The following is a 56,862-nucleotide window of genomic DNA, read 5'->3' as shown; positions in this document are numbered from 1 at the left end:
GCGCAGCGGGAGCTGGCCGAGGAGGCACACGTCAAGGCGGCCCAGTGGCGGGTGCTCGCCGACTTCTTCCCCTCCCCGGGCGGCTCCGACGAGGCCGTCCGGATCTTCCTGGCCCGCGAGGTGGCCGAGGCGGAGGGGGAGCGGTACGCCGAGACCGACTCCGAGGAGGCCGACATGCAGCTGGCCTGGGTCGAGCGCGAGGAGCTGGTACGGGGCGTGCTCGCCGGTGAGTTGGGCAACGCGGCCCTGGTGACGGGCGTCCTCGCCCTGACGGCGGCCCTCGCGGGCGACGGCCTGGACGCCCTGCGCCCGGCCGACGCCCCCTGGCCGGCCCGCCCGTACGAGGCATAGCCGCCGCTACGGGGCGATACCGCCGCCGCGCCGGCCGCGGTGTTCCACGCCGCGGCCATGGACATCTGAAAATAGGGGTATCCGCTGATCCGATCGGGCGATCTACGGGCCGCGCTCGCCACGGTTGGTCGCTCTGCGTGAACTACGCTCAGCAACCCGAAGGCAGGAGAGGAGCGGATCCGTGGCGGATATCGTCGGGCGGCGGCGTGAGCTGAAGGAGCTGCGCGAGGACATCGCGCGGACCGGACTCGACACCCTCTCGGGCCGCAAGGCCAAGGCGCCCCGCGCGCGGGTCCTGCTCGTCGCGGGACGCCCCGGCTCCGGCCGGACCGCCCTCGCCGAAGCCTTCGTACGGGAGGTCGCCGACGACTACCCCGACGGGCTGGTCCGGGTCCGGCTCACCGCCCCCGGCGGCGAGCCCCTCGAAACCGAGCGGGCCGTCCGCACCCTGCTGGAGGGCCTGGGGGAGCGGACCCCGCCCGGCGCCGTCGAGGACGACCTCAGCGCCGCCCTCCGCGAGACCCTCAGGAACCGGCGGGCGATCCTTCTCCTCGACGACGCGGCCGACCCCCACCAGGTCGACGCCCTGCTCCCCGACACCCCCGAGTGCCTGGTCGTCGTCACGGCCGAGGGCCCGCTCACCGGCATCCCCGACGTCCGCCCCTGCACCCTCGGCGGGCTGGACACCGGCTCCGCCGTCGAGCTGCTCGGCCGGATCATCGGGGACACCCGGATCACCGTCGACCCGCACGCCGCCGAGGACCTCGCCGAGGAGTGCGGGGCCCTGCCCGCCGCGCTGGCCCTGGCCGGCGGCTGGCTCGCCGCCCACCCCAAGGCCGCCGTCGCGGACGTGGCCAAGCAGCTGCACGAGATGTCCCCGGGCACCTCCGGCCCCCTCGGCCGCGCCTTCCGGTTGGTGTACGAGTCCCTCCCGCAGCCCGCCCAGCGCACCCTGCGGCTGCTGCCGCTGGCCCCCGCCGGGATCCTCGACTCGCACACCACCTCCGCCCTCGCGGGCTGCTCCGTGGCCGCGGCGCAGTCCACCCTGGAGGACTTCGCCCGGCTGGGCCTCGTCCGGCAGGACCGGGACGGGCTGTTCCTGCTCCCGCGCTGCCTCGCGCCCTTCCTGCGGTCCCTGCTGGAGGCCAGGGAGCGGCCCGCCGAGGTGCAGCTGGCCCGGGCCCGGATGCTGGAGCGGACCGTCCGCCTGCTGACCTCCTGCCGGGCCATGGCCGAGCTGTCCGAGGAGGAGGCGCAGGAGGCCCGGGCGGATCTGGAGGGGCTCCCGCGCGCCCTCCGCTTCCCCGACCGGCGGGCCGCCGCCACCTGGCTGGACACCCGGCTGCCCGCGCTGACCGCCTCCGCCGATCTGGCGGTGGCCGACGGCGGCCTGGACACCCTGGCCCGCCGGCTGGTCTCCGCGCTGGTCAGGGCCCTGGCCGGGCACTGGGGCACCGAGGCCGCCGCCCCCGAGCTGTACGGGCTGCACCGGCTGGTCCTGGGCGTGGCCGAGCGCCGCCACCTGCACCGGGAACAGGCGGCGGCCCTGCTGAACCTGGCCGATCTGGACGCCGCGACCGGCCGCACCTCCGAGGCCCTGGAGCGGTACCGGGCCGCGCTGGCCGCCGGAAAGGCCGCGAAGGACCCGTACGCGACCGGCCGCGCGATGGAATCCGTAGGCGGGGCCTACCAGGAGCTGGCGGACTGGCCGCGGGCCTCCGACTGGTTCGGCCGCGCCCTGGCCCACGCCCTCACGCGGGGGGAGCGGGCGGACGAGGCCAGGCTGTACGGGCGGCTCGGCAACGTGCACACCTACGCGGGCCGCTACGGGGAGGCGCTGCGCAGCTGGCGCGCGGCCGCCGCGGGCTACCGGCGGCTGGCCGATGTGCCGGGCCAGGCAAAGGCGTTGAGCGAGATGGCCCGCGTCCAGGAGTACGCCGGACGGCCCGAGGAATCGCTGCACACCTGCCGTGAGGCGATCGAGCTCGCGCGCCGTGCCGCAGACGTGCGTCTGCAGGCCGCGCTCCAGGTCCGGCTGGCCGACACCCTGGACCGCCTCGGCGACCCGGCGGCCGCCCGGCTGCACCGGTCGGCGGCCGACAGATTGCTGGGAGATGACCCCGTCGCCTGCGAAATCCGCAGTACCTCGGACTAAAATTATTGGTTTGCAAGGCTAGACAGGGACTCATCCTTCATTAGACTGGCTTCACCACGTCATTCCGTGGTGCATCCCGTTGCGCGTTCTTGTGGGCGGGTATGTATGGAAGTGCCCGGTATCATCCCCTGAGTCAAGGACCGTGATCGACGATGAAGGTCGGCATCCCCCGCGAGGTCAAGAACAACGAGTTCCGGGTCGCCATCACGCCCGCCGGCGTGCATGAGCTGGTCCGTAACGGCCACCAGGTCTTCGTCGAGCAGAACGCCGGTGTGGGCTCCTCGATCACGGACGCCGAGTACGTGGCCGCCGGTGCCGAGATCCTCGGCACCGCCGACGAGGTCTGGGCCACCGCTGACCTGCTGCTGAAGGTCAAGGAGCCCATCGCGGAGGAGTACCACCGTCTCCGCAAGGACCAGACCCTCTTCACCTACCTGCACCTGGCGGCCTCCCGCGAGTGCACGGACGCCCTGCTGGAGTCCGGCACCACCGCCATCGCGTACGAGACGGTCGAGCTCGCCAACCGCGCGCTGCCGCTGCTCGCCCCGATGTCCGAGGTCGCGGGCCGCCTGGCCCCGCAGGTCGGCGCCTACCACCTGATGCGCTCGGCCGGCGGCCGCGGCGTCCTCCCGGGCGGTGTCCCCGGCACCCACGCCGGCGAGTGCGTGGTCATCGGCGGCGGCGTCTCCGGCTGGAACGCCGCGCAGATCGCCATCGGCATGGGCTTCCACGTGACCCTGCTCGACAAGGACATCAACAAGCTCCGCGAGGCCGACAAGATCTTCGGCACGAAGATCAAGACGATCGTCTCCAACGCCTACGAGCTGGAGAAGGCCGTCGTCGAGGCCGACCTCGTCATCGGCGCCGTACTGATCCCGGGTGCGAAGGCCCCGAAGCTGGTCACCAACGAGCTCGTCGCCAAGATGAAGCCCGGAAGTGTCCTTGTCGACATTGCCATCGACCAGGGCGGCTGCTTCGAGGACTCCCGTCCGACCACCCACGCCGAGCCGACCTTCCAGGTCCACAACTCGGTCTTCTACTGCGTCGCCAACATGCCGGGCGCGGTGCCGAACACCTCCACCTACGCGCTGACCAACGCGACCCTGCCCTACATCGTGCAGCTCGCGAACCTCGGCTGGGCCGAGGCGCTCCGTCGCGACGCGGCGCTGGCCCTGGGCCTCAACACCCATGACGGCAAGGTCGTTTACGGCCCCGTCGCCGAGGCCCACAACCTCGAGTCCGTCGAGATCAGCGCGCTTCTCGGCTGAACCGTCAACGACTGACGTCAATCTCACGTCTCCGGCCGGACCTTGCCCGCAAGGTCCGGCCGGACGCGTTTGCGGCGCGCCCCGGGAAGCGGTTCAACTCGCCTCGAACGTAACCCTTTAACCCTTTCGCGCACCCGCGAAACTTCACAGCTACAGCTCGTACGCCCTTGACAGAGTGGTGTTCGGTTGCCGACACATCGTGCCGGGTCCGGCGGATTGTGTTGCCGCTGAGCGGTGACACGCCATAGAGTCGCCAACCGTCGGCATGGTGCAACGCTGACCTATCGATAAGTGTCCTGGTCACGTCCGAGGAGGTAAGACGACTTGTGAATGAGTCGACATTTGCTCCTGGAGGTGGCCGGCCAGGGACGCCCGAGCGGGCACCGGCTCCTGGACAGGGGTCCGCCGGGCTCGAAGCTGTCGGCTCCGTCGCGGTCCGCACCTTCGCAAACCACCAGCACATGACGACGCCTCAGAAGAGCATGGACGGCCTAGACGTGAACTCCACGGCCGGCGACCACAGCGGCGATGCGCCCATTGGTTTCGCCGACTACGACCAGGTGCCCGAGGGGCACTTCTACGACCCCGACGCGGAGTACGAGCCCGACCCCGAGTACGCGGCCACCCTCGCGCCCGACGCTGCCCGCCAGCGCCGCGAGCGCATCGGCCCGACCGGGCGCCCGCTGCCGTACTTCCCCATCCCGGGCCCGCTGACCGACCACGGTCCTGCGAAGATCATCGCGATGTGCAACCAGAAGGGCGGCGTCGGCAAGACCACGTCGACCATCAACCTGGGTGCCGCGCTCGCCGAGTACGGGCGCCGCGTGCTGCTCGTCGACTTCGACCCGCAGGGCGCGCTGTCCGTGGGCCTCGGCGTGAACCCGATGGAACTCGACCTGACGGTCTACAACCTGCTCATGGAGCGGGGCATGTCGGCCGACGAGGTGCTGCTCAAGACGGCGGTCCCCAACATGGACCTGCTGCCGAGCAACATCGACCTGTCCGCCGCCGAAGTGCAGTTGGTCAGTGAGGTCGCGCGCGAGTCGACGCTCCAGCGGGCGCTCAAGCCGCTGATGAACGACTACGACTACATCGTGATCGACTGTCAGCCCTCGCTGGGCCTGCTGACCGTGAACGCCCTGACGGCGGCTCACAAGGTCATCGTGCCGCTGGAATGCGAGTTCTTCGCGCTGCGTGGCGTGGCGCTGCTGACCGAGACCATCGAGAAGGTCCAGGAGCGGCTCAACCCGGAGCTGGAGCTCGACGGCATCCTCGCCACGATGTACGACTCCCGTACGGTGCACAGCCGCGAGGTGCTGGCGCGGGTGGTCGAGGCGTTCGACGACCACGTCTACCACACGGTCATCGGGCGGACGGTGCGCTTCCCGGAGACCACGGTCGCGGGCGAGCCGATCACCACGTACGCCTCCAACTCCGTCGGCGCCGCCGCCTATCGCCAGCTGGCCAGGGAGGTGCTCGCCCGGTGTCCCGCCGAGTGAGTCTGCCCGGTGCCGACGAACTGTTCCGCACGACCGGGGGGATGGCCCTCCAGTCGTCCTCGCCGGCGTCGCCGACGGCGGCCGCCGCTCCGGCGGGGGGCACGGCGAGGGCCACCGGGGACGGGCCGGCGGTGGGCGCGCAGCGCAGGGCGCAGGAAGGTTCTGCCAGTCCCGCGGGTGCCGGGGCCGGGGTCGGTGCCGGTGCCGGGCCGCGGCAGGGCAAGGGGCAGGGCCGGGGGGCCAACCGGCGGCCCAGCGGGCGTGAGCGGCACGACGAGAAGATCACGGTCTACGTCTCCGCCGAGGAGCTGATGGACCTGGAGCACGCCCGGCTGGTGCTCCGCGGGGAGCACGGGCTGGCCGTCGACCGGGGGCGTATCGTCCGCGAGGCCGTCGCCGTGGTCCTGGCCGACCTGGAGTCGCGCGGCGACGCCAGCATCCTGGTCCGCCGCCTCCGCGGCCGCTAGCCCCCGCCCCCGCTGCGCGGAGCCGTCTCCCCGCCCCGCCCTTTCACCGTTCCTGGGGGTCCGCCCCAGACCCCGCGCCTCAATCGCCGGCGATTGAGGTCGGGGGCGGTCCGACCCCGGGCGGGGTGGGCGCTGAAGCCCCCCGGGAGGGCCTAGGCTGCGGGGGTTGCTCGATTCGTACCAGCCTGGAATGTCATGCCCCCCAACCACGCCGCCCGCCGCCCCCTCGGCCCGGGCCCGGGTGCGCCGGTGGAAGCCGCTCAGGCGCCCGCTGCGGGGCTGGAGGGGCCCGGGGGCGGCGAAGCCGCCGGGGCGGGCTCCGGGGCACCTGAGGCCCCCGCCGGGCGGTTCACGCTGCGGCTGGAGAACTTCGAGGGCCCCTTCGACCTGCTGCTCCAGCTGATCTCCCGGCACAAGCTGGACGTCACCGAGGTCGCCCTCTCCCAGGTCACCGACGAGTTCATGGCTCACATCCGCGCCATGGGCCCCGACTGGGACCTCGACCAGACCACCGAGTTCCTCGTCGTCGCCGCCACCCTCCTCGACCTCAAGGCCGCCCGGCTGCTGCCCGCCGCCGAGGTGGAGGACGAGGCCGACCTCGCGCTGCTGGAGGCCCGGGACCTGCTCTTCGCCCGGCTGCTCCAGTACCGGGCGTACAAGCAGATCGCCGCGATCTTCGAGCAGCGGGCCGCCGAGGAGGGCCGTCGCTACCCCCGTACCGTCGGGCTGGAGCCGCACCACGCCGACCTGCTGCCCGAGGTGGTCCTCAGCATCGGCGCCGACGGCCTCGCCCGTCTCGCCGTCCAGGCGATGCAGCCCCGGGCCAAGCCCGAGGTGTACGTCGACCACATCCACGCCCCGCTGGTCAGCGTCCGCGAGCAGGCGGGTCACCTCGTACGCCTCCTCAAGGCGCGCGGCGAGGCGACCTTCCAGGAGCTCACCGAGGACGCCCAGGACACCCTCACGGTCGTCGCCCGCTTCCTGGCCCTGCTGGAGCTCTACCGGGAGAAGGCCGTGGTCCTGGACCAGGAGGAGGCCCTGCTCACCCTCACCGTGCGCTGGTGCGGCGGCGACGGGGACGGGATGCCGACGGTGACCGACGAGTTCGACCGCGTGGTGGAGGTACGTGACTGATGGAGCTGAAGGGGGCCCTGGAGGCCGTCCTGATGGTCGTGGACGAGCCCGCGACCGCCGAGCACCTCGCCAAGGTGCTCGACCGCACCCCGCGCGAGGTCGCCGACGCCCTGGCCGCCCTCGCCGACGAGTACACCGTCCAGGGCAGGGGCTTCGAGCTGCGCCTGGTCGCCGGGGGCTGGCGGTTCTACACCCGGCCCGCGTACGCGGCGGCCGTCGAGGCGTTCGTCCTGGACGGCCAGCAGGCCCGTCTCACCCAGGCGGCCCTGGAGACCCTGGCGGTCGTCGCGTACCGCCAGCCGGTGAGCCGGTCGCGCCTCTCGGCGGTGCGCGGGGTCAACTGTGACGGGGTCGTCCGGACCCTGCTCCAGAGGGGTCTGGTGGCCGAGGCGGGCACGGAACCCGAAACAGGTGCGATCCTGTACAGGACGACGAACTACTTTCTGGAGCGGATGGGCCTGCGCGGCCTGGACGAGCTCCCGGAGCTCGCGCCCTTCCTCCCCGAGGCGGACGCGATCGAAGCCGAGACGCAAGAGGGTGTTCCGTCGTTCGATCCGGACGCACCGGACACCGATGAAGACGACAAGACGACGGAACTTTGATGCGAAGCAGCGGCAACGGCAACGGTGGCAACAGGAACAGCGGCGGCGGTGGCGGCGGCGGGCGTGGTAACGCCCGTGGCGGCTCCTCCAGCGGCGGCGGTGGCTACCGCGGTGGCGGCTCCGGCGGTGGCAGCGGCTCGGGCGGCGGCTACCGGGGCGGCGGCTCCGGCGGTGGCAGCTCCAGCGGCGGCTACCGCGGCGGCAGCGGCTCCGGCGGCGCCCGCTCCGGCGGTGGCAGCGGCTCGGGCGGCGGCTACCGCGGTGGCGGCTACCAGGGCGGCGGTTACCAGGGCGGCGGCTCCGACGCGCGGGACCGCGACCAGCCGGCTCCCCGCATCCGCAACCCCCGCCCCGAGGAGCGTCGCTACGACGTGGGCCCCGAGGGCGAGCGCAGCGGGCGCAGCGGCCCCAAGGCCGGCGGTGGCGGTGCCCGCGGCGCGGCCGCGCGCGGTGGCGCCAAGGGCGGCCCCAGGACCTCCAGGACCCCCGGCATCGGCGGGGCCGGCGGCCCGCGCCGCGGGCCCGGCAGCCGCAGCGGTCAGTCGCGTCCCCGTGAGCTGGACGCGCGGATCGAGGAGCGCGTGCGCGACCGGTACGCCGACAAGCCCGTGATCAAGACCCCGAAGACCTTCCCGGGCGCCGAGGAGGAGGGCGAGCGCCTGCAGAAGGTCCTCGCCCGTGCCGGCATGGGCTCGCGCCGCGCCTGCGAGGAGCTGATCGAGCAGGCCCGCGTCGAGGTCAACGGCGAGATCGTCACCGAGCAGGGCAAGCGCGTCCAGCCGAAGGACGAGATCAAGGTGGACGGCCTGACGGTCGCCACCCAGTCGTTCCTGTTCTTCGCGCTGAACAAGCCGGCCGGCGTCGTCTCCACCATGGAGGACCCGGACGGCCGCCAGTGCCTGGGCGACTACGTGACCAACCGCGAGACCCGCCTCTTCCACGTCGGCCGGCTCGACACCGAGACCGAGGGCATCATCCTGCTCACCAACCACGGCGAGCTGGCCCACCGTCTCACGCACCCCAAGTACGGCGTGAAGAAGACCTACGTCGCCGCGATCACCGGCTCCCTGCCGCGTGACATCGGCAAGCGGCTCAAGGAAGGCATCGAGCTGGAGGACGGTTACGCCCGCGCGGACAACTTCCGCGTCCTGGACCAGGTCGGCAAGAACTACATGGTCGAGGTGACCCTCCACGAGGGCCGCAAGCACATCGTCCGCCGGATGCTGGCCGAGGCCGGCTTCCCGGTCGAGAAGCTCGTCCGGACCTCCTTCGGCCCGATCGAGCTCGGCGACCAGAAGTCCGGCTGGCTGCGCCGCCTGACCAACACCGAGGTCGGCATGCTCATGCGCGAGGTCGGCCTCTAGCCGCCCCCCGCCCCGTACGGAAGCCCGCGGTGCCACCGGCGCCGCGGGCTTCCGTGTTCCCGCCCGCCTCCTTTATAGTCATCCTGACTATTAGAGAGCGGGTGGGCCCGATGGGCTGGGAAACGAGCTGGACCGAGATCCTGGGCTTCGCCACGGGCGCCCTGTGCGTGTGGCTGGTGGCCCGTCAGCACCTCGCCAACTGGCCGGTGGGCATCGCCAACAACGTCTTCTTCATCGTGCTGTTCGCCCAGGCCGGCCTCTACGCCGACGCCGGGCTCCAGATCGTCTTCATCGCCCTCGCCGCCTACGGCTGGTGGTCCTGGACCCACGGGGGTGGACCGGGAACCGCCGAGGCCCTGCCGGTGCGCCGCACCACGCGCGCCGAATGGCTCTGGCTGCTCGCGGCGGGGGCGGTGGGGACCGCCGCGCTGACCCTGCTCCTCGCCCGGGTCAGCGACTCCACCGTGCCCTTCTGGGACGCGCTGACCACCGCCCTGTCCCTGATGGCCACCTACGGGCAGTGCCGCAAGCTGCTGGAGTCCTGGTGGCTGTGGATCGCAGTCGACCTGGTCTACGTCCCCCTCTACGTCTACAAGGGGCTGTACCTGACCTCGGTCCTCTACGTGGGCTTCCTGGCCCTGTGCGTGGCCGGGCTCGTCGGCTGGCGGCGCGCCCTGCCGGCCCCCGGCGGGCGCACGGCGACGGCGGAAGCGGGAGCGGCGGTATGAGCGGCGGCAAGCGGTTCGGGCACGGGCTGGTGCTCGGCAAGTTCTACCCGCCGCACGCCGGCCACCACCACCTCGTGCGCACCGCCCAGGACCAGTGCGAGCGGCTGACCGTACTGGTCTGCGCGGCCTCGGTGGAGTCGGTGCCGCTCGCGGACCGGGTCGCCTGGATGCGGGAGGAGCACCCCGGCGCGGAGGTGGTCGGCGCGGTCGACGACATCCCCGTCGACCTCCATGACCCGCGGGTCTGGGAGGCGCACATGGCGATCTTCCGGGCGGCGGTGGGCCGGCCCGTGGACGCCGTCTTCACCTCCGAGGAGTACGGCACCGAACTCGCCCGGCGCTTCGGCGCCGAGGAGGTCTGCGTGGACCCGGCGCGCACCCTGTTCCCCGTCTCCGGGACGGCCGTGCGCGCGGACCCCGCCGGCTGCTGGGAGTTCCTGGGGCCGGCCGTACGGGCCGCGCTCACCCGGCGGGTGGTCGTGCTCGGCGCCGAGTCCACCGGGACCACGACCCTCTCGCGGGAGCTGGCCGCGCACTACCGGCGGCGCGGCGGGGTCTGGGCGAAGACCGGCTGGGTCGCCGAGTACGGGCGCGAGTACAGCGAGGAGAAGCTGGCCGCGGCCCGTACGGCGGACCCGGCCGTCTCCTGGGAGGACATGGCCTTCACCTCGCGGGAGTTCCCGGTGATCGCGCGCCGGCAGGACGAGAACGAGGAGCGGGCCGCCCGGCTGGGCTCGCCGGTGCTGTTCTGCGACACCGACTCCTTCGCGACGGGCATCTGGCACGAGCGCTACGTCGGCGGACGCAACCGGGAGGTCGAGCGGATCGCCGCGCGGACCCGGCGGGACCTGTACCTGCTCACGGACCACGAGGGAGTCCCCTTCGAGGACGACGGGCTGCGCGACGGACCGGAGCTGCGCCCCTGGATGACGGCCCGCTTCAGCCGGGAACTCGCCCGCACCGGGCGCCGTTTCCTCCTCGTGAGCGGCGACCGAGGCTCCCGGCTGGCGCAGGCCGTGGCCGCGGTCGACGGGCTCCTGGCGGAGGGCTGGCAGTTCGCGGCCCCCCTCCCGGAGCGCCGATGACCCCCGCGAAGCCGGGCGGTGCCCCCCGCCCGGGCCCGTCCGGCCCCGCGCCCTACGACCCGTACGCCTTCGAGCCGTTCGCGGTGGCCGTCGACCTGGCCGTGCTCACCGTGCGCGGCGGCGCCCTGCACGTGCTGCTGGTCCGGCGCGGGCAGGAGCCGTACGCCGGTGCCTGGGCGCTGCCCGGTGGCTTCGTGCGGCCGCGGGAGTCCGCGGAGGCCGCGGCGCTGCGCGAGCTCGCCGAGGAGACGGGGCTGGCGCCGGAGCTGGTCGGCGGGCTGCACCTGGAGCAGCTGCGCACCTACAGCGAACCGGACCGCGACCCCCGGATGCGGGTGGTCTCCGTCGCCTTCACCGCGCTCGTCCCCGACCTGCCGGAACCGGTCGAGGAGGGCGGCGGGGACGCCGACGGGGCCCGCTGGGTGCCCGTGCGGGAGGCGCCGGAGCTGGCCTTCGACCACGGACTGATCCTCGCGGACGCCCGCCGGCGGGTCGGGGCCAAGCTGGAGTACACCTGCCTCGCCACCGCCTTCTGCCCGCCCGAGTTCACCCTCGGGGAACTCCAGGCCGTCTACGAGACCGTCTGGGGAACCGGCCTGGACCGCCCCAACTTCCGCCGCAAGGTCCTCGCCACACCCGGCTTCGTCCAGCCCGTGCCCGGTGCCGCCCGCCTCACCGGCGGCCGCGGCAAACCGGCCGCCCTCTACCGGGCCGGACCGGCGACCACCCTCCACCCGCCCCTGCTGCGACCCACGGAAGGACCCACCGCGTGACCGTCCCCAAGCGCGCCGCGACCGGCGCCCTGATCGGCCTGGCCCTGGGCGACGCCCTCGGCTTCCCGACGGAGTTCCAGGACGTCCCGTCCATCCTGGCCAAGACCGGGCCGTGGCGGCAGATGCGGCTGCCCCGCCCGGCGATCGTCACCGACGACACCCAGATGACCCTCGCCCTCGCCCGCGGCATACGGACCGCCGCCGGGCGCGGCCGGGTCGGCCCGCTGCGGCTGGCCCGGCCGGTCCGCGAGGAGTTCGTCGACTGGTACCACTCCCCGGAGAACAACCGCGCCCCCGGCCGCACCTGCCTGGTGGCCTGCGGCCTGCTGAACGACCCGGCGCGGGACTGGCGCGACGCCAGCCAGACCGGCTCCAAGGGCTGCGGGGCCAACATGCGCGTCGCGCCCGTCGGCCTGGTCCCCGGCTGGACGGACGAGGAGCGCGCGGGCGCCGCCCAGCTCCAGTCGGCCCTCACCCACGGCCACCCCACCGCCCTCGCGGCCTCCGACCTGACCGCCCGAGCCGTGTACCTCCTGGCCCAGGGCACCGAGGTGACGGGCCTGGTCGGGCGGCTGCGCTCGTACGCCCTGGAGAACCGCACCCGCTACCACGAGCGCTGGCTCGGCGACCTCTGGATGCGCACCGCCTGCGACGCCTCGCCCGAGTCCTTCATCGCCCGGGGCTGGGACGACTGCCTGGCCGTCCTGGACCGGCTCGCGGAGGCCCTGCGCACCCCCTCCCCGGAGACGGACCCCTGCCTGGCCACGGGCGAGGGCTGGATCGCCGAGGAGGCCCTGGCGACGGCCCTGCACTGCTTCCTGCTCTTCCCGGAGGAGCCCCTGCTGGCCCTGCGCCGGGCCGCCTGCACGGCGGGCGACTCCGACTCCCTCGCCTGCCTGGCCGGCGCCTTCGCCGGCGCCCACCTGGGCGCCGACGCCTGGCCGCGCGACTGGGAGGGCGGGATCGAGTACCGCGACGAACTGCTCGCCTTCGGCGCCCTCTGGGACGCCTGAGCGGCCGACGGCCCTACGCGGCCCGCGTGTCCCCGCGCGTCCTCGCGCGGCTCTAGGCGGCCGACGCCCGGCGGGTGCGGTGGAGGAAGTCCGCGACCCGGGACAGGTCCGGGTCGGGCGGCAGCGGGGAGGAGGGGAGGGCGTCCTCGCATTCCTCCGTGAGGCGGGCCATCCAGGCGTCGACCTCCTCCCAGGCCGTCTCGCCCCGCTTCACCGCGAGGAGCCGGTCCCGGTACGGGCCGGCGTCGATCTCCAGGCGGCCCGTGCGCAGCAGGTCGCGGCAGGACAGCAGCAGCCGCAGCAGGTGCATGGCGTGCTTCCAGCGCGGGGCCCCGTACAGGCGGACGTCCGCGAGGAGCTTGCGGTGCTGGCCGGCCGCGTAGCGGGTGAAGGTGGCGTGGGCCCGGCGGGAGAGGAACGCCCCGCGCAGTGACAGGAGTTCCTCTCCCACCGGGGTGACCCGGTCCACCAGGGGGGAGTGCAGGCACTCCAGGATGTTCGGGTTGGCCCGCAGCGCGAGGGCGCAGAAGCGCTCCAGCTCCCAGGAGAACTCCTCCTCCCGCGGCCCCTCCACGTGCGTGGGGGGCTTGTCGAACCGCCAGAAGAGCGGCGTGGGGGCGAGGAAGACACCGCGCCGGTCGGTGTCGCTCGTCTCCGTGGCCAGTCCGAAGGCGCGGGAGCCCGTCACACAGGCGTAGACGGTGTGGTCCCGGACCAGGGTGAGGTCGTCCATGCCGGGGAGCGTAGGCGGCGGCCTCCGGGCTAGGCGAGCGAGATTTCTCCGTTCGGGGCCACGTTGATCTTCTTCTCCTCCAGCCCGCGCGTGGCCGGGCCGTGCGTCACGGCGCCGTCCGTCACCTGGAACCTGCTGCCGTGGCAGGGGCAGTCGATGCTGCCGTCCGCGACCTTGTTCACCAGGCAGCCCTGGTGCGGGCACACCGCCGTGAAGCAGCGGAAGGACCCGGCCGTGGGCTGGGTCACCACCAGCTTCGCCTCCTTCAGGACCGTGCCGCCGCCGACCGGCACCTTCGAGGAGTCCACGAGGGGCTTCGCGGCCGCGGACGGGGAGGACGCGGAGGGCGCGGAGGGCGAGGACCCCTGCGAGGCGCCGGCGGACGGGGCGGCGGGGGCCGCCGGCTCGGTGGCGGGCTTCTCGCCCTCGCCTCCGCAGGCGGCGAGCGTGCCGCCCGCCAGGGCTGCCGCCCCGGCCGCGAGTACCGTGCGCCGGGCGGTGTGTGACTCAGTCATGGGAGCTCCGTGTTCGGTCGTGGCCGGCAGTGGCGAGGAGCATCCTGGCGCGCGCCGGGCCGCGAGGGCAGCCCGCCACTCCGGTTCATCCGCCCGGGTGCCAGGGGGTCAGCTCCGCCGGGCCGCCGCCGGGCGTGCGTACGACCTCCCACACGCGCACCACCGCGTCCCGGTTCAACGCCCCGTGGACGTGCGGGTACGGATCGTCCGGGCCGCCCGCGCGGCGGACCTCCGCCGTCAGGGCCGTCTCGTCGAGCTCCACCGCGAGCAGCGGGCCCGGCACCTCCCGGTAGTGGGACCCCGCGATGGCCAGGACGGTCGCCGGGTCCGCCGAGCAGTGCACGAAACCCTCGGAGGCCAGCGAGGCGGGGGCGTAGGGGAGCGCGGGAGCGGCGCTCCAGTCCGCGAGCGGGACGATGTGGAAGATCATGCGGCCCGTTCTACCCGACGGGGGCCCCGGCGCGTCCACAGGGCGGACCGCCGGGTCCGCGACACGTGTCCGCTGGCTACCCTGAGTCAGGACCAGTCGTCAGCGATCACCCTGGAGCGCCCCGTGAGAACCGCCGTCGTCATCGGAACCGGACTGATCGGCACCTCCGCGGCGCTCGCCCTGACCGCCCGCGGCATCGCCGTCCACCTGGTCGACCACGACCCGGCGCAGGCCCGTACCGCCGCCTCCCTCGGCGCCGGCACCGACGACGCCCCCGAGGGACAGGTGGACCTCGCGATCGTCGCCGTGCCCCCCGCCCACGTGGCCGCCGCGCTGGCCGACGCCATCGGCCGCGGGCTGGCCCGCGCCTACGTGGACGTGGCCAGCGTCAAGGGCGGCCCGCGCCGCGAGCTCGCCGCCCTGGGCGCCGACACCTCCGCCTACATCGGCACCCACCCCATGGCCGGCAAGGAGCGCTCCGGCCCGCTGGCCGCCACGGCCGACCTGTTCGAGGGCCGCCCCTGGGTGCTGACACCGACCCGGGACACCGACCACGAGGTGCTGAACCTGGCGCTGGAGCTCGTCGCCCTGTGCCGGGCCGTGCCCGTCGTGATGGACGCCGACGCCCACGACCGGGCCGTCGCACTGGTCTCGCACACCCCGCAGCTGGTCTCCAGCATGGTCGCCGCCCGCCTGGAGGAGGCGGACGAGACGGCCGTGAGGCTGTGCGGGCAGGGCATCCGCGACGTGACCCGGATCGCCGCCTCCGACCCCCGGATGTGGGTGGAGATCCTCTCCGCCAACCCCGGACCCGTCGCCGACGTCCTGGCCGGCATCGCCGCCGACCTGGAGGAGACCGTGGAGGCGCTGCGCGGCCTGCAGTCCGCCGACGAGGCCAAGCGCCGGGGCGGGGCCGCCGGCATCGAGGACGTGCTCAAGCGGGGCAACGCCGGACGCGTCCGGGTCCCCGGCAAGCACGGCGCGGCGCCCACCGCCTACGAGACCGTCGGGGTGTTCATCAGCGACCAGCCCGGCGAACTGGCGCGGATCTTCGCCGACGCGGGCCGGGCCGGGGTCAACATCGAGGACGTCCGGATCGAGCACGCCACCGGTCAGCAGGCGGGCCTGGTGCAGCTCATGGTGGAGCCGAGGGCCGTCGCGGGCCTGACCGCCGAGCTCCGCGAGCGGGGCTGGGCCCTGCGCCAGCAGTAGCCCCCGCCGGGCGGCCCGGCAGCGCACCCGCCGCGGTACCCGCCGGCCGACCGGGAACGACGGGTGTCCGGGGCCGGTAACCTGGGGAGGGGCGCTCTTGGCGCGCCCGGACACGTACGCGCAACCAGGAAGGTGCCCGCACCGTGGAATCCGTAGCTCCGTCCGCCGTGACCGTCGCCATCGACGGTCCCTCCGGCACGGGCAAGTCCAGCACTTCCAAGGCCGTGGCCGCCAAGCTCGGGCTGCGCTACCTGGACACCGGTGCCCAGTACCGGGCCATCACCTGGTGGATGATCAGCAACGGCGTCGACACCGACGACCCGCAGGCCATCGCCCTCGCCGCCGGCAAGCCGGTCATCGTCTCCGGTACGGACCCCTCGGCGCCCACCATCACCGTGGACGGCCAGGACGCCTCCGCCCCGATCCGCACCCAGGAGGTCACCTCCAAGGTCAGCGCCGTCAGCGCCGTCCCCGAGGTGCGCAGCCTGATCACCGACCTCCAGCGCTCCATCGCCGCCGATGCGGCCGCACAGGCCGACGGGATCGTGGTCGAGGGCCGGGACATCGGCACCACCGTCCTGCCCGACGCCGACGTCAAGATCTTCCTCACCGCCTCCGCCGAGGCCCGCGCCGCCCGCCGCAGCGGCGAACTGCGCGGCAAGGAGGCCACCGACCTCGCCGCCACCAGGGAAGCCCTGATCAAGCGGGACGCCGCCGACTCCGGCCGCAAGACCTCCCCGCTGGCCAAGGCCGCCGACGCCGTCGAGGTGGACACCACCGAACTCACCCTCGACCAGGTCATCGAATGCGTCGTGACCCTGGTCGAAGAGCGGCGCGCCACGTGAGCGATACGCCCTCCCCCAAGGGGGCGGCGGTCGGCAGACGCATCGGGATCGGGCTCATGTACGGGCTCTGGAAGCCGCGTGTGCTGGGAGCCTGGAAGGTACCCGCCACCGGCCCCGTCATCCTGGCCGTCAACCACTCCCACAACATCGACGGCCCGCTGGTCATGGGCACCGCGCCCCGGCCGCTGCACTTCCTGGTCAAGAAGGAGGCGTTCGTCGGGCCCCTCGGTCCCTTCCTGGAGGGGATCGGGCAGGTGAAGGTGGACCGCTCCGGCACCGACCGGACCGCCGTCACCCGCGCCCTGGACGTCCTCGGCAACGGCGGCGCCCTGGGGATATTCCCCGAGGGCACCCGCGGCGACGGGGACTTCGCCTCCCTGCGCGCCGGCCTCGCCTATTTCGCGGTCCGCAGCGGCGCGCCCGTCGTGCCGGTCGCCGTCCTGGGCAGCACCGAAGCCAAGGGCCGGCTCGTCAAGGGCCTGCCCCCGCTGCGCAGCCGCGTCGACATCGTCTTCGGCTCCGCCTTCGAGGCCGGGGACGGCACGGGCCGCCGCACGCGGACCGCGCTGGACGCGGCCACCGTACGCATCCAGGACCGGCTGACCGCCCACCTGACCGACGCCAAGCGCCTCACCGGGCGCTGAGCGAGACTTGAACTCAGTAGTGGCGCCCGCCGCGCGGGTACCACCGATCACCACGAACGACGAGGAACGGACTTCATGAACGACCAGCACGACCACGGAGCACTTGGCGACGCCGAGTACGCGGAGTTCATGGAGCTCGCCGCGGAGGAAGGCTTCGACCTCGAAGAGGTCGAAGGCGCGATCGAGGAGGCCGGTCACGGCCCCCTCCCGGTCCTCGCGGTAGTCGGCCGCCCGAACGTCGGCAAGTCGACCCTGGTCAACCGCATCATCGGCCGCCGCGAGGCGGTCGTCGAAGACAAGCCGGGCGTCACCCGCGACCGCGTCACCTACGAGGCCGAGTGGGCCGGCCGCCGCTTCAAGGTGGTCGACACCGGTGGCTGGGAGCAGGACGTCCTCGGCATCGACGCCGCCGTTGCCGCCCAGGCCGAGTACGCCATCGAGACCGCCGACGCGGTCGTCTTCGTGGTGGACGCCAAGGTCGGCGCCACCGACAGCGACGAGGCCGTCGTCAAGCTGCTGCGCCGGGCCGGCAAGCCCGTCGTCCTGTGCGCCAACAAGGTCGACGGCCAGAGCGGCGAGGCCGACGCGGCCTCCCTGTGGTCCCTGGGCCTGGGCGAGCCGTACCCGGTCTCCTCGCTGCACGGCCGCGGCACCGGCGACATGCTCGACGCCGTCCTGGAGGTCCTGCCGGAGGCCCCCGCGCAGACCTTCGGCGGGGCCCCCCTCGGCGGCCCGCGCCGGATCGCCCTGATCGGCCGCCCCAACGTCGGCAAGTCCTCGCTCCTCAACAAGGTCGCCCGCGAGGACCGCGTCGTCGTCAACGAGCTGGCCGGCACCACCCGCGACCCGGTCGACGAGCTGATCGAGCTCGGCGGCGTGACCTGGAAGTTCGTGGACACCGCGGGCATCCGCAAGAAGGTCCACCTCCAGCAGGGCGCCGACTACTACGCCTCGCTGCGCACGGCCGCGGCCGTCGAGAAGGCGGAGGTGGCGGTCATCCTGATCGACACCACCGAGAACATCAGCGTCCAGGACCAGCGCATCATCACCATGGCCGTCGAGGCCGGCCGTGCGATCGTCATCGCCTACAACAAGTGGGACGAGCTGGACGAGGAGCGCCGCTACTACCTCGAACGCGAGATCGAGACCGAGATGCAGCAGGTCTCCTGGGCGCCCCGGGTGAACGTCTCGGCGCTCACCGGCCGCCACATGGAGAAGCTGGTCCCGGCGATCGAGACCGCCCTCGCCGGCTGGGAGACGCGCGTCCCCACGGGCCGCCTGAACGCCTTCCTCGGCGAGGTCGTCGCCGCGCACCCGCACCCCATCCGCGGCGGCAAGCAGCCCCGCATCCTGTTCGGTACCCAGGCGGGGAGCAAGCCGCCGCGGTTCGTCCTGTTCGCCTCCGGCTTCCTGGAGCACGGCTACCGGCGCTTCATCGAGCGCCGCCTGCGCGAGGAGTTCGGCTTCGAGGGCACCCCGCTGCACATCTCGGTGCGGGTGCGCGAGAAGCGCGGCGCCCAGTACAAGAAGAAGAAGTAGCGGCAGCGGGCCGGGGTCAGTAGCCCCGGCGCGGAGCGGGCGGCAGGGCCGCCGGGATGTGCTGCATCCCGGTGTGGTGCTGGCGCCCGTCGCCGTATCCGGGACCGGTCGCCGCCTGGGACGCCGGTACGGGGACGGCGGCCGCGGCGTGCGCGTACAGGGGCTGGGGGGCGACCGGGGCCGGCGGGTAGGCGGGCTGCCAGGGATCGGCCCGCTGCCACCCTGAACCGCTCCAGCCGGCCGGGGTGGAGCCGCTGCCGTAGGAGAGGCTGGAGGAGCCGCCGGAGCCGCCGTACGAGGAACCGTACGGGGAACCGCAGGAGAACGCGGCGAAGCCGAGCTCCTCCTCGCCGCTGCGGTCGCCCGGCAGCGCCCGGAAGGCGCGCAGGTACTCCGAGTACAGGGCGTCGAAGATCGGGGTGTGCGAGGCGGCCGGAGCGTGGTCCCGGTCCCGTGCGGGGCGCATCGGGGGGACGCTGCTCGGATAGGACGGGGCGCGGGTGGTGTCGTATGCATGCACGTATCAGCCAACGACACCGGGGCGCTGCGGATGCGGGGTGACGGGGCTCAAAACGCAGATCGCCGGGGGTGCGCGGGACGGACCGCGCACCCCCGGCGCAGATACCGCCCGGCCTCCTTCGCGGGAGGACGGGCGGCCGTTTCCGGGCGGGCAGGGGAAGGGCCGGGGCTCAGGCGCCCGGGGCGCCCGCGAGGGGCATCGAGGCCGCGACGAGCTTGCCGTTGCTCGCGGCCTTGTCGAGGGCGTCGCGCAGCAGGTCCTCGCGGGGCTGCTGGCCGATGGAGCCGACGGGGGCGGCGTAGACCAGGACCCGCTGGGTCCGGTTGACGGCGGCCCGCCAGCCGTCGGTCACGGACAGCGCCTGGTGCGCCTGCCACCAGGCGGCCTGCGGGCCGCCGGCCGCGCCGGGCTGGAGCACGGCGTGCAGCTGGCCGCCGGCGAGCAGGACCGACCAGCCGTCGAGGGGGGAGGGCACCTGGTTGGTGTCGGTGACCGGGATGAAGCCCTGCTCGATGAGGAGCGGCAGGAAGTCGTCGCCGGGGCCGGTGGTGCCGGGGCGGGCGATCGGCGCGGTCGGCTCGACCACGAGGGCGGGGTGCAGCTCGCCGTTGATCAGGATCAGGCCGCTGGTGATGCCGAGGACGGCCTGACCGCCGGGGACGTTCTGCGGGACCGCGCCGGCGGGGGCCGGCGCCTGCTCGGGGGCCGGGCTGTCACCGGTGATGCTGCGCACCGCGCCCTGGAGCTCGGCCTCGGAGACCGTGACGACCTGGGAGGGGATGCAGCCGGCGTGGGCGAAGGCGAGGACGGCCGTCTCCTCGCCCACGAACAGCACGGTGCTCGTCGGGTCGGTCTCGGGGTCACCGGGGGTGCGGCAGGAGGTGCAGTCGTAACTGCCCGGGGCGTCGTCGCCGGTGAGCAGCCTGTCGGCTTCTTCGTCACCGATCTCGGCACGTACCTCAAGACTGACGTCGAGCATGCGCGGCACGGGGGAGCTCCTCATTGGTGCGGAGGCCGGGGGGTTCCCGGCTCGCCGGGCTCAACGGCCGAGGCTCCACCGGGGTAACGCCGTTTGAGGGAACGGAATCGAACCGGCCACCCGAACGAGTGAACCGCTCGGGGGCGGCGTCGTTTTTGTGGCAACTGTTGGCGGGTCATGCGCAGTTGGTGGTCGGTGCTGGCCGTTCGGGGGCGGGGCGGCGGTCGGCCGTCCGGGTGGGGTGCGGGGGCGCGTCGCGTGGCGGGGCGGGGGGAGGGGGCCGGCTGCGTAGCGTGGCGCGGTGCCCGATGTCCGCCTCCGGGTCCGCTCCCGGGTCCCCTTCCGGCGGGCCGCGTCCGTGGTCTGCGCCGCGCTGGTGCTCGTTCTCCCGTCGGGCGCCGGCGCGGTCGCGGCGCCGCCCCCGCCCGCTCCCGGGCCGGCGGGGGCCGCGCATCCCGGCTCCCCGGGCGTCATCGGGGACGGGCCGGGGGACTGCGGGCCGGGCGGGGAGTGGCCGTGGGACTGCGTCGCCGACTGCGAGAGCAGCGGGCGGTGGGCGGTGAACACGGGCAACGGCTTCTACGGGGGGCTGCAGTTCCGGCAGCCGACGTGGGTGGAGCACGGGGGGCTCGGGTACGCGGCGCGGGCGGACCTGGCGACGCGGGAGCAGCAGATCCGCGTGGCGGAGGAAGTGGTCGGCACGCAGGGGTGGGAGGCGTGGCCGGTGTGCGCGAAGCGGTACGGGCTGGCGGGGCGGACGCATGTGGTGCGGGACGGGGACACGTTGGACGCCGTCGCGCGCCGGTGGCGCGTGCCGGGGGGCTGGCGGGCCCTGTACGAGGCGAACCGGGCGGCGATCGGCCCGGACCCCACGGCCTTGAGACCGGGCCTCCTCCTCACCCTCCCGGCCCCGGGCCCGAGGCCGCCGAGCCCGACCCCGCCGACCCCTCCGGCCCCTGTGCCGACCCCGCCGGCCCCTGTGCCGGCGACCCCGGCCACGCCCCCGGCGACCCCGGCCCCGGTTCCGGCGGGGCCGGCCACGCCCCCGGCGACCCCTACCCCCGTTCCGGCGGGGCCGGTCCCCGACGAGGCACACCCGGCCCCGGCTTCGGCGGCTCCCACGCCGGCCGGCGTGCCCTCGGCGGGGGTTCGGGGGTTCTGAGGCGGGGTGGGGCTGGGTGGCCGCTGCGCGTGGCCTTCCCCTGCCCGCCCGTCCACCGTTGGCGCCTCAGTCGCCGACGCGGCTGGGATCGGTGCGGGTCACCGCACGGCGCTCCGCGCCCGCGCCTCAAACGTCGGCGGGGCTGGGTGTCGGCGGTGCTCCGCGTCCGCGCGTCTAACGCCGGCGGGGCTGGGTGTGGGTGGTGCTCCGCGTCCGCGCGTCTAACGCCGGTGGGGCTGGGTGTGGGTGGTGCTCCGCGTCCGCGCGTCTAACGCGGGCGGGGCTGGGTGTGGGTGGTGCTCCGCGTCCGCGCGTCAAACGACGACGGGGCTGAAAGCGCGCCGCGTGCGCTGCGGATCCGGTGGCCGAACCGGTACCGGAATTCGGGTCGGCGGGATTTGAATTCCGGCCGGGGAATCGGGGATTCGGGGGCTGCGGCTGTCGACAACTCGTGACACAAGCGTGACCCGGTACGGAGGAACCTCTGGTCGCGTGGCTGACGCGCCGTACATACGAACGGCGGGCCGGTTCGTGGAACCGGCCCGCCGTCGTGGTGCGGGGTGGGGTGTGCGTACCGTTCCCGCGGGGGTGGTCAGCCGCCGGTGGCGGGACGTGCGCCGCGGGCGGCGGCGGCCCGCTCGGTGTGGGCCGGGCGGCGGCTGCCCGCCGGGGTGACCGGGGTGCGCTCGGAGCGGATCAGGTGCGGCCGGGAGGCCGGGTGGACGTGCACGGTGGGCCGGAGCGCGGGGGAGTGTCCGGCGGGCACCTGCGGGGCGGCGGCCGGAGCCGCGTCGGCCCCGCCGGCGGCCCGGACGGCCGGACGCCACTTGCCGCCGGCCGAGAGCAGCGGGGTGAGCGCGGCGGCGACGGGCTCGGAGAGGCGGCCCTCCTCCAGCCGGCGGCGCCACTGCTCGCGCAGCTCGAAGACGTACGCCTCGGAGCGGGCGATGAGCGGCTCGAACCAGGGCAGCGCCAGCATGATCAGCAGCCCGGCGGTCCACCCCAGCAGGACGTCGCTCACCCAATGGGTGCCGAGGTACACGGTGGTGGCGCCGACGCTCAGCGACAGCACGCCCGACAGGATGGACAGCACCCGCCGGGTGACCGTCGTGGAGGCCAGGTAGGCCAGGATCCCCCAGGTCACCACGGCGTTGGCGGTGTGGCCCGAAGGGAATATATCGCCGCCCGCGAAGAGCTCGGCCGAGCCGATCTGGGTGGCGTAGTGCGGGCCGAGGCGGCCGAGGCCGAGCTTGACCGAGCCCACGGTGATGTTCAGCAGCAGCAGGGCCACGCCGAGGGCGATGAGCGGGCGGAGGGTGTGCTGGCGCCAGGAGCGCCAGCCGAGCCAGGCCGCGACCATCACCGCCGTGGGTCCGCGCTGGCCGAGGACGACCAGGTAGTCGAGGAAGGCGTGGATCTGCGGCCACTGCTCGTACGGGCGGAAGAACATGATCTGCCAGTCCAGGCGGACCAGCCAGGAGGTGGTCAGCACGGCGACGACGATCGCCAGGTAGAAGGCGAGGGTCGCGCAGAGGAGCACGATGCGGTGCCGGCTCATCTGCGGAGTTTGCAGATGAGCCGGTCGCTCTGGTTCCCGGTCCAGCCGGGCGAACACCGGCTCCAGACGGGACAGCATTTGGTCAGTACGCACTCAATCGACGTTACCGCGCGTCGAAGCGCGGCCCGTGCGAATCGCGCGCTTTGTGATGACCATGTGATGTGGAGTGCGTCTCACGCGGGACTTAATTGCCGTTATTCCGACCTCGGTTGGAACTCCCCGGATTCGCCTCTCGGAGTACTGCCCGGCCAATTGTCCGCATCCTTATGGGGGATTTATGGCCCGGGCTCAATTCCTTTGCGCAATCATGGATTGGAATGGTCCATTCCGTGATCATGGGCGCCACCGCCGCCGGACTCACGGCGGCCCCGAACCGTTCAGCCAGAACGCCCCGTAGACCGCAGAGGCGACCGCCAGCACCCCGACGACGGCCACCGCCGCCCGCCCCCCGCGGCGCCGGGCCAGTGCCACCGCCGGCGGCAGCATCAGCGGGAACGCCGGCAGCAGCAGCCGCGGCTTGGAGCCGAAGTACCCCGAGGCGCACAGCGCCAGCGCCACCACGATCCCGCAGTAGACGAGCAGCGCGGCCGGCTGCCGGCCCCGCACGCACAGCGCGTACAGCCACAGCACCAGCAGCACCCCCGCGATCAGACCCACCCCGGCGAGGGCGGCGGAGGACCCCAGGCGCGCCCCGATGAACCGGGCGAAGGCCCAGCCCCCGTCGAAGCCGTTGCCCCAGCCGGCCTGCACGTCCAGATAGCCCGTCAGCCCCCCGCCGGTCCGCGCCCCGACCCACAGCGCGTACGCCGCCGCCCCCAGCGGGGCCAGCGCCACCCCGGCCGCCGTCCGCCACGAGCGCTCCCCGCGCCGCCACGCCAGTACGGCCGCCACCCACACCGCCGCGACCACCGCCGCCCCGACCGGGCGGGTCAGCCCCGCCCCGGCCGCGAGCAGGCCCGCCGCCAACCACCGTCCCCGCAGCGCCCCGTACAGGGCCCAGGCGGCCAGGGCGGTGAACAGCGACTCGCTGTACGCCATGGACTGGACGATCCCCACCGGAAGCGCCGCCCACAGCGCCACCGCCAGCACCCCGGCGCGCCGCCCGTGGAGCAGGTCCGCGACGGCGAAGATCCCCCAGGCGGCGGCCAGGCCCGCGACGACCGACACCATGAGGCCCGCGGACCCGTACGAGAGCCCGGACGGCGCCGCCACCAGCCGCTCCAGCCACGGCAGCAGCGGGAAGAACGCCAGGTCGGAGTGGACGGCCCCGTTCGGCAGCACCACCACGTACCCGTATCCCCCCGCGGCGATCCGGGCGTACCAGAGGGAGTCCCAGCGCGCCGACAGCAGCGTCTGCGGGCTGCTCCCGGCCGCCGCGCACCACACCGACAGCACGGCCAGCCCCAGCAGCCGCACCGCGGCGAAGGCGGCGAGCGCGGGCGCGGCCCGGCGCGGGCCGGGGCGGAGGTCCTTGGGGGGAGCGTCGGGGACGGGCACAGTGGTCACGGCAACGAGTATCGACGGAGCCGCCACCGCACCCGGACCACCGGGCGTGCGGCCGCCCGCGAGCAGAACCACCGGCCGTGACCAGGCGTGTACGCGGGAGAAGGGAGAAACGGGACGAGTGGCGCACACCACAGCGGGGCCGCCGCCGGGATGAGAGCTTGACCACGTGTCCGGCAGTCGGACTCGCGTACGCTGACCGTTCACTCGCGTGTCGATGCCGGACCCCGTAGGACGCCGCACAGGCCACCACCTGCCGGCGCCACACGACGCTGGTCCGCCGAGTGCGAGGGATCACCTGGGAGGTACATGGATGTCGGGGACGAACACGGCCGGCGACAGGGGGTCCTCCCTCCGGCAGCGGATCACCGAGGCATCCGGCGGCGCCAACCGCTGGGTCGTCCTCGCGGTCCTCTGCGTCAGCCTGGTGTTCGTCGCGCTCGACGCGACGATCCTGCACGTCGCCGTCCCCGCCGTCACCGAGGACCTGCGCCCCGGCTCCCAGGAACTGCTGTGGATCGTCGACGCCTACCCGCTGGTGTGCGCCGCGCTGCTGATCCTCTTCGGCACCCTCGGCGACCGGGTGGGCCGCCGCCGGATCCTGCTCCTCGGCTACACCCTCTTCGGCGTGGCCTCCGCGATCGCCGCCCTGGCCGGTGACGCCCAGGTGCTGATCGGGGCCCGCTGCCTGCTCGGCGTCGGCGGGGCGATGATCATGCCGGCCACGCTGTCGATCCTGCGCCAGGTCTTCCCCGACCGGCGCGAGCGGGCCCTGGCCATCGGCATCTGGACCGCCGTCGCCGCGATCGGCGCGGCCAGCGGGCCGGTGCTGGGCGGCTTCCTCGTCCAGCACTTCTGGTGGGGGTCGGTCTTCCTCATCAACATCCCGCTGATGGCGCTGATCCTGCCGCTCGGCCGCTGGCTGCTGCCCGAGTCCCGGGGGGCGGCCGACGGTCCCTGGGACGTCCTGGGCGCGCTGACGGCCGCCGGCGGGGTGCTCGGCGTGGTGCTCGGGGTCAAGCGGATCGGCGCCGAACGCGAGCTCACCGACCTCCGGGCGCTGCTCCCGCTGGCCCTCGGCGCGGCGCTGCTCGTCCTGTTCGTCCGCCGGCAGAAGCGGCGCGAGCACCCGCTGATCGACATGCGGATGTTCTCCCGGGCCGCCTTCTCGACCTCCGTCGGCTGCATCGTGCTCGCCATGCTGGCCCTGGTCGGGCTGGAGCTGATCGCCGTCCAGTACCTCCAGCTGGTGCTGCGGCTGAGCCCGCTGGAGACGGGGCTGCGGCTGCTGCCGCTGACCTTCGCCGCGATGGCCGCCGGGGCCACCGGCTCCTACACCCTCCAGCGGGTCGGGCCGCGCAGGATGGTCTCGCTGGGCTTCGTGCTGACCGCCGGGGCGGTGCTGCTGCTGACGCTGATGGGCCAGCAGGACCGGCCCGTCCTGCTGACCGCCGGGTTCGTGCTGCTGGGCTTCGGCCTCCAGACCACCCTTTTCGCGGCGTACGAGTCCATGCTGAGCGAGGCCCCGGTGGAGGCCGCCGGCGGGGCCGCCTCCATAGGGGAGACCTCGTACCAGCTGGGGGCGGGCATGGGCATCGCCCTGCTCGGCAGTGTGATGAACGCCGCCTACCGGCCCGGGCTGCTCGCCGTCCCGGGGGTGCCGGCGCAGGACTCGGCGGGCGCCGCGAACTCCCTCGGCGAGGCGTACCAGATCGCCGCCCACCTCGGCGGTGCCACGGGAGCCTCCCTGGCCGCCGCCGCCCGGCACTCCTTCGTGCACGGGCTGCACGTGACCCTGGTGGTCAGCGCGGGCCTGCTGCTGGCGGGCGCGGTGATGGCGCTCAGGCTGCCGCGCACCATGGAGAACGCGGAGCCGGCCCCCTGCGGATTTTCCGCCGGGGGAGAGGCCGCCGCCGGCGGTACCCGTGCCCCGGCGGCCCTGCCAGCCCAGCCCAAGGGGCCGGACCGCGCGACCCGGATCCCCGGCCCGTCCGCCCCGGAACGCGACCCGGCCGTCGGCAGCTCCCCCGGGCGCCCGGCCTGACCGGGGCCCCCTCGGCGCGCGGCAGGGCCGGGGGTGGACCTTCGGTGGGGGTGAGGAGAAACTTGCAGCGCTAGGTTTCGTCCCACGCGCCTGCCGGGAGGCTTCCCTTGTCCGCGCCGAAGAACCCGTTCGTCCCCACCGACCCGCTCGGGCTCGACGAACTCCTCAGCCCCGAGGACCTCGCGGTCCGCGACACCGTCCGCGCCTGGGCCGCCGACCGGGTCCTGCCCCACATCGCCCAGTGGTACGAGGACGGCGAGCTCCCGCAGATCCGCGAACTGGCCCGCGAGCTCGGCTCCCTCGGCGCCCTCGGCATGTCCCTGACGGGCTACGGCTGCGCGGGCGCGAGCGCCGTCCAGTACGGCCTGGCCTGTCTGGAGCTGGAGGCCGCCGACTCCGGGATCCGCTCGCTGGTCTCCGTCCAGGGCTCCCTCGCCATGTACGCGATCTGGAAGTACGGCTCCGAGGAGCAGAAGCAGCGCTGGCTGCCCGGCATGGCGGCCGGCGAGCTGATCGGCTGCTTCGGGCTGACCGAGCCCGACGTCGGCTCCGACCCGGCGGCGATGCGCACCCACGCCAAGCGGGAGGGCTCGGACTGGATCCTCAATGGCCGCAAGATGTGGATCACCAACGGTTCGGTGGCGTCCGTGGCCGTCGTCTGGGCGCAGACGGACGAGGGGATCCGCGGCTTCGCCGTCCCCACCGACAGCCCGGGCTTCTCCGCCCCGGAGATCAAGCACAAGTGGTCGCTGCGCGCCTCGGTCACGAGCGAGCTGGTCATGGACGGCGTACGGCTGCCCGCCGACGCGGTGCTGCCGGGCGTCACCGGCCTCAAGGGCCCGCTGAGCTGCCTCAGCCACGCCCGGTACGGGATCGTCTGGGGGTCCATGGGGGCGGCGCGCGCCAGTTTCGAGGCCGCGCTGGACTACGCGCGGACCCGGGAGCAGTTCGGCCGGCCGATCGGCGGCTTCCAGCTCACGCAGGCCAAGCTGGCCGACATGGCGCTGGAGCTCCACAAGGGCATCCTGCTCGCCCACCACCTGGGCCGGCGCATGGACGCGGGGACCCTGCGGCCGGAGCAGATCAGCTTCGGCAAGCTCAACAACGTCCGCGAGGCCATCGACATCTGCCGCACCGCGCGGACCGTCCTGGGGGCCAACGGGATCTCCCTGGAGTACCCCGTCATGCGGCACGCCACCAACCTGGAGTCGGTGCTCACCTACGAGGGCACCGTGGAGATGCACCAGTTGGTGCTGGGCAAGGCACTTACCGGGCTCGACGCCTTCCGGTAAGGGCCCCGCTCAGCTCTGGTTGAAGAAGTCGCGGGCGCGGCCGCCCGCCTCACCGCTGACGATCTGGGTGTCGGCCGGGGTCAGGAGGAAGACCCTGGTCGCCACCCGCTCGATCGACCCGCGCAGCCCGAAGGTCAGGCCCGCCGCGAAGTCGACCACGCGCTTGGCGTCCGTCGGCTCCATGGACGACAGGTTCACGATCACGGGGACGCCCTCGCGGAAGAGCTCGCCGATGCCGCGCGCGTCACGGAACCCGTCCGGGGTCACCGTCGCGATCCGCCGGCCCTGCTCGACCGCCGACTCCGAGGCCACGCGCACCCGCGGGTCGGTGACCCACTGGTCGCCGGGCCCCGCGACCGAGCCCTGCCGGCGGTCCCCCGCCTCCGCGTAGTCGTCGTCGTAGTACCGCTCGTCGTCGCTGTCCTCTACGAGACCCAACCAGGCGCTCGCCTTGCGTACCGAACCCATGGACGCCTCCTTTCACCGTGGCCAGTCCGTCTTCTGCTCCGTTGCCCCTATGGTCGTCCATGATGCTGACAACGCGCCAAGTGGATAGCCGCCGCGCAGTGGTTTCGTGACGGGACTGGTGCAGAACATTCGTTGCACCGGCGAGGTTCCCGGCCCCTGCCGCTGCTGACTGAGTGAAAATACGACCGCTGCCGCCGTGCGGGTGAGGCGCTGGGGCGTACGGGTGAACGAACCGGCTGGATACGATGCCCCCGGAACGCGCGGATGACACACGGGGGAAGCGGTTTGTTCGGCATTGTCAGACCTTGTACGCACCGGCTCGGCGACCGGTTCAAGACGGAGTGGATGGCCCATCTCTGCGGTCTGTGCCTGGCACTTCGCGGTGACCACGGCCAGTTCGCGCGGATCGTCACCAACTACGACGGGCTCCTCGTCTCCGTTCTGACGGAGGCTCAGTCGGGTCCGCGGCCCGGGGCGCGGCGTACCGCCGGACCCTGCCCGCTGCGCGGTATGCGCACCGCCCCGGTCGCCAACGGCGAGGGTGCCCGGCTCGCGGCCGCCGTCTCGCTGGTGCTCGCCTCGGCGAAGGTACGGGACCACGTGGCCGACCGGGACGGCCTGTTGGCCCGGGCCCCGATGGCCGCCGCCGCCCGCCGGGTGGCCCGGGGCTGGGACCGGGCCGGCGCCCGCACCGGGGCCGCGCTCGGCTTCGACACGGCGGTGCTCGTCGACGCCGTGGACCGGCAGGGCGGCATCGAGGCCCTGGCCGGCCCGGGCACGCCCGTGCTGGTGGTCACCGAGCCGACGGAGACCGCCACCGCGGCGGCGTTCGCGCATACCGCGGTCCTGGCGGGACGGCCAGGCAACGCCGCGCCGCTGGCCGAGGCCGGCCGCTACTTCGGGCGCCTCGCGCACCTGCTGGACGCCGTCGAGGACCAGAGCGCCGACGCCGCCGCTGGCGCCTGGAACCCGCTCACCGCGACCGGCACCTCCCGCGCCGAGGCCCGCCGGCTGTGCGACGACGCGCTGCAGGGGATCAGGCTGGCGCTGCGCGAGGTGGAGTTCGCCGACGCGGGACTCGCCCACCGGCTGCTGGTGCATGAGCTGCGCACCTCGGTGGACCGGGCCTTCGGCACCAGCTCCTGCGGGCACGGCCCCACCGCCGCGCACCCCGCCGGCCACGCCCACGGGCAGCCCCCGCAGGGCTACCCCCCGCAGGGCTACGACCCGAACGCCCCGGGCCCGTACGGCCCGGGCGCGTACGGTCAGGGCCCCTACGGCCAGAACCCGTACGGGCAGGCCCCGTACGGCCAGAACCCCTACGGCGGCGGCGCCCCGCAGTACGCCCCCGGCGGCCCGGGCATGCCTCCCCCCGCGGGCCCGGGCGGCCCCGGGGGCGGCGGAGGCGGCTTCGGCGGGCAGCCCCCGCAAAAGCCCCGGCGGGGGCTGCTGCACGGCTGCGCGGTGGCCATCGGGCTGTTCTGCACCTGCCAGATCTGCTGCACCGACTACGAGGGCCCCTGGTCCCGCCAGAAGCGCGACGCCTGGTGCGACGACTGCGACTGCGACTGCTGCGACTGCGGCGGGTGCGACGGCTGCGGCTGTGACGGCTGCTGCTGCGACGGCTGCGACTGCGACTGCGGCTGCTGAGCCCCCCGGCCCGGCGTGAACCGGCGTCAGATCGCGGCGCCCACAGGCCCGTACGGCGTACAGGGGGATTCCCGTATGGGCCCGCCGGGAAGGGCTGACCGGCATGAGCGACGACGAAGCGGTCACCGTCTCCGCCCCCCGCGGACCCCTCGCGCCGACCGGCACACTCCCCAGGCTCCGCCCCGGGGGGCCTCGGTGATCCCGGACCCGGCCCCGGAGGGCCCGGAAGGTCGAATTCCGGCCGTTCCGGGCCACCGGCGCGCCACCCCTCACCGGGGAGGCCCTCCAGGCCGCCGCCACCGGTCCGCCCGGGCGCGCCCGCCTCGGCGCGGGCCCCGTACGCCTGCTCCTGCCCGGTCCCGCCCCCCGGGAACATGCGCTGCCCTCCGAGGCCGCCGCAGGGGAGCGACGGCCGAAAGGCGCCCTTGTCGCCGGTAACCGACGCCTGGACACTCCCGTTCAGCGTCATCCGGCGGACTTGTCAGGGGCACGGCGAAACGTTCGGCCGACGGCCGTGCGTCCGCCGCCCCCTCCCCCCGCCGCTCAAGGGCTCCGGCACCCCCACGACCGCCGGGCCCCCGACCCCCTCCGGGAGGACGTGAAGTGAGGATCAAGAGCACCACCCGCCTGAGGCTGCTCGCCGTGGCCACCGGTCTCGCCGCCGTCGCCGCGATCGCCGCCCCCACCGCCGCCGGCGCCACCCCCGCCGACACCGGCTTCAGCCCCGCCCGGCTCGCCGCCGCCGGAGCCTCCGTCCTGCGCGCCGATGTCGCCGGCACCGCCTGGCGCACCGACCCCGCCACCGGGACCCTCGTGGTCACCGCCGACTCCACCGTCACCCAGGCCGACCTGGCCAGAATCCGCCGCGAGGCCGGCCCCGACGCGGCCGCCCTGCGCATCGAACGCACCCCCGGAAAGATCAGCAAGCTGCTCTCCGGCGGCGACGCCATCTACGCCAGCAGCTGGCGCTGCTCCCTCGGCTTCAACGTCCGCAACGGCAGCACCTACTACATCCTGACGGCCGGCCACTGCACCGACGGCGCGGGCACCTGGTGGACCAACTCCTCCCACACCACCACCATCGGCACCACCGTGGGCTCCAGCTTCCCCACCAATGACTACGGACTCATCAAGTACGCCAGCAACAGCCCGGTCCCGCCCGGCACCGTCGGCAGCCAGGACATCACCACCGCCGTCAACGCCACCACCGGTATGTCCGTCAGCCGGCGCGGCTCCACCACCGGCATCCACAGCGGCACCGTCACCGGCCTCAACGCCACCGTGAACTACGGCAACGGTGACGTGGTCTACGGCATGATCCAGACCAACGTCTGCGCCGAACCCGGCGACAGCGGCGGCCCCCTCTACTCCGGCAGCCGCGCGGTCGGCCTCACCTCCGGCGGCAGCGGCAACTGCTCCTCGGGCGGCACCACCTTCTTCCAGCCCGTGACCGAGGCCCTCAGCGCCTACGGCGTCAGCGTCTACTGACCCGCCCGGCCCCGGCGCAGGCACCCTGGACGTCCTCCCGCCTTCTGGGAGGATGTCCAGGGCGTCCAGGCGTCCAGGGCGTCCACCGGGGGGAGCGCGTATGAAGCGGATCGGCGTGACCGGCCACCGGTCCATTCCCGACGAGTGCCTCGCCCACGTCGAGGAGGGCCTGCGGGCCGTGTTCGGCGGCCACCCCGGGCCGCTGGAGGCCCTCTCCAGCCTCGCGGACGGCGCCGACCAGCTCTTCGCCGCCATCGCCCTGGAGCACGGGGCCGAGCTCACCGTCGTCATCCCCAGCGGGGACTACGAGGAGACCTTCCAGGACCCCCGCTCCCTCGCCGCCTACCGCCGGCTCAAGGAGCGCGCCGCCCAGCAGGTGGTGCTGGCCTACCCCCGCTCCACCGACGAGGCGTACTACGCCGCCGGCACCTACATCGCCGAGACCTGCGACCGGCTCGTCGCCGTCTGGGACGGCCTCCCGGCCCGCGGTCACGGCGGCACCGGCGAGATCGTCGCCTACGCCCGGACGCTCGGCAAACCCGTCACCGTCATCTGGCGCGAGGGCGTGGCCCGCGACTGAACCACGCCCCCTGCCCTGGGCCTCAACTGCTGTGCCGGGCCAGCCAGTCGGTGTGCTGCGGCGACACGTACCGCTCCGTCTCGTACACCGCAGACGGCCAGTGCGACTCCGTGATCGTCGTCTGCATCACGACCATCATCGCCGACAGGTCCTGCTCGATCAGCGTGTGCGCCTCGATCAGCGGATGGTGGCGGCGCACCTCGTTCCAGGCGATCGCCGCCGCCGCGGCCGCGCTCAGCAGCCCCGCCGCGGCCGACGCCCCCGGCCCCGAGCCGAACGCCGACGACAGCGCGCACACCAGCCCCAGACAGGTCAGCAGCACGATCGTCCACGACCACAGCGCCGTCGCCCGCCGCGAGCCCTCCGCCCTGCGCCGGTACCAGTCGCGCTGCTCGATCAGCCGGTCCCGGACGTAGGTCTCCCTGCGCACGTGGTAGTCCAGCCCGCGCAGCCGCTGCATCGCCCCGGTGATCTCCCCTCCCTCCGGCAGCAGGCCCGCCGCCCGCGGATCCTGCCAGCCCATCTTGCGCAGCTCGTCCAGCCCCTTCTCCAGCCGCTCCCGGTACACCCCCTCCACGCCGGCGACCTCGCTGCCGAACGGCGCACCGTGCACGGCGTACCGCCAGGCCAGCGACTTGATGAACTCCGCCGCGCTCCGGTTGAGCTGCCACTGCGGACGGGCCCGCCGCCGGGTCGCCCGGACGCCCACGGCCAGCACCCCCGCGTACGCCAGCGCGCCCAGCCCCCCGAACAGGTGCAGGCCGCCCGCCGAGGGCCCCGGCGCGAGGGCGGCCGCCCCCGCCGCCACGACCAGCAGCACCAGCTGCGCCCGCGTGGCCTGGACGGACTCCCGCTGCCGCGAGACCGCCGCCTGGTCGGTGTGGTGGAAGAGGGCCGGCAGGTCCTCGTTGCGAAAGGTCATGCTGTCGGTCACGGCGCCCCCTGCGCTCGCTCCCGGGCGGCGGGCCCGCGCGGGTCCCGCCGCCCTCGTCGGATCACACCGCCAGCGGCTCCAGGTCCCGGTGGACCCGCCGCTCGTCACGGGCGTACCGGGTCAGACCGTGGTCCTCCCCGAGCAGCCGCCCCAGCTCGGCCACCGCCTCCGCCCGTACCCGGGCCGCCTCCTGTTTGCGGCCGGTCATGTCCAGGCTCACCGCCATGTTCGACGAGAGCGCCAGGGTCTCCGGGTGGTGCGCCCCGAGCGCCGTGCGCAGCCGCGCCACCGCCTCCCGCTCCAGCTCCAGGGCACCCTCCGGATCGCCCAGGTCCGCCCGGGCGTTGGCCAGGTTCAGATGCGCGAAGACCGTGTGCGGATGGTCGTCGCCCAGCACCTCGCGCATACTGCGGATCGTCTGCCGCAGCAGCTGCTCCGCCGTCTCCGCCGCGCCCGTCCCCCAGTGGAACACCGCCAGGTTGTTGAGCGCGGCCAGGGTGTACGGGTGCTTCTCGCCCGGCACCTTCACGTACTCGTCCACCACCTCCTGCGCCAGGTCCCGCGCCGCGCCCGGATCGCCCGTCGCGAACAGGTCCGAGGCCAGGTTCAGTTCGCAGGCCAGCAGGTCGGGGTTGACCGCCGTGTACTTCGCCCGGTACCGGTTGCGGGTGGCCGTCGTCAGCCGCAGCGCGTCCTCCAGCTCCCCGGCCCGCCGCAGCGACACCGCCAGGTTCTTCGCCGCCGCCAGGGTGCCCGGGAAGGTCGGGCCCAGCTGCCGCTTGTAGATCTCGTACGTCCGGCTCAGCAGCTGCACCGAGTCCTCGTAGCGGCCCACCTCGCGCAGGTCCCGCGCCAGGTTCTGCGCCGAGGACAGGGTGTACGGGTGGTCCGGGCCCAGCACCTCCGTACGCCGGTCGAAGACCTCCTGGTCGATCTCCCGGGCCCGGGCGTACTGGCCGACCATGCGCAGGTTCAGCGCCAGGTTGTTCGCCGCCGCCAGGGTGCGCGGGTGCGCCTCGTGGAAGATCTGCCCGAAGCCCTCGTGCGCCGCCGTCGCCAGTTCCATCGCCTCGCCGTACCGGCCGAGCGCCCCCAGGTCCATCGCCAGACCGCTGGTGGTCATGTACGTGTGCGGGTGCGAGGGGCCCAGCGCCTCCCGCTGCCGCTCCAGCGTGACCTCGTCCAGCTCCTTGGCCTCCACGAACCGGCCCTGCGAGCGCAGGATGTTCGACAGGTGGAAGCGCAGGTACAGGTACTGGAGGTCGTCGCTGCCGAGCATCTCCCGCCACGCCTCGCGCAGTTCCTCGCCGAGGGAGTACGCGGCCTTGAAGTCACCGCGCTTCCACAGGTAGCGGACCCGGTCGATCAGCAGGCGGCGGGTCTCCGGCTCCTTGCAGAACCGTGCCTCGGACGGGCTCAGGTGCGGCCAGATCGTGTTGAACTTCGGCCAGGTCTCCGGATTGTCTATCGGCTCGTCGTCGTCCGGGCGGGCTCCCGCCAGGATCCGGTGCACCGCGTGCCGGGCCTCGCGCTGCTCCTCCTCCGACAGCTGCGCCCGGATCACGGCCTGCACCAGCCGGTGCACCTGGATGCTGTTGCTGACCTGGTCGACCTTGGCCATCGCGAACCGGCCGATCTCCCGGATCACCCGGCCCAGCACCAGCTTCTCCTGGAGCGAGGCGTCGTACGGCTTGAGCGCGTCGATCATCTCCTTGCTGTAGAGCAGGTTGGCGGAGATCGGCTCGGGCGCGAAGAAGGCGCACAGCTGGAGCAGCCGCACGGCGGCGGGGGAGCGGGACTGGAGCCGCTCGATCGACACGTTCCAGGTCGCGGCCACCGGCTGCGGGTACCCGGCGGGCTGGTTCAGGCCCAGCACCCGCGCGGTCTGCTCGGCCAGCTGCTCCAGGTACGCCGACACGGGCGTCGCCGTCTCCGCGATCCAGGCCCCGGCCTGCTCGACGGCCAGCGGCAGGTCGCCCACCGCCACGGCCACCTGCTCGGCGTCCTCCTTGCCCAGCCCGGGCGCGCGGCGCTGGAGGTGCTCGATGGACTCCTCGCGCAGGAACACGTCCACGGGCAGCGCGTCCCCGTACTGGGACCAGGACTGGTTGCGGGAGGTCACCAGCACGTGCCCCGGGCCGCCCGGCGGGAAGAACCGCTTGAGGGTCTCGGGATCGTCGGCGTTGTCGAAGACCAGCAGCCAGCGCGAGGTCGGCACCCCCCGGCGCAGCATGTCGATCGCCTCCTGGGAGGCGGCCGCCATGTCCTCGCCGGCCTGCGCCCCCAGGCGTACGGCGAGCTCCGCGAGGGCGGCGACCACGTCGTCGGTCTGCTCCGAGGAGATCCACCACACCAGGTCGTAGTCGGCCATGAACCGGTGCACGTACTCCAGCGCGACCTGCGTCTTGCCGACGCCGCCGAGCCCGTACAGGGTCTGCGGCTGCGGCAGCACCACGGCCATGCCGCCGCCGAGCTGGTCGCGCATCCGCTCCAGGACGATGCTGCGGCCGGTGAACCCGGGGTTGCGGGGCGGCGCGTTCCAGATCTTCGGGACGGTGCCGGGGAAGCGGGGGCCGGGCTGGGAGGCGCCGGCGACGGTGTCCGCCAGGGCCGCGGGCCGTTCCACCGCGCGCAGCAGGGCGGCGGTGGCGTGCACCTCGTCGAGCCGGAACAGGTCCACCGGGTTCCGGTCGATGTAGGGCGTGGCCAGGCGTACGTCGCCCACCCGCAGCGGTATCAGATGGCGCCGGCCCCCGGTGGGGTCCTCGGCGGCGGCCCGGTTCCACACGTCGACGGCCCGGGCCGACTTCAGGTAGGCGCTGGAGAGCAGCACCACCGTCCGGCCGGCGGTGTCCACGCTGATGCCCGTACCACCGCCCAGGGTGTCGCCCGAGCCGCCCTGGGGGGCCGCCGGGCGCTCGGCGGAGACGTCCTTGGGCACCACCCGGAAGCCGGCCCGGGTGAGCACCGACTCGATCCAGTCGGCCCACATCCGGTTCTCGGCGACGTAGGAGAGGAACAGGTCGGCGGGCAGGGCCGGGCGGCGCCGGGTGAAGGCGTCCCGGATCCGCAGCCGCACCTCCTCGGCGATCACCGGCATGGAGGTGACCTCGCCCTCGGTCACCACGGCCGTCAGCCGCTCGAAGGCGGAGAGCAGCGAGTTGGTGAGCCCGGCCTCGTCGCCGAAGGTGGCCAGGGTCTCCTCGTAGGCGTAGTACGGCCGGTACGGGATCTCCACCGCGCCCCAGTAGGCGGTCAGCTCGTCCCCGACGAGCCCGCCGGGGAACCGGTCGAACTTGATCCGGGCCAGCGCCCGGCCCGCGTCGGCCTTCTCCTTCTCGCCCTCGTCGATGCGCATCGGCACCGGGAAGATCCGGATCCCGCGGTCGTTGAACCGCTCGTCGATCTGCCGGGCCACGGAGGCGGCGCCGTCGATGGACTGGTCGGAGAGGGTGAAGCAGTCGACCAGCACGTCGGGGAGGTGGACGGTGCAGATGTCGGCGATGTCGGACAGGCCGGTGCGGCTGTCGATCAGGACGTAGTCGTAGTTCCGCTTCATGTCGGCCCGCAGGGCGTCGAAGAAGAGGCCGCCGCCGAGCCGGTCGTAGAAGTTGTCCCAGTCGAAGGTGGAGACGGTCGCCGAGTACTCGCGGTTCTGCCGGCCGGCCGAGACGAAGTCGAGGGTGCCCCCGTCGGGGAAGTCCCAGCCCAGGTTCTCCGGGGTGAGCGAGACGGCGTGCGGCTGGATCCGCGCGTAGTCCTTGTGCCAGTCGGCGGCGCGCGGGACCGGGCTGGTGGCGGCCCAGGCGTACTCGCTGATCAGGTCGATGACCCCGGTGGTGGCCCCGAGGGTGGAGGGGTCCAGGAAGGGGTGGAAGAAGCGGTGCAGTCCCGGGGCCTCCAGGTCCCAGTCCACCGCCAGCACCCGCTTGCCGTTGGAGGCGAGGATCCAGGCGGTGTTGGCCAGCGCCATCGTGCGGCCGGTCCCGCCCTTGTACGAGTAGAAGGTGACGATGCGTCCGTCTCGGCTGTCACGACTGGCTGTCATCCGCGTCCCCCCGGTCGGTGTCGGTGCTGTCGTCGGCCGCGTCGCCGCGGCCCGGTCCCTGCTGGTGTGCGGCGGGCGGGAAGGGGGCCGGGGGCGGGTCGCTCATCCCCATCGGCCCGACCAGGCGCCGTCTTTCGGTGGGGGTGTGCCCGGCCGGCGGATACGCCTGCGCGTGTCTGAGGAACTGCTGCGCGGCCGCCTCCACCACCTGTGGCAGGATCTGCCCGAGCGTCTCCACGCCGGCCACCCCGTTGGCGGCGGCCCGGCAGGCGGCCCGGCCCTGGCCCATCTTCACCGGCAGGGTCTCCTCCAGGCGGCGCGCCAGTTCCTCCTCCCTGGCCCGGCTCTGGTGGTCGTAGCGGTTCCAGGGCACCACCACGTTGATCCACGGCCGGTGCTCCTGGTCGAAGGCGGCCAGGCGCCGGCGGCGGTGCTCGTCCTCCACCGCCCAGCGGTCCACGATCAGGATCTCCGGCCGGGTCGGCGGCTGCTTGGCGTCGAAGTGCCCGGCCTCGTCGTCGAAGGAGGACAGGGTGGTCTGGTAGTTGAGGTTCTTGACGAGTTCCTCGGCGACGTACGCGACGGGCCGCTGGGAGGCGGGGTGGTACGGGTTCCACTCCAGCGCGCTCTCCCCGTAGTACTCGGGACTGCGGCCCGCCGGCAGGTCGTGCCGGGAGGCGGCGGCCACCGTCACATGGAGGGTCCGGGCGGAGCCGCCGCCAGGCGCCCCGCCCCCCGGGCCGAAGGCGCTGGGCACCACCCGGTAGTCCAGCGGCCGGACCGGCTTCAGCCGTACGGTCTCGGCCACCCCCACGATCCGGCGGGCCAGTTCGTACACGGCGTGCTCGTACTGCTCCGCGTAGCCGCGCAGTTTGATCAGGCCGTACAGCCCGTCGGTGACGTAGCGCTCGCCGAAGGTGTTGTGGTTGAACTGCAACCGCTCGGCCGGAACGGGTAGTTGGGAGGGAGGGACCGGCACCCACAGGGCGGGGACGATGGCCTCGGTCTTCTCGTTGGCGGCGGCGCCCAGCTGGATGGCGCGCTGCGCGAAGGCGAACCACTCCTTGCCGCACATCTCGCTGGCGAAGTAGCGCGGCGAGAACAGGGGGACGAAGACCCGGCAGGTCGCGAGCGCCGAGGCGAGCCGTTCCGACCAGCCCTCGCCGCTGCGTATCTCGCGGTCCATGAAGCCGACCTCGGCGCCGGCGGGCAGGCTGGTGAGCGCCATGATGTGGTTGCACAGATCACGGAAGAGCCGTTCCACCCACATGTCCGGGTCGGGTCCTCCGGGCCCGAACCTCGGTGTATGCGCGTAACTCAGAAAAAAATACGGCTGCACTGATGCGGGCACACGACCCCCGTCCCGAAGATGCGAGCGAAGGAACATCATTCCGGAGCTCCTGCGTCACATCCCCTCCTCGTTCAGTCAATCAGCGTCTGTTTTCGGTCATCCAGGTCCGGGCGTGATCGACTGCGTCGGCGAGCGAGAAGAGAACGGCGGCTGCCCCGCCCACCATTCCCCTGCGCAGGAGCGGATCCGGGAAGGACCGGCCGATCTCCGCGAAATCACTGTCGTCCAGGGCGACGTCCTCGTACCGGGTCCACTCGCCCTCGTCCCCGTTCCCCCTCCGCCCGCCCGGAAGGTTCACCTTCACCACACAGTCGTACATGCGCAAGGGGGGCTTCGGAATTCGGTACTCCGCGAGGTGGAAAGCGGTGCAGGAGGAAAAGCCCACGTTGATCATGAGTACCTGCCCTCCCTCCCAGCACAGTTTCCCCAACGGCGAATCCTCGCCCAGGTGGCATTCCAGCCGGTGCTCCGCGCAGATCCGCCGCGCGTCCGCGCCGAGCGCGGCGAAAGAGGTCTGCGGATGGCCGCTGCGGGCGGCGCCCGGCGCGGTACGGACCGCCTCGGCGAAGGCGCCCATGCCCTGGCTCGGGGTGCGCTCGGGGTCGAAGGCCGGCATCCGCGCCCGGAAGGCCGCCACCGCCTCCTCGCCCAGGCCGGCGATCCGGGCCAGGTGGGCGGAGGAGGTCAGGGAGTTCTCCGGGGTGAACGCCGGGACCACCAGGGTGCCCCGGGGGCCCAGGACCCCGGTCAGGGCCGCGCGCAGGGTCTGCGGATGCAGGCCGGTGCCGCCGAGCGCCGCGTGCACCAGCAGCCTCTGCCCCGGGCGCACGCCGAGCAGCCGCAGCCGGCCGGCCAGGGCCAGGACGCCCGGGCGGGTCACGCGTCCACCGCCTTGAGTTCCCAGCGCAGCTCCTCCACCAGCCGCTTGCCCGTCACCGTCAGCTCGGGCGCCTGCGCCAGCCGGTCCAGGGCCCGGTGGATCCGGTCCGCCCCGCCCGGTTCCTGGGTGGTCGTGGCCCGCCGGTACGCCTCCAGCGCCACCCGCTCGTGGACGTCGGCCAGCAGCCGCGACACCGGCACCGGGCGGGTCCGCCACGGCGAGGGGTGCTCCCAGGCGCCGTCCAGCGCGTACAGGTCCGCCACCTCGGTCAGCGCCCGCAGCCGGGCCCGCCGTCGCCCGGTCAGCAGCGCCAGCGCGGTCTCCCGCACCCCGGCGGTGTACGGCACCCCGAGCGCGCCCGGCCCGTGCCGCCCGGCCTCGCCCCAGCCCTGCGCCCGCGGGCCGCCCGCCAGGGGGGTCAGGGTGCTCAGCCCGGCGGCGGCCGCCCGGGCGAACTCGGGGACGGTGCGGTGCAGCAGGGCCCAGGCCGCGTCCAGGCGGCGCCGCCACGCGTCGGCCTCCCCCGCGCCGAGGCGCAGCCGGGGCGGACGGGCGAAGCAGTTGCGGTACGGGTCCAGGTCCTCCAGTGCCACCGGCTGCTGCTGCGGCCCCGCCCGCCAGGTCCGTACGGGCAGCCAGCGCGCGTCCCCCGCCGCCGGGCCGAAGCGGTGCTCGGTACGGCCCGCCCGGACCACCGCGTACCCCTCGCCGGTGGCGTGCAGCGCGGCCCGGCCCTCCGTACCGGGCTCCCCGAGCCGCAGCAGGCCCAGCGTCGGCAGGTACACCTCCCCGTCCCGGTACGCCACCTCCGCCGCCGGCTCCAGACCGCCGCGCAGGACGGCCGCCGCCGCCAGCGCGGCCAGCCTGCGGGCCGCGCCCGGAGCGTCCAGACGGCCCTCGCGGGCCTCGTCCAGGGACTCCAGGACCCAGGTACGGGTGAACGGGTGGCCCAGTACGGCGTCCAGCGCGTCCGCGTCCGCCACCTCGACCCCGGTCAGCAGCTCCCAGGCCCGCGCCCAGTCCGGGTCGGCGGCGAGCTCCCCGTGCAGCCGGGCCAGCAGCGCGCGGGTCAGCTCCTCCTGGGAGCGGGCGAGTTCGGCGGGGTCGGCCAGCTCCGGGGCGCTCTCCCGGGCGGCCGTCCGCCCCTCCACCCCCTCCACCAGTTCCCGCAGGTCGGAGCAGTAGACGGAGGGGTTGTCGAAGCCCGCGCCGCCCGCGCCGTCCTCCCGGTAGCGGTGGGTGTAGAGCCCGCCGCCGCACGAACGTACGACAGGGCACCGGCGGCATGTGCCGCTGACGCCTGCCAGCCCCAGCTGCCGGGCCCGTACCCCCGGATGGGCGGCGACCTGGTCGAAGGTGTGGTCGAAGACGTTGAACCCGGTGGCCGCGGCCCCCTCGAAGGCGCTCTTGAGGGAGTCGACCTGCTCCAGCGTCCCGTCGGTCTCGACCACGACCAGGTCGGTCGGGGCCAGGCCCAGGGACTCCGTCAGGCTGGGGCCCCCGCGCAGGGTGGACAGCAGGGACTCGAAGAGCCGGACGGGCACCGGCCGCCCCAGCTGCTCCCAGCGGTCGAAGACCCGCAGCAGCCAGCGGGCGTAGGCGTCGGGCACGCCCTCGGGCCGGGGCGGCGGGGTCTGCCAGGTGGCGTGCGGGAGCAGGAAGTCCACCCGGGGCGGCTCCAGCGCGACCAGGGCGTCCAGGACGGCGACCGGGTCGTTGGCCACGTCCACGGTGCACAACAGGCCCTGGTACAGGTGGCGGTAGGGCTCCGAGCGGAGCAGGGCCACGGCCTGGAGGACCAGCGGGTGGCTGGAGCGGCCGTCGGCGAAGCGCCGGTGGCGGTCGTTGGCCGCGCGGTCCCCGTCGAGTGAGATGCCGACCCGGACGCCGTACTCGGCGAAGAGGTCCAGGTAGCGGGGGTCGAGGCGCAGCCCGTTGGTGTGGATCCGCAGGTCCAGGGCGGCCGTTCCGGCGAGCGCGCGGGTGAGTTCCTCGCACACGAGGCGGAGCCGGTCGGGGCCCGCGAGCAGGGGTTCCCCTCCGTGGAAGATCACCGTGACAGAGGGGAGTGCATGGTCACGGGCATGTTCGGCGAGCCGCGACGCGGTCCGGGAAATGACCCCGGGGGAGATCACTTTCGGCCGGGCTCGCCAGCTCTGATCGGCGTGTTCGTAGACGTAGCAGTGATCACAAGCGAGATCGCATCTGCTGTGAACCTTCAGGACGATCTCGCGAAATGCGATCAGGCCGGTCATTCCACCAGTCTAGAGCGGGTACTTCGCTGTCAGAGCGCAGAGTTGAAGATCGGTGCCTGCGCGTGACGACCGGATTCCGGCGGCAGGACCCGGCCGAGAGCCGCGGCAATGGGCGCGCTGCGGACGTCGATCTTGCCGAGCGGGACCCGGCGGTCCTTGTTCGGCGGGGTCGGGGGAGTGTTCATGGCACCGTCCTCGGGGAGGCCACAGGGAATGGGAGGGAGTGACTCCGGCACGCCGCCGGCGTCTGGCTCGGACTTTACTCGCCCGCATCCCATTGGCAACCGAGACATGACGCCTGGTCAAGCGTTCTATAGAAAGAATGGGGGAATTCTCCAGGTGGCGTCCCGGCCGTTCGCCCCCCGGCAAGATCCAGTTCTTCCCGAGGCGGCCGACGGGGGTCCCCGGCCGGTCGGTAGCGTGGACGGATGTCCACCTCACCCGCACGTCCCGTCATCCTGCTGCTCTCCGGGAGCCTGCGCGCCGGCTCCGTCAACGAGGCCGTCCTGCGCACCGCCGAGTCGGTGGCCGCGCAGTCCGCGGCCGCCGGGTCCGGGGCCGGCGCGCCCGCGCCGGTGAGCGCCGTCCGGTACGAAGGGCTCGGCGATCTCCCGCACTTCAACCCCGACGACGACACCGACCCGCTGCCCGCTCCCGTGGCCGCGCTGCGGGAGGCGATCGCCGGGGCCGCCGCGCTGCTGGTCTGCACGCCGGAGTACGCGGGCACCCTGCCGGGCTCGTTCAAGAACCTGCTGGACTGGACCGTGGGCGGTACCGAGATCTCCGACAAGCCCGTGGCCTGGGTGAACGCCGCCGCCCCGGGCCGTGGCGGGGGCGCCGAGGCCACGCTGCGAACGGTGTTCGGCTACACGGGTGCCGCCGTGGTCGACGCCGCCTGCGTACGGCTCCCGGTGGACCGGGCGGCGGTGGGCGCCGACGGGACCGTCGCCGACCCCGCCGTCCGCGCCCGGCTCGCCGGGGTGCTGGCCCTGCTGGCCGGGGCGGCGGCCGGGGCGTAGGGGGGCTCAGGCCGGCTGCTGTTCCTCCACGGAAGGGGCGGGCAGTTCGCGCAGCAGCCAGGTCAGGATGCCGGGCAGGGCGCGCAGGGCCGCGAAGTGGGCGGCGTACGGGTCGATGGTGGTGGTGGCGCCGGGGATGCGGCGGCCCAGCCAGCGGGCGTGCCCCACGGGGGAGAACACGTCGAGCTCCCCGTGCCAGATCAGCACCGGACAGCGGATGTCGGCGGGGTCGAACCCCCAGGGGACGCTGGCGGCGAGCATGTCGTCGATCCACCCGTACGCCGAACTCCGCAGCGCCTCACGGTAGTTGCGCAGCAGCATCGAGCGCAGTCCGGCGTCCGCGACGATCATCCGGTCGCTGGCGGTCAGCTCCCGGCGCAGCTCGTCCAGCAGGCGCCCCGGGTCCCGGGCGATACCGCTGGCGCGCGGGATCAGCCGGGCCGTGAGCTCCTCGGGGTCGGCGGCGGCGGTGGTGTACTCCCGTACGTTCGAGGCGGCCATCCCCGCGAACCAGTCCAGGTCCTCGGCGTCCCGGGGCGCGAGGGGCACCAGGGCCGCCGTCCGTGTCACCCGCTCCGGCAGCAGCGCGGCGCAGGCCAGGGCCCCCGGGGCGCCGCCGGAGCGGCCGGCCACGGCGAACGTGTCCACGCCGAGGGCGTCGGCGATGGCGGCCACGTCCTGGGCCACGTCGGCCACGGTGCGCCCCGGATGGCGGTCGGAGCCGCCGTAGCCGGGCCGGTCGTAGGCGATGAGCCGCACCCGCCGCTGGTAGAGGACCATGCCCCGGGGGGCCGGGCCGAGCCTGCTGCCGGGCATGCCGTGGAGCAGGAAGACCGGCTTGCCCTCCGGATCGCCCCAGTGTTCCGCCGTCAGGACGCGTCCGTCAGCGGTGCGCACCTCTTCGCGCACGCGCTCCCTCCCTCACGTCAGGCGCGAGCAGTCAGGGCGATTGTGCTCCCGGGGCGGGCGATGCGGTAGCCCGCCGTCGTACGGGGACGGGCGCACCGGGGGCGCTCAGCGGGGCTCCGTGCCGCCGTCCGCGAAACGGGGTACGGACGGAGCGTCGTCGGGCAGCCCGCTGCCCACCGCGGCCCCCGGCCGGCCGCGCCGGGCGAGCGCGCAGGCCAGTGTGACGGCGGACCCGGCCACCGCCCAGGCCGACAGGACCAGCATCGGGCCGGCCGCGCCGTTGCCCCGGAAGTAGGCGATGGAGCGGGCGGCGTACGTACCGGCGCCCGGCGGCAGGGCCGGCCCGATCGCCCGCCAGAACGGCGGCAGCAGCGGGTAGGGGTAGGCGCCGCCCGCGCTCGGGTTGCCGAGCACCACGACCAGCAGGATGGCCAGGCCGATGCCGACCACGCCCGCCAGCCCCTGGAGGGCCAGGGTGAGCGCGCCGACCGCGAAGACCACCAGGGTGCCGAGCCCCCACAGGGCCGGGACCGGCCCGGGCAGGGCGCCCAGCACCGGGCCCGCGATGACCGCGCCGAGCAGCCCGGCGGCGATCGCGTACAGGAGCAGCGCGCCGAGCCGGATGACGGCGCGGGCGGAGTTCGCCGGCCGGGCGCCGGCGCTGATGGCGAGGACCGCGGCGCAGAGGTAGCCGCCCACGCACCAGCCCACGACCAGGTAGAAGGAGCTCAGGCCGCGGCTGTCGCCCCGGTCGGCCGGGGCCACGTCGACGACGGTCAGCCCCCGGCCCTGGGACTTCCCGGCCGCCGTGAGGATCTGCTCCAGGGCCTGGGAGAGGGAGGCCCCGGAGCCGCTCGCGACCAGCAGCCGGTCCTCGGGGCGGTCCGGCTGGAGGATCAGCGCGCCGTCCGCCTCGCGGTTCCTGACCCGGGCGAGCGCCGTCGCCTCGTCCGCGACGGCGCTCGGGGCGAGCGGCTTGCCGGGCAGGGCGCCGAGCCGCTCCGCGGTGCGCACGGCGAGCGGCTGCGCGGGGGCGGCCACGGAGAGGGGGATCTCGCTGGGCCTGGGGTGGTGGAAGGCGCCGATGTAGGAGGTGATGAAGGCCAGCTGGAGGGCCAGCACCCCCAGGACGAGCACGGCGGCCCGGAGGGTCACGGCGTCCTTGATCTCGGCGAGGAACCCGCCGGACGGGCCCGCCTGGGTGTCGGTGCGCTCGGTGGGCTGGGTCATGCCCCCACGCTCGGCGCGCGGGCGGCCGGGCGCAGCAGGGGCGGGGCGAATGGATGATCGAACAAGTGTTTCGCACGGATATTCGAATTGCTCTATGGTGGGGAGAAGGGGGTGGCACGAAGGACGAGGGAAGCAGGAGGGCCGCGGGTGCCCGGTTTCACGCATCTGCACACCGTTTCGGGGTTCTCCGTGCGCTACGGCGCCTCGCACCCCCGGCGGCTGGCGGAACGCGCCGCCGAGCGGGGCATGGACGCCCTCGCCCTGACCGACCGCGACACCCTCGCGGGCGCGGTCCGCTTCGCGAAGGCCGCCGCGGCGGCCGGGATCCGGCCGCTGTTCGGAGTGGACCTGGCCGTCGCCCCGGCCGGGCTGCCCGGCGGGGCGGCCGGCGGGCGGTCAGGCGGGGCCGTCGGCGGCGGTCCGGCAGGTGCGCCAGTCGGCGCGGCGGCCGGTTCCGGACGGGCCGGGGAGGCTTCGTACCGCCGGCGGGCGCCCGTCCGGGGCGGGGCCTTCGTGGACGAGTCCGCCCCCCGCGCCCTCTTCCTGGCCCGCGACGGCGCCGCCGGATGGGCACAGCTGTGCCACCTGGTCACCGCGGCCCACGCCCCCGGCCCGGCCGGAGACCGCGGGCAGCCCCTGGCGCCCTGGGAGGCGCTCGGCGGCGGCGGGGTGTTCGTCCTGCTCGGCCCCGGCTCCGAGGTGGGCCGGGCACTGGCCGCCGGACGCCCCGACCGGGCCGCGCGGCTGCTCGCGCCCTGGCGGGACGCCTACGGGCACTCCCTGCGCCTGGAGGCCGTCCACCACGGCCGCCCCGGCACCGGCCCCGGCTCGCTGCGCCTGGCCGCCCGCACCGTCGGCTTCGCCGCCGAACAGGGCGTCCCGGCCGTGCTGACCAACGCCGTCCGCTACGCCGACCCCGGCCAGGGCCCCGTCGCCGACGTCCTCGACGCCGCCCGGCGCCTCGTCCCCGTCGACCCCCGGGGACCCCTCGACAGCGGCGAGCGCTGGCTCAAGGACCCCGACGCCATGGCCGAGGCCGCCGACCGGATCGCCCAGGCGGCCGGACTGCGCCCCGCCGACGCCCGCCGGCTCCTCGCGCACACCCGCGAGACCGCCGCGGCCTGCTCCGTGGACCCCGAGGACGACCTCGGCCTCGGCTCCGTGCGCTTCCCCGAGCCCGCCCTGGTCGGCGCCGCCCACCGCACCGCCCAGCGGGTGCTCACCTCCCGCGCCTGCGCCGGCATGGTGCTGCGCGGCTACGCGGGGGAGCGCGCGTACTGGGACCGGATGCACGAGGAGCTCGACGTCATCGCCTTCCACGGCTACGCCTCGTACTTCCTGACGGTCGCCCAGGTCGTGGACGACGTACGGGAGATGGGCATCCGGGTGGCCGCCCGGGGCTCCGGCGCCGGCTCCCTCGTCAACCACCTCCTCGGCATCGCGCACGCCGACCCCGTCGCCAACGGCCTGCTCATGGAGCGCTTCCTGTCCCGGCGCCGCCGCGTCCTGCCCGACATCGACATCGACGTGGAGTCCGCCCGCCGCCTGGAGGTCTACCGCCGCGTCCTCACCCGCTTCGGCACCGGACGCGTCGCCGCCGTCGCCATGCCCGAGACCTACCGGGTCCGCCACGCCGTCCGCGACGTCGGCGCCGCCCTGTCCATGGACCCGGCCACCGTCGACCGGCTCGCCAAGGCGTTCCCGCACATCCGCGCCCGCGACGCCCGCGCCGCCCTGGCCGAGCTGCCCGAACTGCGCGGCGTACGGGACGAGGTGCGGGGGGAGGAGTACGCCCGGATGTGGGAGCTCGTCGAGGCGCTGGACGCCCTGCCGCGCGGCACCGCCATGCACCCGTGCGGGGTCCTGCTCTCCGATGCCACCCTGCGGGAGCGCACCCCCGTGGTCCCCACCAGCGGCGAGGTCCCCCTCGGCCCCGAGGGCGCGGGAAGCGCACCCCTGCCCATGTCCCAGTTCGACAAGGAGGACGTGGAGGACCTCGGGCTGCTCAAACTCGACGTGCTGGGCGTACGGATGCAGTCCGCGATGGCACACGCCGTCGCGGAGCTGCGCCGCGCCACGGGGCAGGAGCTCGACCTGGACGACCCCGCGCAGGTGCCGCCGGACGACGGGCCGACGTACGAGCTGATCCGCTCCGCCGAGACCCTGGGCTGCTTCCAGATCGAGTCCCCCGGCCAGCGCGACCTGGTCGGACGGCTCCAGCCGGCCGCCTTCCACGACCTGGTCGTCGACATCTCCCTCTTCCGGCCCGGCCCGGTCGCCGCCGACATGGTGAGGCCCTTCATCGAGGCCCGGCACGGACGCGCCCCGGTCCGCTTCCCGCACCCGGACCTGGCCGACGCGCTGGGCGAGACCTACGGGGTGGTGGTCTTCCACGAGCAGATCATCGAGATCGTGCACGTCATGACCGGCTGCGGCCGTGACGAGGCCGACCGGGTCCGGCGCGGGCTCTCCGACCCGCAGTCCCAGGGCCGGATCAAGGCGTGGTTCGCGGCGTCGGCGGCCGGGCGCGGCTACCCGCCGGAGGTGGTCGCCCGTACCTGGGAGATCGTCGAGGCGTTCGGCAGCTACGGCTTCTGCAAGGCGCACGCGGTGGCCTTCGCCGTGCCCACGTACCAGTCGGCCTGGCTCAAGGCCCACCACCCGGCGGCCTTCTACGCCGGGCTGCTCACCCACGACCCCGGCATGTACCCCAAGCGGCTGCTGCTGGCGGACGCCCGGCGGCGGGGCGTGCCGGTGCTGCCGCTGGACGTGAACCGCTCGGCGGTCGCCCACCGTATCGAACTGGTGTCCGGTAACCCGGAGAAGTGGGGGCTGCGGCTCGCCCTGTCCGACGTCCACGGCATCAGCGAGGCCGAGGCCCTGCGCATCGAGGCCGGACAGCCGTACGCCTCCCTGCGCGACTTCTGGGACCGCGCCCACCCGGGCCGCCCGGTGGCCGAACGGCTCGCGCAGGTCGGCGCGCTGGACGCCTTCGCCGCCAACCGCCGCGACCTGCTCCTGCACCTGACGGAACTGCACGGAGCCCAGCGCGCCGCCGGAGTCCGCGGCGCGGCCCAGCTCCCGCTGGGCGGCGGCCGGGCCACCGCCCCCGTCGGCCTGCCCGACCTGACCGAGGCCGAACGGCTCAGCGCCGAGCTCGGCGTCCTCGGCATGGACACCTCCCGCCATCTGATGGACGACCACCACGCCTTCCTCGCCGAGCTGGGCGTGGTCCCCGCCCGCCGGCTGCGGGAGGCCGCGCACGGGCGGACCGTGCTCGTCGCGGGCGCCAAGGCGGCCACCCAGACCCCGCCGATCCGCTCCGGGAAGCGGGTGGTCTTCACCACCCTGGACGACGGCACCGGCCTGGTCGACCTGGCCTTCTTCGACGACAGCCAGGAGGCGTGCGCGTACACCGTCTTCCACTCCTTCCTGCTGCTGGTCCGGGGAGTCGTGCAGCGGCGCGGCCCGCGGAGCCTGAGCGTGGTCGGGGCTGCCGCCTGGGACCTCGCCGCACTGGTGCGGCTGCGCGAGGAGGAGGGCCTGGAGGCCGTCACGGCACGGCTGGCGCAGCCCCTGCCCGAGGGGCCCGGGGACAGCGGCCGGCGCATCCACCTGCCGACCGGCTACGAGATGAACCCGTGGGCCGACCTCCAGCCGCCCGGCGACCGCGCCGCGACCGGCCGCAAGCTGTGGCACTCCAGCCCGGGGAGCGCGGGATGACCCCGGCCGCCTGCCTCACGGCCCCCGGGGCGGCCGCCGTGTCCGCCGGGACCGGGGTGCTGCACGTGCGGTGCGCCTCCGCCCTGTCCGGGGAGGGCTACCGGGAGGTGCTGGAGCTGCTGCGGGAGTTCTCCCCGCTGGTGCAGGCCCTGCCGCCGCGGGCCGCGCTGGTCCAGGTGCGCGGCGCCCGGCGGTACTTCGGCGCCGACGCCGCCCGGATCGCCGAGGTGGTCCGGCTGCGGGCGGTGGCCCGGCTGGGGACGGACGTACGGATCGGCGTCGCGGGCACCTGGGCCGTGGCGGCCATGGCCTCCGCCCGGGTCCCGGACCCCGGCGGGGTCCTCGCCGTGCCCGGGGAGGAGGTGGCCGGCTTCCTCGCCCCGCTGCCCGTGGAGGCCCTGCACGGGCTCGGCCCCCGCCAGGCCGACGCGCTGCGCGGGTACGGGCTGCACACCGTCGGGGCGCTCACCGCGGTCCCGCCCGGGGTCCTGGAGCGGATCCTCGGCAAACGGGCCGGCCGGCTCGTCGCGGAGCGCGCCCGGGGGATCGACCCGCGCCCGGTCACCCCGCGCGACCTGCCCTCCTCCGCCGCCGTCCGGACCGCCTTCACCCGCCAGGAGCTGGACGGGCCGCACGCCCGGGCCGCGCTGCTCGGCCTGGTGGTCCGGCTCGGCGCGCAGCTGCGCGGACGCCGCCAGGCCGCCCGGTCCCTGTGCCTGACCCTGCAGTTCGCGGGCGGCGCCCGCTGGGAACGCTCCCGGCGCCTGACGGAACCCTCCGCCCACGACGAGGACCTCCGCACCCTCGCGTACCGCCTGATGGACGCGGCGGGCCTGCAACGGGCCCGGCTGACCGGCATGGTGCTGCGCGCCGAGGACCTCACGGCCGCGGAGGGCGTGACCCGGCAGCTCTCGCTGGACCCGGTCCGCGAGGCCCGTCTGACGGTGGAGGCCGCCATCGACCGGGCCAACGCCCGCTTCGGCCCGGGCACGGTCCGTCCGGCCGCGCTGTTCCAGGGGCCCGGTCCCTCAGAGGTCGCCCAGCATCAGACGGGCCGTCTCCGTGCGCAGGGGGGTGGTCTGGGCCTGGATCAGGTGGAACTGGGCCTCCCGGGAGAGCCGGCCGGCGGTGTGCCCGTACTGGATGGCCCGGCCGCCCGCGACGGCCACGCAGGTGGCGGCCGCCCGTACGGCCAGGTCCAGGGCGGCGGCCCGCAGGGAGAGGCGGGCTCCGGCGCCCTCGCCCGCCGGGAGCCCGTCGCGCAGGGCGTACGCCTCGGCGCGCAGCCGGGCGGTCCTCTCCGCGAGGCGCAGGCCGAGTTCCTCGTAGGGGGCTGAGCGGAGCAGGAAGTCGGCGGTGGCGCGCAGCTGGCCGAAGACGGCCGGCTGGGCGTCGGCGTTCTCCAGGTCGTACGCCCGGATCCAGTCGGCCCGGGGCAGGACCCCGAGCACCCGGTCGTCCGGCACCAGGAGCCCGCGCAGTTCGACGGAGGCCGTGTGCGTCCCGCCCATCGCCCACAGCGGGGCCCCGTCGACGGCGCTGAGCCCCTCCGCCCCGGGGCCGCACTCGACCAGCGCGAGGACCGCCTCGTCGGTGTCGGTGACCGCCCCCACGTACAGGGAGTCGGCCACCCCCCAGCCCGTCACCCACGGCATCCGCCCGGCCAGCCGCCACCCGCCCGGCACCCGCTCCGCCGTGATGGGCGGCCGCGGATGGCGCAGGAAGGCGAAGCCCGCCGTCGGCCGCCGCTCCCCGCGCAGCAGGGCGGGCAGCCAGCTCTCGCGCAGGGCGGCGGCCGCCGGGCCCGGAGCCTGGACGAGCGCCTTGGCCAGCGGGACGTGCTGGGTCCACACGAACCAGGTCGACGGGTCCACCGCCGCCAGCACCTCATGCACCTCCCGCACCACCTGACGGGGGGTGAGGCCGGAAGACGCCCCCGGTTCGTATCCGATCAGCCCGTACGCCCCGCAGGCGGCGAGCGCGTCCAGATGCGTACGGGGCACCCCCTCGGCCGCCGTCCGCTCGGCCTGCGGCCGCAGCACCCGTACGGCCGTCTCCGTGACAGCGGCGACCAGTGGGTCGGCCGCCAGCGCGGACGCGGTGGCCAGGGCGGTACCGGCTCCAGGGGCCTCGTGCATGGCGGTGATCACCTCGTGGGTGGGGGCCAGGGGCATCCATCCTCGACGAGCGGAGCTGGAGGCGCGCTGGACACACGAATTTTTACCGCCGCGTAACTTCCAAGTCTTGCTACTCGCCCGTAATTTGGCCGCAGCAGCACCCCTTGTGATCCGGATCACGGGACGGAACCCCCACGCCATTCCCCTTGACCGCGAGGAGATCACACGATGCTGCCCTGGAGACGCCTGCTCCGCCCGCTGGCCGTCCTCACCCTGGCCGCCGCCGCGCTCGTCGCCCCCACCGGCGCAGCGCAGGCGGCGGCCGCTCCCAGCAGCGGCTGGAACGACTGGTCCTGCAAGCCGTCCGCCGAACATCCCCGCCCGGTCGTCCTCGTCCACGGCACCTTCGGCAACTCCGTCGACAACTGGCTCGGCTTCGCCCCCTACCTGGTCCACCGCGGCTACTGCGTCTACTCCCTCGACTACGGCCAGCTGCCGGGCGTGCCCCTCTTCAACGGCCTCGGCCCCATCGCCTCCTCCGCCGGCCAGCTCGACACCTTCGTCGACAAGGTGCTGGCCTCCACCGGCGCCGCCAAGGCCGACCTCGTCGGCCACTCCCAGGGCGGCATGATGCCGCGCTACTACCTGAAGTTCCTCGGCGGCGCCGCCAAGGTCAACGCCCTCGTCGGGCTCGCCCCCGACAACCACGGCACCACCCTGTCCGGCTTCACCCAGCTGCTCCCGTACTTCCCCGGCGCCGCCGACCTGATCAGCACGGCGACCCCGGGGCTGGCCGACCAGATCACCGGCTCGGCCTTCCAGCAGAAGCTGAACGCGGGCGGCGACACCGTCCCCGGGGTCGCCTACACGGTGATCGCCACCAAGTACGACGAGGTGGTCACGCCCTACACGAGCGGCTTCCTGAACGGGCCGAACGTGCGCAACGTCCTCCTCCAGGACCTGTGCCCCCTGGACCTCTCGGAGCACGTGGCCATCGGCCTGACCGACCGGATCGCCTGGCACGAGGCGGTCAACGCCCTCGACCCGGCGCACGCGGAACGCACCACGTGCGCCTCGGTCTTCGACTGATCACCGGCCCCTGACTCCTGACCGCTGACCGCTGTCCCCTGCTCACAGGCGCCTGACCGCTACCGCACGTTCCGGTCGGCGGCGGTGGCCCGGCGGCGGGCCACCGCGAACAGTACGGCCGCACCCACGGCCACCACCCCGGCGCCCGCGATGGCCAGCGCCGGGGTGGCGCCGTTCCCGCCGGTCTCCGCGAGGTTGCCGCCCTCCCTCCCGCCGGCGGGGGAGGGGGCCGGGGCGGAGACCGGCGCGGCGGCGGGGGAGGCGGGGGAGGCGGCGGCCCGGCCGTTCGTCGCCGGGTCGTCGTCGCCGTGCCCGCCGTGCTCGACGGTGGACCTGCCCGCCCCGTCGGCGACCTGACGGTCCGTGGGGGCCTTGGGTGCCTGGGGCGTCGCGGCGGTCGCGGTCCGGCCGGGCTGCGCGGAGGCGCCCGTACCGCCCGTACCGCTGCCGCCGCTGTCCTTGCCGAAGACCACGTCCGAGCAGGTGTAGAACGCCTCGGGGCTGTCGGAGCGCTGCCAGATGCTGTAGATCAGGTGCCGCCCGGACTTCTTCGGCACCACCCCGGTGAAGACGTAGTCCCCGCCGCTCATGGCCGGGTCGGTGGCCTGTGCGAAGGGCGCGGGCTCCAGGTCGGACCACTTCAGCGGCTTCGAGGGGTCGTAGCCGTCCTTCGTCACGTACAGCGCGAACGAGCCCTTGTGCGGGGCGGTGCCCTTGTAGCGGAAGGTGTGCGCCCCGGAGGACATCGGGGTGGCCGGCCAGTCCGCGCGGGCCAGGTCCAGCCCCTTGTACTTGGCGTTGCCCGCCGAGCACAGCTGCCCGTCCGGGATCAGGGACCTGCTCTTCCCGGCGGCGTTCGCGATGTTCACCGCGTTCCAGTCGTAGAGGGCCTGCGACCCGCTCGCGGCGACGGCCGCCTTGCACGCCGCCGACTTCGGCGCCTCCGGCCCCTCCGCGTAGCACCCCGCCACCCGGCTGACCGGGTCCGTCATCGACCCGTGGGCGGCCGCCGGGACGGCCGTGTACGCGGCCACCGCGAGCGCGGCGAGGCCGGCGGCGGCGATACGGGCGGCGGTGCGGCGGGGTGCGGGCATGGGGGATCTCCTTCGGGCACGGGGCAGGGGTGGCGCCGGGCGACGGCGCCCCCGTCGGGGCGCGGCCGGCTCCGTCAAGCTAGCCCGCGCACCGGCCCGTCCGGCCGGGTTCGCGGCCCGGGAGAGGATCCTTAGGCTCCGCTTAAGGAAGCCCTAAGCACCCGCACAGAAAGGCCGCTCAGGTCACCGCAGGAAGGCGGTCAGGCCGTCCGCCGAGCGGGCCTGCTCCTCCAGCGCGTCCAGCGCCCGTACCGCCCGGGCCGCCGCCTCGGGGTCGCTCGCGGCCAGCCCGCTCTGCGCGAACTCGTCCTCGTCCAGCCGCAGGACGCTCTTCCCGTCCGCCGACACCCACAGGTCCAGGTCCAGGTCCTCCACGAGGATCCCGCCCTCGCGGACGACGGCCGGGCGCGTGATGTCGCAGTACCAGCCCTTCAGGACGCCTCCGCCGCTCCACACCTCCTTGACGGCGTACCAGCGCGTCCGCCAGTAGTGCTCGACGAACACGTCCCCGGGCTCGAACCGGACGAACCCGAAGTCCCGAACGCCCTCGGCCGCCCAGGGCGCCCGTACCGAGATCCGGTCGCCGTCGTCGGCCAGTTGCGCCGCCGGATAGGCGATCTTGGTCCGGCCGGCCTTGGTGAGGGTGATGGTCCAGGTGGTGGTCACCGTGCTGCTCCTCGAAGTCTCTTGGTGAAGCGGGTCTCGGTCGCGCAGATCTCGTAGCCGAGCCCCGCGTTGATCGCGAGCATCGGTCCGTTTCCGGCGTCGTTGCCCGTGAAGGCGTCGGTGTACCCGGCCGCGCGGGCCCGGTGCAGGGAGTCCGTCTTGGCGAGCTTGGCCAGGCCGCGGCCGCGGAAGGCGCGCCGGGTGCCGGTCATCGCCGAGGCGTAGCGGGTGCGGCCGTCGGTCCGGGCGGCGGAGAAGGCGGCCACGACCCCGTCGACGAGGGCGACCGAGGTCAGCCCGTGGTCGAGGGCCGGGTCGTGCCAGACGCCGTCCAGCCACTCCTGGTAGTCGTCCAGCTCGGCGGGGACGTCGCCCGGCTCGTCGGCCGTGGCCTCGGCGTCGGCCTCGAAGAGCGGACGGGGGTCCCCGGCGAAGGCCGAGGCGGGGCGCAGCTCCACCCCGTCGGGCAGGTCCCGGGGGAGCGGCGGGAGGGCGGCCGCCGCCAGGTCCAGGCGCAGGAAGTGCGCGGACCGGCTGGAGCGGTAGCCGTGCCGCTCGGCGAAGGCCCGGTGCGCGGGCTCGTCCAGAACCCAGGCGTACACGTCCACGGCCCCGCACGAGACGAGGTGCTCCTCCGCCGCGCGCAGCAGGGCGGTTCCGGCGCCGAGGCTCCGGTGGGCGGGGTCGACGCAGGCGTTGACGTACGACTGGCCGGGCTCGGGGCTGTCGTGGGCGAGGCCGACCTGGGCGGTGGCGACGATCCGGCCGTCGGCGGCCTCGGCGACCAGGAGGCGGTAGCGGGCCCCGGGATGCGCGGAGCCGAGCTCGAACGCGACCCCCGCGGGGGTGGTCACCATGAAGGGCAGGGCGGCGCGCCGCACCCGGACGACGGCCTCCGCGTCGGCGGGGTCGTCGGGGCGCAGGTCGCGGACGCGTACGGGGCGCAGGCTCATGAGGGCGACGTTACGGGCGGATCCGCCTCCGGCGCCTGCGAATTACAATCGGCGCGTGACCTCGACCAACCCCCTCAGGCTCAGGATCGACGCCGCGGCCGGCGCGGCGGCCCCGTACGAACAGCTGCGCGCGCAGATCGCCGAGCAGGCCCGCTCCGGGCGGCTCCCGGTGGGCTTCAAGCTCCCCACGGTGCGGGGGCTGGCGGAGGAGCTGGGGCTGGCGGCGAACACCGTCGCCAAGGCGTACCGGGTGCTGGAGGCCGACGGGGTGGTGGAGACCCGGGGCCGGCACGGGACGTTCGTCGCGGCGGGCGAGGGTTCCTCGCGGGAGGCGGCGGCCGCCGCACAGGCGTTCGCGGAGCGGGCGCACCGGCTGGGGCTCACGGAGCCCGAAGCCCTCGCCGCGGCCACGGCCGCCCTGCGGGCCCGCTACACCACCGGCTAGCTCCGCCGGCTCCGGACACGGACACGGCGCCACCGCGCCCGCGCCCCGCATGCGGACGGCGCCGGACAACGGCGCTACCGCGCCCAGGCCGCCGGCGGGGCCGTGCTACCGCGCCCCCGGACGTGGGCGGCGCCGCGCTACCGGCCCCGCGCCTCGCATGCAGGCGGGGCCGGACAACGGCGCGACCGCGCCCGGGACGTGGGCGGCGCCGCGCTACCGGCCCCGCGCCTCGCATGCAGGCGGGGCCGGACAACGGCGCGACCGCGCCCGGGACGTCGGCGGAGCCGCGTTACCGCGCCCGCGCCCCGGACGCCGGCGGGGCCGGAGAGCCGGGCGGCGTGGCCTGGGGGGAGAGGCGCGGCCTAGAGATAGAGGCCCGCCTCCGCATGCGGCTGCGCCGGGAGGACGGCCGCCGGGCCCGTGCCGCGGCGGAGGGCGAACAGTTCCGCCAGGGTGGCGCCCTCGCGGGAGATCCCCTCGTCGGTGCCGAGCCACTCCACCGCCTCACCGTGCGTCAGCCGGCCGACCTCGATGCGGGCCAGGCAGCGCCCCGGCCGGACCACGGCCGGGTGGAGCCGCTCCAGGTCCTCGTTGGTCGTGACCCCGACCAGCACGTTGCGGCCCTGCCCCAGCAGACCGTCCGTCAGGTTCAGCAGCCGCGACAGCGCCTGCCCCGCCGTGTGCCGCGCCTCGCCGCGGATCAGCTCGTCGCAGTCCTCCAGCAGCAGCAGCCGCCAGCGGCCCTTCGCGGTGCCCTCGTCCTCGCCGATCGCGATGTCCATCAGGTACCCCACGTCGTTGAACAGCCGCTCGGGGTCCAGGACGCAGTCCACCTGGCACCAGTCGCGCCAGGAGCGGGCCAGCGTCCGCAGGGCGGAGGTCTTCCCCGTCCCCGGCGGCCCGTGCAACAGGAGCAGCCGCCCGGCGATGTCGTCCGGGGTGACCTTCATCAGCCGGTCCATCGCCGCCGCCACCGGCGCCGTGTAGTTGGGCCGTACCTCCGCCCACGTGCCCGCGGAGATCTGCCGCGTCGTCCGGTACGGGCCGCGGCGCGGGGAGACGTACCAGAAGCCCATCGTGACGTTGTCCGGCTGCGGTTCGGGCTCGTCCTGGGCCCCGTCCGTGGCCTCGCCGAGCACCCGCTGGGCGAGCTCCTCGCTGACGGCGGTGACCGTCACGTCCGCGCCCCGGCTCCAGCGGGAGACCAGGAGCGTCCAGCCCTCGCCCTCGGCGAGCGTGGCGCTGCGGTCGGTGTCGCGGGCCGAGCGGAGCACGGTGGCCCGTGGGGGCAGCAGCGTCGCCTCCGCCTTCACCCGCTCGATGGAGACGCTCTGCGCGTACGGCTGCTCGCCGGTCGCGAACCGGCCGAGGAAGAGGGCGTCGACGACATCCGACGGTGAGTCACTGTCGTCTACATGGAGGCGGATCGGCAGCGCGTCATGCGGGTCTGCTGGCATGGCGCCCATGATCCGGCACGAACTGCCCTCCCGCACCCGTGTTTCGCCGGATCGGGTGCGCCGGTCCCCTCTTCAAACACGTTCGGGAGTGAAGATTCGGACGCCAAGCCCACTCCGAAAATTCTTGGCATGAACACTTCCGGCCAACCGTGGCTGCTTGTACCAAGAACTCAGGAGTAACCCCCACAAGGAGCCGCACACATGAGCATGAGACTCCCACGCCTCGCCGCCCTCGCCTCCTCCCTGATCCTCGCCGCCGGAGCCGCCCTCTTCGGCGCCGGGCAGGCGTCCGCCCAGGCCGACTTCGGCTACGTCGCCCTCGGCGACTCGTACTCGTCCGGTGTCGGATCCGGCAACTACGACTCCGCCAGCGGCAGTTGCAAGCGCACCACCCGCGCCTACCCCGCGCTGTGGGCCGCCGCCCACGCCCCGCAGACCTTCTCCTTCGCCGCCTGCTCGGGCGCCCGTACGGGCGATGTCCTCTCCGGCCAGCTCGGCCCGCTCAACTCCGGCACCGACCTGGTCAGCATCACCATCGGCGGCAACGACGCCGGGTTCTCCGACGTGATGACGACCTGTGTCCTCCAGTCCGAGTCCACCTGTGTCAACCGCGTCAACCAGGCCAAGGCGTACGTGGACTCCACCCTCCCCGGCCAGCTCGACCAGGTCTACAACGCCATCAGCAGCCGCGCCCCCTCCGCCAGGGTGGTCGTGCTCGGCTACCCCCGCTTCTACCAGCTGAACGGCAGCTGCATCGCCGGACTCACCGAGGGCGAGCGCTCCGCCATCAACGGAGCCTCCGACTACCTCAACGCCGCCATTGCCAAGCGCGCCGCGGACCACGGCTTCGCCTTCGCCTCGGTCGCCGGGGCCTTCACGGGCCACGAGATCTGCTCCGGCGACGCGTGGCTGCACAGCGTCAACTGGACCAACATCGGCGAGTCGTACCACCCCACCGCCACCGGACAGTCCAGCGGCTACCTGCCGGTGTTCAGCGGAAAGGTCTGAGGCCGGACCGCCGGGCTCCCCGTCGGGGGGGGGGGCCCGGGCGGGGGCGGCCGCCCCCCGGCGCGGGGCCCCGGGGCCCCCCG

At 74.3% G+C, this 56,862-nt stretch carries 47 protein-coding genes and 1 pseudogene (1 of these 48 only partly in view); 28 read left to right on the top strand and 20 right to left on the bottom strand.

Annotated features, from left to right (window positions below; all coding sequences use genetic code 11):
• The 12 genes from ABZ716_RS21825 to ABZ716_RS21770 all read left to right on the top strand — a co-directional run.
• On the top strand, positions 1-351 hold the 3' portion of the coding sequence (locus tag ABZ716_RS21825; protein WP_358960959.1) for an NUDIX hydrolase. The gene continues 297 nt to the left of window position 1, outside the view; 351 of the gene's 648 nt are visible here — the last part of the coding sequence; its start codon lies beyond the left edge, outside the window; the stop codon is at positions 349-351.
• Positions 352-532: 181 nt separating this feature from the next.
• A complete protein-coding gene (locus tag ABZ716_RS21820) occupies positions 533-2,506 on the top strand; it encodes a tetratricopeptide repeat protein (RefSeq protein ID WP_358960956.1) in 1,974 nt (657 codons plus the stop codon).
• 152 nt (positions 2,507-2,658) lie between these two features.
• Positions 2,659-3,774 (top strand): alanine dehydrogenase, encoded by a 1,116-nt coding sequence (gene ald / locus ABZ716_RS21815; RefSeq protein WP_351886003.1) that lies wholly within the window; start codon positions 2,659-2,661, stop codon positions 3,772-3,774.
• Positions 3,775-4,235: 461 nt separating this feature from the next.
• A complete protein-coding gene (locus tag ABZ716_RS21810; protein WP_237292736.1) occupies positions 4,236-5,273 on the top strand; it encodes a ParA family protein in 1,038 nt (345 codons plus the stop codon).
• The gene (locus ABZ716_RS21805; protein WP_358960954.1) at positions 5,258-5,740 is read left to right on the top strand and encodes a hypothetical protein; all 483 of its coding nucleotides are present in this window, start codon (positions 5,258-5,260) and stop codon (positions 5,738-5,740) included. The genes ABZ716_RS21810 and ABZ716_RS21805 overlap by 16 nt, the downstream gene beginning before the upstream one ends.
• Positions 5,741-5,935: 195 nt before the next feature.
• On the top strand, positions 5,936-6,874 hold the full coding sequence (locus ABZ716_RS21800) for a segregation/condensation protein A (protein ID WP_358960952.1): 939 nt from the start codon (positions 5,936-5,938) through the stop codon (positions 6,872-6,874).
• On the top strand, positions 6,874-7,476 hold the full coding sequence (gene scpB / locus ABZ716_RS21795; RefSeq protein ID WP_351885994.1) for an SMC-Scp complex subunit ScpB: 603 nt from the start codon (positions 6,874-6,876) through the stop codon (positions 7,474-7,476). The genes ABZ716_RS21800 and scpB overlap by 1 nt, the downstream gene beginning before the upstream one ends.
• The gene (locus ABZ716_RS21790) at positions 7,476-8,840 is read left to right on the top strand and encodes a pseudouridine synthase (RefSeq protein WP_358960950.1); all 1,365 of its coding nucleotides are present in this window, start codon (positions 7,476-7,478) and stop codon (positions 8,838-8,840) included. The genes scpB and ABZ716_RS21790 overlap by 1 nt, the downstream gene beginning before the upstream one ends.
• 110 nt (positions 8,841-8,950) lie before the next feature.
• On the top strand, positions 8,951-9,568 hold the full coding sequence (pnuC, locus tag ABZ716_RS21785) for a nicotinamide riboside transporter PnuC (protein ID WP_358813669.1): 618 nt from the start codon (positions 8,951-8,953) through the stop codon (positions 9,566-9,568).
• On the top strand, positions 9,565-10,653 hold the full coding sequence (locus tag ABZ716_RS21780) for an AAA family ATPase (RefSeq protein WP_358960948.1): 1,089 nt from the start codon (positions 9,565-9,567) through the stop codon (positions 10,651-10,653). Before pnuC ends, ABZ716_RS21780 begins: the two co-directional genes overlap by 4 nt.
• A complete protein-coding gene (locus tag ABZ716_RS21775; protein ID WP_358813671.1) occupies positions 10,650-11,426 on the top strand; it encodes an NUDIX domain-containing protein in 777 nt (258 codons plus the stop codon). Before ABZ716_RS21780 ends, ABZ716_RS21775 begins: the two co-directional genes overlap by 4 nt.
• Complete coding sequence (locus tag ABZ716_RS21770; RefSeq protein ID WP_358960946.1) at positions 11,423-12,439, top strand: ADP-ribosylglycohydrolase family protein; 1,017 nt, start codon at positions 11,423-11,425, stop codon at positions 12,437-12,439. Before ABZ716_RS21775 ends, ABZ716_RS21770 begins: the two co-directional genes overlap by 4 nt.
• Positions 12,440-12,491: 52 nt before the next feature.
• Here the strand turns inward: ABZ716_RS21770 and ABZ716_RS21765 are convergent, their stop codons facing one another.
• The 3 genes from ABZ716_RS21765 to ABZ716_RS21755 all read right to left on the bottom strand — a co-directional run bounded on the left by ABZ716_RS21765 (position 12,492) and on the right by ABZ716_RS21755 (position 14,117).
• Positions 12,492-13,172, bottom strand: a complete 681-nt coding sequence (locus ABZ716_RS21765) for a nucleotidyltransferase domain-containing protein (protein WP_358813673.1) — start codon at positions 13,170-13,172, stop codon at positions 12,492-12,494.
• Between the two features lie 29 nt (positions 13,173-13,201).
• Positions 13,202-13,687, bottom strand: coding sequence for a Rieske (2Fe-2S) protein (locus ABZ716_RS21760; RefSeq protein ID WP_358960943.1), 486 nt, complete (start codon positions 13,685-13,687; stop codon positions 13,202-13,204).
• A gap of 85 nt (positions 13,688-13,772) precedes the next feature.
• Positions 13,773-14,117: a DUF952 domain-containing protein gene (locus ABZ716_RS21755; RefSeq protein WP_358813675.1), complete on the bottom strand. Its 345-nt coding sequence runs from the start codon at positions 14,115-14,117 to the stop codon at positions 13,773-13,775.
• 123 nt (positions 14,118-14,240) lie between these two features.
• Here ABZ716_RS21755 and ABZ716_RS21750 point away from each other — a divergent pair, with 123 nt between their 5' ends.
• The 4 genes from ABZ716_RS21750 to der all read left to right on the top strand — a co-directional run bounded on the left by ABZ716_RS21750 (position 14,241) and on the right by der (position 18,357).
• Positions 14,241-15,329, top strand: a complete 1,089-nt coding sequence (locus ABZ716_RS21750; RefSeq protein WP_358813676.1) for a prephenate dehydrogenase — start codon at positions 14,241-14,243, stop codon at positions 15,327-15,329.
• 143 nt (positions 15,330-15,472) lie between these two features.
• On the top strand, positions 15,473-16,174 hold the full coding sequence (cmk, locus tag ABZ716_RS21745) for a (d)CMP kinase (protein ID WP_358960940.1): 702 nt from the start codon (positions 15,473-15,475) through the stop codon (positions 16,172-16,174).
• Entirely contained in the window at positions 16,135-16,818 is a 684-nt protein-coding gene (locus ABZ716_RS21740; RefSeq protein ID WP_351885962.1) for a lysophospholipid acyltransferase family protein, read from the top strand. Before cmk ends, ABZ716_RS21740 begins: the two co-directional genes overlap by 40 nt.
• Positions 16,819-16,893: 75 nt before the next feature.
• A complete protein-coding gene (gene der / locus ABZ716_RS21735; RefSeq protein WP_358960938.1) occupies positions 16,894-18,357 on the top strand; it encodes a ribosome biogenesis GTPase Der in 1,464 nt (487 codons plus the stop codon).
• 16 nt (positions 18,358-18,373) lie between these two features.
• Here the strand turns inward: der and ABZ716_RS21730 are convergent, their stop codons facing one another.
• A complete protein-coding gene (locus tag ABZ716_RS21730; protein ID WP_358813680.1) occupies positions 18,374-18,823 on the bottom strand; it encodes a hypothetical protein in 450 nt (149 codons plus the stop codon).
• 223 nt (positions 18,824-19,046) lie between these two features.
• Positions 19,047-19,865 carry a hypothetical protein gene (locus tag ABZ716_RS21725; protein ID WP_358813681.1) on the bottom strand — a complete coding sequence of 273 codons (819 nt, stop codon included), beginning with the start codon at positions 19,863-19,865 and terminating at the stop codon, positions 19,047-19,049.
• 292 nt (positions 19,866-20,157) lie between these two features.
• On the opposite strand from ABZ716_RS21725, the pseudogene ABZ716_RS21720 reads away from it, so the two are divergent.
• A pseudogene (locus tag ABZ716_RS21720) lies at positions 20,158-20,760 on the top strand (transglycosylase family protein); the annotation flags it as partial.
• 850 nt (positions 20,761-21,610) lie between these two features.
• Here ABZ716_RS21720 and ABZ716_RS21715 read toward each other — a convergent pair.
• Together ABZ716_RS21715 and ABZ716_RS21710 are read right to left on the bottom strand one after the other, a co-directional pair.
• Positions 21,611-22,669, bottom strand: coding sequence for a phosphatase PAP2 family protein (locus ABZ716_RS21715; protein WP_358813682.1), 1,059 nt, complete (start codon positions 22,667-22,669; stop codon positions 21,611-21,613).
• A gap of 264 nt (positions 22,670-22,933) precedes the next feature.
• Positions 22,934-24,073: a glycosyltransferase family 39 protein gene (locus tag ABZ716_RS21710; protein WP_358960981.1), complete on the bottom strand. Its 1,140-nt coding sequence runs from the start codon at positions 24,071-24,073 to the stop codon at positions 22,934-22,936.
• Positions 24,074-24,392: 319 nt separating this feature from the next.
• On the opposite strand from ABZ716_RS21710, the gene ABZ716_RS21705 reads away from it, so the two are divergent.
• Together ABZ716_RS21705 and ABZ716_RS21700 are read left to right on the top strand one after the other, a co-directional pair.
• Positions 24,393-26,123: an MFS transporter gene (locus tag ABZ716_RS21705; protein ID WP_358960935.1), complete on the top strand. Its 1,731-nt coding sequence runs from the start codon at positions 24,393-24,395 to the stop codon at positions 26,121-26,123.
• Between the two features lie 107 nt (positions 26,124-26,230).
• Positions 26,231-27,415, top strand: a complete 1,185-nt coding sequence (locus ABZ716_RS21700; RefSeq protein WP_351885944.1) for an acyl-CoA dehydrogenase family protein — start codon at positions 26,231-26,233, stop codon at positions 27,413-27,415.
• Positions 27,416-27,424: 9 nt separating this feature from the next.
• Here ABZ716_RS21700 and sepF read toward each other — a convergent pair whose 3' ends face one another.
• Positions 27,425-27,883: a cell division protein SepF gene (gene sepF, locus ABZ716_RS21695; protein WP_351885941.1), complete on the bottom strand. Its 459-nt coding sequence runs from the start codon at positions 27,881-27,883 to the stop codon at positions 27,425-27,427.
• Between the two features lie 285 nt (positions 27,884-28,168).
• Between sepF and ABZ716_RS21690 the strand changes: the two genes are divergently transcribed.
• The 3 genes from ABZ716_RS21690 to ABZ716_RS21680 all read left to right on the top strand — a co-directional run bounded on the left by ABZ716_RS21690 (position 28,169) and on the right by ABZ716_RS21680 (position 31,601).
• Positions 28,169-29,533, top strand: a complete 1,365-nt coding sequence (locus tag ABZ716_RS21690) for a DUF5685 family protein (RefSeq protein WP_358960933.1) — start codon at positions 28,169-28,171, stop codon at positions 29,531-29,533.
• 603 nt (positions 29,534-30,136) lie between these two features.
• On the top strand, positions 30,137-31,021 hold the full coding sequence (locus ABZ716_RS21685) for a S1 family peptidase (protein ID WP_351885935.1): 885 nt from the start codon (positions 30,137-30,139) through the stop codon (positions 31,019-31,021).
• A gap of 100 nt (positions 31,022-31,121) precedes the next feature.
• Positions 31,122-31,601, top strand: coding sequence for a hypothetical protein (locus ABZ716_RS21680; protein WP_351885932.1), 480 nt, complete (start codon positions 31,122-31,124; stop codon positions 31,599-31,601).
• 22 nt (positions 31,602-31,623) lie between these two features.
• On the opposite strand, the gene ABZ716_RS21675 is transcribed toward ABZ716_RS21680, so the two are convergent.
• The 6 genes from ABZ716_RS21675 to ABZ716_RS21650 form a co-directional block, all read right to left on the bottom strand.
• Positions 31,624-32,523 carry a DUF4231 domain-containing protein gene (locus tag ABZ716_RS21675; RefSeq protein WP_358813743.1) on the bottom strand — a complete coding sequence of 300 codons (900 nt, stop codon included), beginning with the start codon at positions 32,521-32,523 and terminating at the stop codon, positions 31,624-31,626.
• Between the two features lie 73 nt (positions 32,524-32,596).
• Positions 32,597-36,583: an FxSxx-COOH system tetratricopeptide repeat protein gene (gene fxsT / locus ABZ716_RS21670; RefSeq protein WP_358813686.1), complete on the bottom strand. Its 3,987-nt coding sequence runs from the start codon at positions 36,581-36,583 to the stop codon at positions 32,597-32,599.
• A complete protein-coding gene (locus tag ABZ716_RS21665) occupies positions 36,567-37,970 on the bottom strand; it encodes a TIR-like protein FxsC (protein WP_358960978.1) in 1,404 nt (467 codons plus the stop codon). The genes fxsT and ABZ716_RS21665 overlap by 17 nt, the downstream gene beginning before the upstream one ends.
• A gap of 43 nt (positions 37,971-38,013) precedes the next feature.
• Positions 38,014-38,814, bottom strand: coding sequence for an AAC(3) family N-acetyltransferase (locus ABZ716_RS21660; protein ID WP_358960931.1), 801 nt, complete (start codon positions 38,812-38,814; stop codon positions 38,014-38,016).
• Positions 38,811-41,069, bottom strand: a complete 2,259-nt coding sequence (gene fxsB, locus ABZ716_RS21655) for a radical SAM/SPASM protein FxsB, inactivated metallohydrolase extension form (protein ID WP_358960929.1) — start codon at positions 41,067-41,069, stop codon at positions 38,811-38,813. The genes ABZ716_RS21660 and fxsB overlap by 4 nt, the downstream gene beginning before the upstream one ends.
• A gap of 29 nt (positions 41,070-41,098) precedes the next feature.
• Positions 41,099-41,254, bottom strand: a complete 156-nt coding sequence (locus ABZ716_RS21650; protein ID WP_358960927.1) for an FXSXX-COOH protein — start codon at positions 41,252-41,254, stop codon at positions 41,099-41,101.
• Between the two features lie 243 nt (positions 41,255-41,497).
• On the opposite strand from ABZ716_RS21650, the gene ABZ716_RS21645 reads away from it, so the two are divergent.
• Positions 41,498-42,088 (top strand): NADPH-dependent FMN reductase, encoded by a 591-nt coding sequence (locus ABZ716_RS21645; protein ID WP_358960924.1) that lies wholly within the window; start codon positions 41,498-41,500, stop codon positions 42,086-42,088.
• Between the two features lie 6 nt (positions 42,089-42,094).
• Here ABZ716_RS21645 and ABZ716_RS21640 read toward each other — a convergent pair whose 3' ends face one another.
• Positions 42,095-42,997, bottom strand: a complete 903-nt coding sequence (locus ABZ716_RS21640) for an alpha/beta hydrolase (protein ID WP_351885914.1) — start codon at positions 42,995-42,997, stop codon at positions 42,095-42,097.
• 105 nt (positions 42,998-43,102) lie between these two features.
• Positions 43,103-44,227: a DUF3533 domain-containing protein gene (locus tag ABZ716_RS21635; protein WP_358813690.1), complete on the bottom strand. Its 1,125-nt coding sequence runs from the start codon at positions 44,225-44,227 to the stop codon at positions 43,103-43,105.
• A gap of 147 nt (positions 44,228-44,374) precedes the next feature.
• Here ABZ716_RS21635 and dnaE point away from each other — a divergent pair, with 147 nt between their 5' ends.
• From dnaE to ABZ716_RS21620, 3 genes are all read left to right on the top strand, one after another.
• Positions 44,375-47,950 carry a DNA polymerase III subunit alpha gene (dnaE, locus tag ABZ716_RS21630; protein WP_358960922.1) on the top strand — a complete coding sequence of 1,192 codons (3,576 nt, stop codon included), beginning with the start codon at positions 44,375-44,377 and terminating at the stop codon, positions 47,948-47,950.
• Positions 47,947-49,287, top strand: coding sequence for a hypothetical protein (locus ABZ716_RS21625; RefSeq protein WP_358813692.1), 1,341 nt, complete (start codon positions 47,947-47,949; stop codon positions 49,285-49,287). The genes dnaE and ABZ716_RS21625 overlap by 4 nt, the downstream gene beginning before the upstream one ends.
• A gap of 1,008 nt (positions 49,288-50,295) precedes the next feature.
• Positions 50,296-51,156, top strand: coding sequence for an alpha/beta fold hydrolase (locus tag ABZ716_RS21620; RefSeq protein ID WP_358813693.1), 861 nt, complete (start codon positions 50,296-50,298; stop codon positions 51,154-51,156).
• A 59-nt stretch (positions 51,157-51,215) separates the two neighbouring features.
• On the opposite strand, the gene ABZ716_RS21615 is transcribed toward ABZ716_RS21620, so the two are convergent.
• From ABZ716_RS21615 to ABZ716_RS21605, 3 genes are all read right to left on the bottom strand, one after another.
• Positions 51,216-52,250: a lytic polysaccharide monooxygenase gene (locus tag ABZ716_RS21615; RefSeq protein WP_358960920.1), complete on the bottom strand. Its 1,035-nt coding sequence runs from the start codon at positions 52,248-52,250 to the stop codon at positions 51,216-51,218.
• A gap of 183 nt (positions 52,251-52,433) precedes the next feature.
• Positions 52,434-52,916, bottom strand: a complete 483-nt coding sequence (locus ABZ716_RS21610; RefSeq protein ID WP_358813695.1) for a DUF402 domain-containing protein — start codon at positions 52,914-52,916, stop codon at positions 52,434-52,436.
• Positions 52,913-53,869: a GNAT family N-acetyltransferase gene (locus tag ABZ716_RS21605; RefSeq protein WP_358813696.1), complete on the bottom strand. Its 957-nt coding sequence runs from the start codon at positions 53,867-53,869 to the stop codon at positions 52,913-52,915. Before ABZ716_RS21605 ends, ABZ716_RS21610 begins: the two co-directional genes overlap by 4 nt.
• Positions 53,870-53,924: 55 nt before the next feature.
• Between ABZ716_RS21605 and ABZ716_RS21600 the strand changes: the two genes are divergently transcribed.
• Positions 53,925-54,314, top strand: a complete 390-nt coding sequence (locus ABZ716_RS21600; RefSeq protein ID WP_351885891.1) for a GntR family transcriptional regulator — start codon at positions 53,925-53,927, stop codon at positions 54,312-54,314.
• Positions 54,315-54,676: 362 nt separating this feature from the next.
• On the opposite strand, the gene ABZ716_RS21595 is transcribed toward ABZ716_RS21600, so the two are convergent.
• Positions 54,677-55,771 (bottom strand): DUF5925 domain-containing protein, encoded by a 1,095-nt coding sequence (locus ABZ716_RS21595; RefSeq protein ID WP_358960917.1) that lies wholly within the window; start codon positions 55,769-55,771, stop codon positions 54,677-54,679.
• A 207-nt stretch (positions 55,772-55,978) separates the two neighbouring features.
• Here ABZ716_RS21595 and ABZ716_RS21590 point away from each other — a divergent pair, with 207 nt between their 5' ends.
• The gene (locus ABZ716_RS21590; RefSeq protein WP_358813744.1) at positions 55,979-56,779 is read left to right on the top strand and encodes an SGNH/GDSL hydrolase family protein; all 801 of its coding nucleotides are present in this window, start codon (positions 55,979-55,981) and stop codon (positions 56,777-56,779) included.
• The last annotated feature ends 83 nt before the right edge of the window (positions 56,780-56,862 follow it).

The organism is Streptomyces sp. NPDC006687, assembly GCF_040636215.1.
In the GTDB taxonomy this organism is placed as follows: domain Bacteria; phylum Actinomycetota; class Actinomycetes; order Streptomycetales; family Streptomycetaceae; genus Streptomyces.
This window is presented reverse-complemented; position numbering and strand designations above follow the sequence as displayed.

Coding starts and splice junctions, on each gene's coding strand:
- ald (WP_351886003.1), top strand. CDS start 2,659: ATGAAGGTCGGCATCCCCCGCGAGGTCAAGAACAACGAGTTCCGGGTC.
- ABZ716_RS21810 (WP_237292736.1), top strand. CDS start 4,236: ATGACGACGCCTCAGAAGAGCATGGACGGCCTAGACGTGAACTCCACG.
- ABZ716_RS21800 (WP_358960952.1), top strand. CDS start 5,936: ATGCCCCCCAACCACGCCGCCCGCCGCCCCCTCGGCCCGGGCCCGGGT.
- scpB (WP_351885994.1), top strand. CDS start 6,874: ATGGAGCTGAAGGGGGCCCTGGAGGCCGTCCTGATGGTCGTGGACGAG.
- ABZ716_RS21790 (WP_358960950.1), top strand. CDS start 7,476: ATGCGAAGCAGCGGCAACGGCAACGGTGGCAACAGGAACAGCGGCGGC.
- pnuC (WP_358813669.1), top strand. CDS start 8,951: ATGGGCTGGGAAACGAGCTGGACCGAGATCCTGGGCTTCGCCACGGGC.
- ABZ716_RS21780 (WP_358960948.1), top strand. CDS start 9,565: ATGAGCGGCGGCAAGCGGTTCGGGCACGGGCTGGTGCTCGGCAAGTTC.
- ABZ716_RS21775 (WP_358813671.1), top strand. CDS start 10,650: ATGACCCCCGCGAAGCCGGGCGGTGCCCCCCGCCCGGGCCCGTCCGGC.
- ABZ716_RS21765 (WP_358813673.1), bottom strand. CDS start 13,172: ATGGACGACCTCACCCTGGTCCGGGACCACACCGTCTACGCCTGTGTG.
- ABZ716_RS21760 (WP_358960943.1), bottom strand. CDS start 13,687: ATGACTGAGTCACACACCGCCCGGCGCACGGTACTCGCGGCCGGGGCG.
- ABZ716_RS21755 (WP_358813675.1), bottom strand. CDS start 14,117: ATGATCTTCCACATCGTCCCGCTCGCGGACTGGAGCGCCGCTCCCGCG.
- ABZ716_RS21740 (WP_351885962.1), top strand. CDS start 16,135: ATGCGTCGTGACCCTGGTCGAAGAGCGGCGCGCCACGTGAGCGATACG.
- der (WP_358960938.1), top strand. CDS start 16,894: ATGAACGACCAGCACGACCACGGAGCACTTGGCGACGCCGAGTACGCG.
- ABZ716_RS21730 (WP_358813680.1), bottom strand. CDS start 18,823: ATGCGCCCCGCACGGGACCGGGACCACGCTCCGGCCGCCTCGCACACC.
- ABZ716_RS21705 (WP_358960935.1), top strand. CDS start 24,393: ATGTCGGGGACGAACACGGCCGGCGACAGGGGGTCCTCCCTCCGGCAG.
- sepF (WP_351885941.1), bottom strand. CDS start 27,883: ATGGGTTCGGTACGCAAGGCGAGCGCCTGGTTGGGTCTCGTAGAGGAC.
- ABZ716_RS21680 (WP_351885932.1), top strand. CDS start 31,122: ATGAAGCGGATCGGCGTGACCGGCCACCGGTCCATTCCCGACGAGTGC.
- ABZ716_RS21675 (WP_358813743.1), bottom strand. CDS start 32,523: ATGACCTTTCGCAACGAGGACCTGCCGGCCCTCTTCCACCACACCGAC.
- fxsT (WP_358813686.1), bottom strand. CDS start 36,583: ATGACAGCCAGTCGTGACAGCCGAGACGGACGCATCGTCACCTTCTAC.
- ABZ716_RS21665 (WP_358960978.1), bottom strand. CDS start 37,970: ATGTTCCTTCGCTCGCATCTTCGGGACGGGGGTCGTGTGCCCGCATCA.
- fxsB (WP_358960929.1), bottom strand. CDS start 41,069: ATGACCGGCCTGATCGCATTTCGCGAGATCGTCCTGAAGGTTCACAGC.
- ABZ716_RS21650 (WP_358960927.1), bottom strand. CDS start 41,254: ATGAACACTCCCCCGACCCCGCCGAACAAGGACCGCCGGGTCCCGCTC.
- ABZ716_RS21645 (WP_358960924.1), top strand. CDS start 41,498: ATGTCCACCTCACCCGCACGTCCCGTCATCCTGCTGCTCTCCGGGAGC.
- ABZ716_RS21635 (WP_358813690.1), bottom strand. CDS start 44,227: ATGACCCAGCCCACCGAGCGCACCGACACCCAGGCGGGCCCGTCCGGC.
- ABZ716_RS21625 (WP_358813692.1), top strand. CDS start 47,947: ATGACCCCGGCCGCCTGCCTCACGGCCCCCGGGGCGGCCGCCGTGTCC.
- ABZ716_RS21620 (WP_358813693.1), top strand. CDS start 50,296: ATGCTGCCCTGGAGACGCCTGCTCCGCCCGCTGGCCGTCCTCACCCTG.
- ABZ716_RS21615 (WP_358960920.1), bottom strand. CDS start 52,250: ATGCCCGCACCCCGCCGCACCGCCGCCCGTATCGCCGCCGCCGGCCTC.
- ABZ716_RS21605 (WP_358813696.1), bottom strand. CDS start 53,869: ATGAGCCTGCGCCCCGTACGCGTCCGCGACCTGCGCCCCGACGACCCC.
- ABZ716_RS21595 (WP_358960917.1), bottom strand. CDS start 55,771: ATGCCAGCAGACCCGCATGACGCGCTGCCGATCCGCCTCCATGTAGAC.
- ABZ716_RS21590 (WP_358813744.1), top strand. CDS start 55,979: ATGAGACTCCCACGCCTCGCCGCCCTCGCCTCCTCCCTGATCCTCGCC.